The sequence below is a fragment of the Candidatus Neptunochlamydia vexilliferae genome, assembly GCF_015356785.1.
GTDB lineage: Bacteria > Chlamydiota > Chlamydiia > Chlamydiales > Simkaniaceae > Neptunichlamydia > Neptunichlamydia vexilliferae.
In genome coordinates, this window is record NZ_JAAEJV010000010.1 from 1 (window position 1) to 47,952 (window position 47,952).

At 40.6% G+C, this 47,952-nt stretch carries 28 protein-coding genes and 1 pseudogene; 23 read left to right on the forward strand and 6 right to left on the reverse strand.

Annotation, left to right across the window (positions count from 1 at the left end):
- The 11 genes and pseudogenes from NEPTK9_RS09620 to NEPTK9_RS03095 form a co-directional block, all read left to right on the forward strand.
- Positions 1-190 (forward strand): annotated as a pseudogene (locus NEPTK9_RS09620) (IS1634 family transposase); the annotation flags it as partial.
- Positions 187-1,086, forward strand: coding sequence for a transposase (locus tag NEPTK9_RS03050; protein ID WP_194847359.1), 900 nt, complete (start codon positions 187-189; stop codon positions 1,084-1,086). The pseudogene NEPTK9_RS09620 and the gene NEPTK9_RS03050, both read left to right, overlap by 4 nt.
- A gap of 180 nt (positions 1,087-1,266) precedes the next feature.
- On the forward strand, positions 1,267-1,488 hold the full coding sequence (locus NEPTK9_RS03055; RefSeq protein ID WP_194847360.1) for a hypothetical protein: 222 nt from the start codon (positions 1,267-1,269) through the stop codon (positions 1,486-1,488).
- On the forward strand, positions 1,485-4,076 hold the full coding sequence (traC, locus tag NEPTK9_RS03060) for a type IV secretion system protein TraC (protein WP_194847361.1): 2,592 nt from the start codon (positions 1,485-1,487) through the stop codon (positions 4,074-4,076). Before NEPTK9_RS03055 ends, traC begins: the two co-directional genes overlap by 4 nt.
- Entirely contained in the window at positions 4,073-4,699 is a 627-nt protein-coding gene (locus tag NEPTK9_RS03065) for a hypothetical protein (RefSeq protein WP_194847362.1), read from the forward strand. The genes traC and NEPTK9_RS03065 overlap by 4 nt, the downstream gene beginning before the upstream one ends.
- A 13-nt stretch (positions 4,700-4,712) precedes the next feature.
- Positions 4,713-4,859: a hypothetical protein gene (locus NEPTK9_RS03070; protein WP_194847363.1), complete on the forward strand. Its 147-nt coding sequence runs from the start codon at positions 4,713-4,715 to the stop codon at positions 4,857-4,859.
- 205 nt (positions 4,860-5,064) lie between these two features.
- Positions 5,065-5,232, forward strand: coding sequence for a hypothetical protein (locus NEPTK9_RS03075; RefSeq protein ID WP_194847364.1), 168 nt, complete (start codon positions 5,065-5,067; stop codon positions 5,230-5,232).
- Between the two features lie 434 nt (positions 5,233-5,666).
- Positions 5,667-7,088 (forward strand): AAA family ATPase, encoded by a 1,422-nt coding sequence (locus NEPTK9_RS03080; protein ID WP_194847365.1) that lies wholly within the window; start codon positions 5,667-5,669, stop codon positions 7,086-7,088.
- A gap of 277 nt (positions 7,089-7,365) precedes the next feature.
- Complete coding sequence (locus NEPTK9_RS03085; RefSeq protein ID WP_228547000.1) at positions 7,366-8,001, forward strand: conjugal transfer protein TraW; 636 nt, start codon at positions 7,366-7,368, stop codon at positions 7,999-8,001.
- Positions 7,998-8,531, forward strand: a complete 534-nt coding sequence (gene trbC / locus NEPTK9_RS03090; protein WP_228547001.1) for a type-F conjugative transfer system pilin assembly protein TrbC — start codon at positions 7,998-8,000, stop codon at positions 8,529-8,531. Before NEPTK9_RS03085 ends, trbC begins: the two co-directional genes overlap by 4 nt.
- Positions 8,528-9,529 (forward strand): TraU family protein, encoded by a 1,002-nt coding sequence (locus NEPTK9_RS03095; RefSeq protein WP_194847367.1) that lies wholly within the window; start codon positions 8,528-8,530, stop codon positions 9,527-9,529. The genes trbC and NEPTK9_RS03095 overlap by 4 nt, the downstream gene beginning before the upstream one ends.
- A gap of 77 nt (positions 9,530-9,606) precedes the next feature.
- On the opposite strand, the gene NEPTK9_RS03100 is transcribed toward NEPTK9_RS03095, so the two are convergent.
- Entirely contained in the window at positions 9,607-11,601 is a 1,995-nt protein-coding gene (locus NEPTK9_RS03100) for an ankyrin repeat domain-containing protein (RefSeq protein WP_194847368.1), read from the reverse strand.
- A gap of 303 nt (positions 11,602-11,904) precedes the next feature.
- Here NEPTK9_RS03100 and traN point away from each other — a divergent pair, with 303 nt between their 5' ends.
- Genes traN through NEPTK9_RS03115 form a run of 3 tightly spaced genes read left to right on the forward strand, consistent with a single transcriptional unit; the run spans position 11,905 to position 15,877 of the window.
- A complete protein-coding gene (gene traN / locus NEPTK9_RS03105; RefSeq protein WP_194847369.1) occupies positions 11,905-13,722 on the forward strand; it encodes a conjugal transfer protein TraN in 1,818 nt (605 codons plus the stop codon).
- Complete coding sequence (locus NEPTK9_RS03110; protein WP_194847370.1) at positions 13,719-14,510, forward strand: conjugal transfer protein TraF; 792 nt, start codon at positions 13,719-13,721, stop codon at positions 14,508-14,510. The genes traN and NEPTK9_RS03110 overlap by 4 nt, the downstream gene beginning before the upstream one ends.
- On the forward strand, positions 14,507-15,877 hold the full coding sequence (locus NEPTK9_RS03115) for a conjugal transfer protein TraH (protein ID WP_194847371.1): 1,371 nt from the start codon (positions 14,507-14,509) through the stop codon (positions 15,875-15,877). The genes NEPTK9_RS03110 and NEPTK9_RS03115 overlap by 4 nt, the downstream gene beginning before the upstream one ends.
- Positions 15,878-15,980: 103 nt before the next feature.
- Here NEPTK9_RS03115 and NEPTK9_RS03120 read toward each other — a convergent pair whose 3' ends face one another.
- Positions 15,981-16,925 (reverse strand): hypothetical protein, encoded by a 945-nt coding sequence (locus NEPTK9_RS03120; protein WP_194847372.1) that lies wholly within the window; start codon positions 16,923-16,925, stop codon positions 15,981-15,983.
- 537 nt (positions 16,926-17,462) lie between these two features.
- Between NEPTK9_RS03120 and NEPTK9_RS03125 the strand changes: the two genes are divergently transcribed.
- The 9 genes from NEPTK9_RS03125 to NEPTK9_RS03165 all read left to right on the forward strand — a co-directional run bounded on the left by NEPTK9_RS03125 (position 17,463) and on the right by NEPTK9_RS03165 (position 35,144).
- A complete protein-coding gene (locus NEPTK9_RS03125) occupies positions 17,463-20,414 on the forward strand; it encodes a conjugal transfer protein TraG N-terminal domain-containing protein (protein WP_194847373.1) in 2,952 nt (983 codons plus the stop codon).
- 8 nt (positions 20,415-20,422) lie between these two features.
- Positions 20,423-22,087: a helicase HerA-like domain-containing protein gene (locus tag NEPTK9_RS03130; RefSeq protein ID WP_194847374.1), complete on the forward strand. Its 1,665-nt coding sequence runs from the start codon at positions 20,423-20,425 to the stop codon at positions 22,085-22,087.
- A 122-nt stretch (positions 22,088-22,209) separates the two neighbouring features.
- Positions 22,210-22,929, forward strand: coding sequence for a DNA/RNA non-specific endonuclease (locus tag NEPTK9_RS03135; RefSeq protein ID WP_194847375.1), 720 nt, complete (start codon positions 22,210-22,212; stop codon positions 22,927-22,929).
- A 35-nt stretch (positions 22,930-22,964) separates the two neighbouring features.
- Positions 22,965-24,590, forward strand: coding sequence for a hypothetical protein (locus NEPTK9_RS03140; protein ID WP_194847376.1), 1,626 nt, complete (start codon positions 22,965-22,967; stop codon positions 24,588-24,590).
- Between the two features lie 17 nt (positions 24,591-24,607).
- Positions 24,608-27,820, forward strand: coding sequence for a tetratricopeptide repeat protein (locus NEPTK9_RS03145; protein WP_194847377.1), 3,213 nt, complete (start codon positions 24,608-24,610; stop codon positions 27,818-27,820).
- 49 nt (positions 27,821-27,869) lie between these two features.
- Positions 27,870-28,070, forward strand: a complete 201-nt coding sequence (locus tag NEPTK9_RS03150; protein ID WP_194847378.1) for a hypothetical protein — start codon at positions 27,870-27,872, stop codon at positions 28,068-28,070.
- A gap of 527 nt (positions 28,071-28,597) precedes the next feature.
- The gene (locus tag NEPTK9_RS03155) at positions 28,598-34,360 is read left to right on the forward strand and encodes a HEAT repeat domain-containing protein (protein ID WP_194847379.1); all 5,763 of its coding nucleotides are present in this window, start codon (positions 28,598-28,600) and stop codon (positions 34,358-34,360) included.
- A 144-nt stretch (positions 34,361-34,504) separates the two neighbouring features.
- On the forward strand, positions 34,505-34,699 hold the full coding sequence (locus NEPTK9_RS03160; protein WP_194847380.1) for a type II toxin-antitoxin system HicA family toxin: 195 nt from the start codon (positions 34,505-34,507) through the stop codon (positions 34,697-34,699).
- A gap of 10 nt (positions 34,700-34,709) precedes the next feature.
- Positions 34,710-35,144 carry a type II toxin-antitoxin system HicB family antitoxin gene (locus NEPTK9_RS03165; protein WP_194847381.1) on the forward strand — a complete coding sequence of 145 codons (435 nt, stop codon included), beginning with the start codon at positions 34,710-34,712 and terminating at the stop codon, positions 35,142-35,144.
- Between the two features lie 94 nt (positions 35,145-35,238).
- Here NEPTK9_RS03165 and NEPTK9_RS03170 read toward each other — a convergent pair whose 3' ends face one another.
- The 4 genes from NEPTK9_RS03170 to NEPTK9_RS03185 form a co-directional block, all read right to left on the reverse strand.
- Positions 35,239-36,156 carry an Rpn family recombination-promoting nuclease/putative transposase gene (locus tag NEPTK9_RS03170; protein ID WP_194847382.1) on the reverse strand — a complete coding sequence of 306 codons (918 nt, stop codon included), beginning with the start codon at positions 36,154-36,156 and terminating at the stop codon, positions 35,239-35,241.
- Positions 36,157-36,300: 144 nt separating this feature from the next.
- The gene (locus tag NEPTK9_RS03175) at positions 36,301-36,687 is read right to left on the reverse strand and encodes a coiled-coil domain-containing protein (RefSeq protein ID WP_194847383.1); all 387 of its coding nucleotides are present in this window, start codon (positions 36,685-36,687) and stop codon (positions 36,301-36,303) included.
- Between the two features lie 129 nt (positions 36,688-36,816).
- Complete coding sequence (locus NEPTK9_RS03180; protein WP_194847384.1) at positions 36,817-44,721, reverse strand: NACHT domain-containing protein; 7,905 nt, start codon at positions 44,719-44,721, stop codon at positions 36,817-36,819.
- Between the two features lie 3 nt (positions 44,722-44,724).
- Positions 44,725-47,679 carry a lipase family protein gene (locus tag NEPTK9_RS03185; RefSeq protein ID WP_194847385.1) on the reverse strand — a complete coding sequence of 985 codons (2,955 nt, stop codon included), beginning with the start codon at positions 47,677-47,679 and terminating at the stop codon, positions 44,725-44,727.
- Positions 47,680-47,952: the final 273 nt, after the last annotated feature.

Here is a 47,952-nt window from a genome sequence, read left to right on the forward strand (position 1 = left end):
CCAGAGAGGCCAGCCAACAAAGAAACCCACGATGAGGTGGATTTATCAACTCTTTGAGGGAGTTCATATTCTCTATAAAACAACCGATCAAGGGGTTGCCGAAATGGTACTAAACCTCAATGCAGTGAGGATAACCATACTCAGCTTAATGGGACCGGTATACCAAAAAATATATGAGGATGCAGCATGACTTGCGGAACATGGGCTATAACATACTACCATCAGTTTTTGGGTTCAGTTATTGCTCATCCAGACAAAAAAGAAGTGATTCCTCTTTGCCCAGAGCCAATTATGAAAGAAGATGGTTCGTCAAAAAATGACTGTGAAAGGAATGCAAGTGAGAGGTTTCTTTTAGACTTTAGAAAAGAGCACCCCCACTTGCCTGTTATTCTGGTAGAAGATGCACTGGCTGCAAATGGTCCCCATCTAAAGTTACTAACAAAGCTAAATATTAGCTTTATTACGGTAGTAAAACCCGATGGCAATCGAAACTTATTTGATTGGGTAAATACCTTTAACTGGGACCAAGAAGGTAATAAGAACAAAAACCAGGGGGAGCATTTTTTTGTCTGCAAAGACCTAAAAACGCATAAGTTTAGGTTTGTCAATGGAGCTCCACTAAACGATGCACATGCAGATTTCAAAGTGAACTTCTTAGAGTATTGGGTCACAGATAAAAAAGGGAAAACTTACCATAACACCTGGGTCACAGATACTCAGATCAACAAAGAAAATGCCTATGATATTGCCCGAGGAGGTAGAGCTAGATGGCATATTGAGAACGAGACATTTAACACGCTCAAAAATCAGGGTTACCAATTTGGGCATAATTTTGGACACGGAAATAAAAACCTAACCACTAACCTTGCAATGATCATGATGTTAGCGTTTCTGATAGATGAAGCGGAGAAGATATGTTGCACATTATTTCAAGGAGCCTTAAAGGCTGAGCACTCAAGAAAAATGTACCTCTGGGAAACAATTAGGGCGTTTTTTAGAACCTATATTATCCCTTCTTGGAAGCTTCTATACGAAGCAATTATGGCAGGTAATCAGCGAGCCATCCCCATATTGAACTCCTCTTAAACTAGAGCCCAAATTAGGTAACCCTGTATTTTAGTAGCTCAGATTTAACGAAAAAATTACCAATGGAAATGCTATTTCCTTATAGTCCCTCCATGGACGAAATTTTAGTAGCTTAAAAATGGTTAGGGGGGCTATTCAAATTTTTTATTCCGGGAATTGCTGTCACCAAACGAGGTTTCTATGAAAAAACTTAAAAAATGGGCGCTTCTAGGAGCGTTGTCTTTATTTGCATCAGCTTGTGGCATTTACAAAGGAAGTTTCCAGTGTCCTCCTGGAAAAGGCGTTGGTTGCGTCTCTACCTCTGATGTTCTCGATATGATTATTGAAGAAGACTCTAATTCAGAGGATCCTTTTGATGATGGGAAAAACCACTTTGTCCGAGATCCTAGGAGTTGCCGTTGAAACTTAAAAGAAGAATAGCTCAACTATTTGGGGATGATTCCTCTGACACTATGGAGCTTAAGAAGGAAAGTGTCTCAAGGACCTTTTTGCAAAAAAGCCATTTCCAAGAGCTTCTACCCTATAGACTCTACTCAGAAGAAAGAGGCATCTACGAAAATGAGCACTCCTTTGGTTTTACCTTTGAGGTTAATCCTCTTCCCTTTGCAGCCCAAAACACCGAAGAAGAAATGGCCTCCCTGATAAAAGCCCTCTACATGCAGGGAGCCTCCTGTCAGTTTCTCCTTTTTGCAGACCCCTTCATTGACCCCATTCTCGATGTTTGGTCAGAGCCTCGAAAAAAGGGACACCCCATCTTCAAAAAGATCACCGAAAAGAAAAAACAGTTTTTTCAACACGAATCTCTTTCTCCTAATCCCATCGTTCCTGTCCCTCCAAGAAATTTTCGTCTCTTTTTTTCCTATAGCATTCCAAAAGGGGAGCGGTCCGAAGTAGAAAGCCTCTTAAGAAAACTCGAAAGCTTTAAGAAAAAAGCCTTTTCCACCTTTTCAAGACTTTCCTACGCAGTCGATGCCTCACCCACCCATCTCATTCAGATCCTCACCCACTTAACAAGTATCGATCAAACAACAGAATCTCGAGCCCCAAAGACCCTCCACCCTCATAGCTTCTTAAACGAAGAAGTCGGCGCACTTGGAGCTTTAGAGATCGAGCCCAAAGGTCTCTCCCTCCACAGTGAAGGAGAAACCTACTTTAAAATGTATCAGACACTGGATCTTCCCGAAGAGTGGGAGCTTCCCTTTAATTCAGAACTTCTTGGAGACTTTTTAGATCATTCCTACCGTATTCCCACCCCTTTTTTCATCCATTATGGGATCCATTATCCCACTCAGAGAAAAGAGGAGCTAAGCCTTCGCTCCAAGTCAGCCCTTTTAAAACAACAATTTCGACTTGCGGGAGTTTTTAAAAAGAATCCCCACCTCATGAGAGAGTCAGAAGAGCATGATTTTGTTTTCCAATCACTCAATTCAGGGGAGAAATTTGTCAAAACCCGCTTCAACATCGGGCTCTATGGCAGTCTAGAAAAATTTCCTGATGCGGAATCCACCCTTGTTGCCCTCTATCAGAAGTATGGGTTTAAGCTCCAGGAGACAAACTTTTTCCATTTAGATGATCTCATTCGTTCCCTTCCGATGGGATGGGGAGAAACTCCCAACCTAGAAGGAATCAAAAAAACTCGAAAGACCAAAACAACCTTGACAGAAGAGACAGCTCGTTTTGCCCCCATCGTCTCAGAATGGAAAGGAAACAGCACCCAAGGGATGCCCCTCATCGGAAGAAGAGGGCAGATGGCTTTTTGGGATCCCTTCACCTCTGCCAGTAACTACAACGGGGTAGTCATCGGAGCCTCAGGATCCGGAAAGACCGTCTTTCTAGCCGAGTTGATGCTCAACCAAATGGCGATTGGAGGACGGGTATTTGTTCTAGACCTTGGCCGCTCCTTTGAAAAGCTCTGCCACCTTTTAGATGGGCAATACCTCTTCTTTACCAAGGAGAGCAACTTAAACCTTAACCCTTTTGCTCTTATCCAGACAGATGGAGATATGGAAGCTCTAGATGCAGCGCTTAATATGGTCTCCTCCATTATTGCCACAATGGCCATGCCCATGGAAAAAATCGATGGAGATCGGGTTAACATCTTAAACAAATGTGTTCGAGAAGCCTGGAGGCTCAAAGGAAAGAAGGCAACCGTCGATGACATCATCACCATCTTAAAAGCAATCCACTATGACTCTGAGCTCATGAAAGGAGCCACTGAAAGTCTTATCGACCGTCTCCAAAGATATTCTTCAACAGGGGAATACAAAAACTTCTTCTATGGAGAAAATCAGGTCCACTTCGACAGTAATTTTGTTGTCATTGAAACTGAAGAGCTCAAAAATATGGGAGATCTTCAAGCCGTGATCCTCCAAATTTTCTCCCTCATGATCTCCACGGAAGTTTTCATGGGAGACCGAGAAAAAAGAAGTCTCATCTGTATCGATGAGGCTTGGGATCTCCTTAAAAGCCCCCAAATGGAAGGATTTATCGAAAGTATGGCCCGTCGGCTTAGGAAGTACAATGGCTCTTTATTTGTCGGAACCCAAGGGCTCAAAGACTTCGAGTGCTCCCCAGGAGCTGCAGCAGCCTTTAAAAACTCCAATTGGCTCATCATGCTAGGAAGAGACAGCGACTCCCTCAACGTCATCCGTGAAAAAAAGATCTTTGAGCTCTCAAATGGAGTCGAGCAGATGCTCAACTCTCTCCGTAAAGGAGACGGCTACTCCGAAGCCTTCATCTACGATAAAGGGTACGGATCATTTTCTCTTTCCCAACTCCGGCTTGATCCCTTCTCCCTCCTCCTCTTTTCCACAAAACCCGAGGAATTTGGTCCTGTCATGGAGCTCAAAAAGCAAGGGTTTTCCATTGAAGAAGCCATTGAATGGATGCTTGAAAACAAACAAAAGGTAAATTACCTCCGCTCTAGAGGACTCTCAATCGAGCAGACAATCAAGCAATTAAAAAATCAGCCACTAAAGGATACACAATGAAGCTACCAATCAGTCTCTTGGTTCTATTGGGATCGTTCATTTCTCCTCTCTATTCAGGAGAAGATCAGAGCCTTTTTAACGACACCCTCTCTAGAATCTCCAACCCAAAAAGGGACATCATCATTCCTGCTGAAGTAGAGATTCCTAAAGATATCGATGCCGCTGATCATTTAACCAATGCTAAGAGTTATGCTAAAAGGTTTTTCAACCCACTCACAACGATGAAGTCTGATGTAGAGCATATTGAAAGATTTATCTACCTTGAAAAAGGGAAAATTTTCACACAGGGCAAGGTGACCCTCGAAGGGAAATTCCTTTTTATCGATGGATACAACCCCGTCCACTTCGATTGGGTACGAACACAAAGCCCTGATTTCAAAGTCGTTATTTTCCGCGGTGGTGATCGAGCGGGTCTTCGAGAGCATATGAAGGATCAAAAAGGGCTTTATACGATCTATCCCATGAAAGGGAGAGACTTTTATTTTGATATCTATGGGTTACTCTTTCAGAAAGTTGGAGTAGAAAAGCTTCCTAGCCGCGTGACCCAAGTAGGAAATCAGATTCTCGTTGAGGAGATCCCTATCGGAAGAAAGCTTCCCCACGAACTAAGAAAGCAACATTAAGAAGGAGGAATCAATGAAACTAAAAACGATTATCCTAGTTTTAGCAACAACTTTAGGAGCTTTAGCACATACAAGCGAAGAGATTGGGGTCACTTATGAAATCGCTCTCCAGCGAGCAGATTCTAGAGTTGACTGGCACACAGTCAATAGACTCATTTGACGATGGGCACTACATAACAATGATAAGAATGAACAATCTTCCCGATGACACCCCTTGCATTCTCCATAGGAATAGACTACTTCACAGGCGACCCAAGAGCCAAACAGAATGCTCAAAACAGGGGAGCAGGAACCCTATTTTTATCTTTACCAGTCGAGGATTTTTGCCAGGCGAAGAACTTGAATTTTATGTAGAAGCAAAAAAAATGAAAAGTCCCCCGATTAAAATCATTCCTCACCCCATAGAAGCCTCTTTTGGAGAGGCAAAGATACAAGGAAAGCTCAAAGCGACTGGTGTAGAACTTTACTCTTTTGATTTTGAAGGGTTTGAAAAGGGAGAAAAGTTGCAAACCTATTCACAATCTTCAGGGTAAGAGGAGAATTTTTTTGTGAGAATAAAACTTTGCTATTTAGCCCGAATGTCAAAGGAAAAAAGGGGGGAATCGCAAAGTTCACCATCACTAGAGAAAATGGTGATCAAGTGACCTTTTCTCTCCCTTGGGGGACTACACTTGAAGAGCACCTATTAGGGAAAATCCCTCCATTAACCCCAACCATTTCCCGGGTAGAGAAATGAAAAATAAAAAAGTAGCGCAAAAATCGACAATTTTCAAGCCTTAAAACAATCTAATTACCAATGGTTTAGGGAAAAATGCATCATAAAATAGTCAAAAAGTCAAATTTATGATGCAGAAAAAGAGCAGGAAAAGTATCATAAAAACAGAAAAACATCGATTTTATGATGCGCATATAGAGTATGGTATGAATCATAAAACCCTAAAACTGTTGATAAAACGAAGAGGTCGCCATGTTCATTGGTAGAGAAGAAGAAATGGAAATTTTGAAGGGGTGCTTTCGAAGAAGAGCAGCCACGTTTGTAGCAATACGAGGGCGACGACGGATCGGAAAAAGCCGCTTGATTACCGAGTTTTCGAAGCACTTTGAGAAAAAACTGATGTTTACAGGTATCCCTCCCACACCAGGTGTGGATCAACAAATGCAAAGAAACGAGTTCGCTCAGCAAATGGCGGACCAAGGGTTACCATTTGTCGAAAATGATGATTGGAGTAAGCTTTTTTGGGCCATAGGCAAAGAAGGAGAAAAAGGTCGCATTTTGATTGCCCTGGACGAAATTGCTTGGATGGGGTCGAAAGACCCCACGTTTCTTGGGAAGCTTAAAATTGCGTGGGATCGATTTTTTGAAAAGAACCCCAAGCTCGTCCTTATTGTAGCAAGCTCTATTGCAAGTTGGATAGATGAGAATATCCTCAATAGCACAGGTTTCTTTGGGCGCGTCGATATTACCTTAACACTCAGAGAACTTTCTGTTAAAGAATGCACTAAATTTTGGGGAAAGCAAGCAAGTTCTGTTTCTGCTTATGAAAAATTAAAGATGCTCAATATAACAGGTGGTGTTCCCAAATACCTTGAAGCGATTGATCCAGGGCTCACAGCAGAAGAAAATATTCATAGACTTTGCTTTTCAGAAGAAGGTCTTCTCTTTAATGAGTTTAATCGGATCTTTCACGATCTATTCTCAAAAAGAAGTAAGGCATACAAAGATATTGTGGAGTCTCTTGTTAATACCCTTTCTCTATCCCAAAAAGAGATCTGCCAGTCAATCAAGCGTGGGAATGGGAGGGTGATGTCAGAATATATCAAGGACTTAACAGAAGCAGGGTTTATCTCCGCAGACTTCACCTGGGACTTTAAAACGACCAAGCAGAGCAATTTAAGAAAATATCGTCTCAGCGACAATTACTTACGATTTTACTTAAAATACATTTCTCCTAATAGAGAGAAAATTTTAAAGGGAAAATTCAAAAACAGCTCTTTATATAGCGCCTCTAGTTGGGAAACGATCATGGGGTTCCAATTTGAAAACCTTGTGACTAATAACTCTTGGGAACTTTTCCAGCTTCTTTATATTCGTCCAGAAGACTACGAATACGATGGTCCTTACTTTCAGACGAAAACAACAAAAAGGAATGGGTGTCAGATTGACTACCTTATTCAAGCAAAAAGTACCCTTTACATCTGTGAGGTCAAGTTTTCAAAAAATCCGATAGGTCCTCAAGTGGTTGAGGATATGCAGAAAAAGATCGCAAATCTTGAGATTCCCCGCCATATTTCTTATCGCCCAATCCTGATTCATGTAGGAGGTGTGACTGAAGAAGTGATTGCTAAAGACTATTTCAATCAAATCATTGACTGGACGGAACTTTTATAATGAGCGCTTTCCTAAGTTTTTTAACCCTAAATTTAGGGGGAACTTTTGATTAGAAACTCAGAACATCCATTTGAGAACGACACCATTAGATTGGAATGGTAAGAACAAAAATGACATTTGCTAGAAGAAACAGGTTTCACAATGTATTGGTTATAAACTCCTTGAGAAACCGTCCACTCACTATAATGGCATTTGTCATTGTAATGATGCGAAATCCTCAACAAAAAAACATCAATAAATCGACAAAATGATCGCAAGGCGGCGACTAGAAAGCTTAATGAAACAAAAAAATCAGATACCTTCCTTTTTCCTAGGCATAGCCTTAACAGTTCTGGGAGCTTCCCTTGAAGCTAAAGACTTTGAAACTCTTGGGCAGACATTCCCCATTAAAGAAGAAAGCTTAAAAGAGGTTCTCCAAACAAAGGCAAAAAAGATATCTCAAACAGAGATCGAGAAGCAAATGGAGCTTTTAGGAGAAACAGTTAAAAAAGAGGGGAGAGTCTTTAAGAAAATACCCTGGATCAAAGAGGCCGACCACTACCATGCATTTTTCTATGATCCATCAGCGACCTTGCAGGAAGATATTACAGATGCTGAGGGGAAGATCCTTTTTTCAAAGGGGACAAAAATAAACCCTTTAGAGCATGTTACCCTGGATGAAGGGCTCCTTTTCTTTGATGGAGAAAATCCCAAACACATTAAGTGGGCTGAAAGCCAAACAGGGGAGTTTAAGTGGATCCTCATTGGAGGAGATCCTCTTAAGCTTCAAGAAGAAAAAAAGCGCCCTGTCTTCTTCGATCAAGGAGGGTTTTACTCAAAAAAATTTCAGATAGAAAAAATCCCATGCCGCATCACTCAAGCAGGGGAAAAGCTTCTGATTGAAGAGATTCCCATCCAAAAAGGAAGCCGATGATCACACTCACATTTTGTCGCACATGCATTCTTGGTTTCATAGTTTCGCTCTCAATAGGATGTGCAAATGACTTCTCTCACCCAATTCCAGCTTTCGAATCAAAATGCCCCAGTGGAGGGTGTTACGAGAGTCCCCCTATAGAAGCTCACTACCCTCTCCTGGTTTTTATCTCACTTTCCATGCCAGATGCAGCGCTCCTTTCTTTTTCATCGGAACTAGAGATCTATGGAGGTGCTTTTGTCATTCGAGGGCTTCCTAACAACTCCTTTGCTGAATTCTTCCAGAAACTCAATCACCTTAAAACGCTTGGCCTAAATGCTCCTATTCTGATCGATCCCGATTCTTTCAATGAGCACAATATCACTGCAGTTCCAACCATTGTTCTAAAAGAAGAGAAAATCTCTGATCATATAGTAGGAAATGTTCCTATCTCGTACGCTCTAGAGACCTTTGCTAACCAAGGAGAGCTACCCACTCTTGCCAAAGAGCTCAAGACAAAAAGCCGTTTATCTCAAAGAGGTTACCAGTGAGACTCCTTCTAAAATGTATTGTCACCAGCCTTTTCTTTCTCCTCCCTCTAACAGCCTATCCTGAAGGAAAGTTCATCAATCCCGTCACAGACGTCTGTTGGAGTTGTCTCTTCCCTATCCATATTGGAGGTGGGAACGTCACTCCCAAACATAAAGACCTGATCAAATATAAGAAAAAACTTCTATGCCACTGTCATGGGGATCTTATAGGAGTTCCCATTGCCTTTTGGGAACCCACACGCCTCATCGATGTCACCCGCACCCCTTATAAACTTATGGGACTGGGAGGCATTTCCATAGCAAAGCCCGGTCTAAACCGTGGAGGGGTAAAATCGACCACACCAGAAATTGCCTCCAATAGCTTCTACCATGTTCACTACTACCAGTTTCCCATCCTTAACCTCCTCGATCTAGGGATAGAATTTGTCTGTGAAGACCGGTTTCCCCTAGACATTGGCTACATGTCAGAATTTGATCCCTTCTGGGGAGGGGACAAGTGGAACACCATCATCAATCCCGAAATTGTTCTCTTTGCCAATCCCCTTGCCCAAGTCGCCTGTATCGCAGACTGCGGAGCCTCCAGCTTTCAAAAACCCCTAGATCGCCTATTTTGGTGCGCTGGATGCCAAGGCTCTCTCTACCCTCTCACAGGGAATGTCTCTACCCATACCGGAGGGATTCAAGCAAGTTCTCTCCTTGTCCACCGCCTCCTTGCCAAGCTCCACAACTGGCATGTTTTGCAAGTCTTCGAAGAGGATAACTACTGCGAAAGCCATTCCTCCTATCGCATCAAAAAAAGTGCCTATAAAACGCAGCTAACCTACCCCATCGCTCAAACCAAAGGTCCTTGTAATGCCCTTGGAAGGAGTGACCTACTATGGGGGATCGGGAAAACTTATCCCTATGGAGGAGAGGATTTTGTTTACCTCATTTGGACAAAAAAACATTGCTGCTTAGATCCTTACAAGATTGCTAAGAAAATAGGAACAGGGGGTTAAGCAGTAAGGCCTTAAGATTGCGCGGCGATTGGTAAATGATTAAAATTCTAGTCCATATGGTTCTTATGGAAACGTATTTAGTTTCCATTCAATATATTGCAAATTCCTTCAAATTTTTGGCCTTCATGTTTAGCCCAATCTAGCGCAGTTTCATTGTTGTAATCTTTGAGTCCAATTAACCCTCCTTTTACACTATTGTTGCTTAGCAACAGCTTGACTATCTCTGGGCGGTTTGCATGAGCTGCAAGATGCAATACTGTGTGAAGTCGATCATTCATTGGATAGCAAATTTGCTCTGGAGTCATGAGTTCATAGAGCAAGTTACATACTTCTAAAGGCGCTTTATCTACTGCCCAATGTAAAGCGGTCTGACCGTGAGTATCGCGAATCCCTACTAACCTTTCTTTTACATCGTCTCGGCTTAGCAACAGCTTGACTATCTCTGGACGGTTTGCATGAACTGCAAAGTGCAACGCTGTGTAAAGGTCACAATTCATTGGATAGCAAATTTGCTCTGGAGTCATGAGTTCATAGAGCAAGTTACATACTTCTAAAGGCGCTTTATGTACTGCCCAATACAAAGCGGTCTGACCGAGAACATCGCGAGGCCCCACTAAGCTTTTTTTTACATCGTTTCGGCTTAGCAACAGCTTGACTATCTCTGGACGGTTTGCATGAACTGCAAAGTGCAACGCTGTTTGAAGGCGATCATTCATTTGATAGCAAATTTGGTCTGGAGTCATGGAGTCATATAGCAATTTGCATTCTTCTGTAGGCGCTCTATCTACTGCCCAATGTAAAGCGGTCTGACCGTGAATATCAGCCCAGCCAATTAACTTTGATGCTTGTGGTTTTTTAAGGTTTCCATATTTTTTTAAAACGTCTTTAACTGAGCCTTTCTTTTCAATAATTGCCAAATGAAGATCAGTCCGATTAAAGTCTCTATCGGTAATACAACTCTCAATGTCAATTGCTGAGTCAATCTTAATACTGGCGCCAAAGAGAGTTTCTCTATTGAATTCTTCTAGAATTCGATGTAAATCAACCATTTTTCGTAACGCTCTTAAACTTACTCGCCCTACACTTTTCAAGGATACGCTTAGACTTGAAATAGTCTCAAGATACTTTTTTCTCTCATCGTGAATTACTTCCAAATCTTTATGATTTAAAGGGGCCACATGCTTGTAAATATCAGTACTTTTTTCGAATAAACTAATCACTGTACTTCTAATTGCACGATTGGAGCACTGTAGCCCCCGTATTAAAGTTCCCTTAGCAGCAGAACCTCTCATTTTCAAGCGGGTATTAATATCTTGGTTAGATAAATGCGATACCTCGTTAATAGCAGCTGTTAAATTTTTACCACCTTTTTGTGCTTCAATAAGTACAAAAGCGATTTTTACAGCGACATCAATACAATCTCTTCGCTCACCTTCTTTTCTACCTACATCGGCTGTACGAATTGTTCCATTTGGAGGAGCATAGAACTTGACTTCTTTCGGATTTCTCGAGCTAAACTTTATTGGTTCGACTTGTGTGCTAGGTGATACACCTTTAACAATCTCTTTAATTTGCTTAGATGTTTTCATGATATCCGATGGATCAATAAGGATAAGAGTATTATCTGATTTCTTACATAGACATACGGTGTGAAACTCTGGTTTATTCTGTTCAAGCTTTACTGAACCTTTCTCCCACACAAAAACATCTACTAGGATCACATTCTTAGCATCAGAGGTTCCGTAAGGAGGTATGTTTTTATCCATTAAATGAGCAAGAGCCTTTTTAAAAACATCTTGTTCTTTTGTTTTATAATTGGGAGATCTTTCTATTGTATATCGCGTTACACGATATGGATTGGCCCCTGCTTCACATACTGGCTGGTATTCTTTAGTGCCGTTTATCGAAGGATTCTTAACTACTGCCCTCGGGGTAATCGAGCCAGATTCCATTTCATCTATCAGGGGATTTTCCTGCTTAGCGTAATAGTTTCGCAAAGCATCCATGTTAATCGCAAGATTTGACGTTGATGAGCTACTTGAGTTTGATGAGCTGCTTGACGTTGATGACATATCTGCCTCCTAAATAAGTTCTAATGGAAGTGATCATTAAAGGTTGTAGGCTTTTTGTAAAGCATTATTTTTATGCTGCAGGTGATCAATTAAGAGAATCAGTATGTACCAACACTCTTGTATAGGGCTTCATACCCTTAAGACTCTAAAAACGGCAAAGCTTGAAATTTTCCAAGATCAGCAGTTTCGACGTGTCACATTAGAGGCGACTGGTTTTTTTCTGCTGTTAAGTAAGTTTTTGATCCTTGACACCTTACGAACATTTTAGGTAGTGTACTTATTTGCTTACTTTCATGTGAGGATATGAGTAAACAACTTCTAATAGGTGCCCTTTTTCTTTTCGCGGCTCTCTGCCTTTCTGACACATCCCTTCTTTTTGGCGCAGATTCCCTAGAGTCAGAGGTCAAAACCAACCTCAAAAGAACAAAAGAAGAGGCAAAAGCCCTTGCAAAAGAAGGGAACCATCAGGCAAAGACCATCCTAGAGTCCTTCTTCTCAGGAAAAAACCTCTCTATCATCGAACCAGATGAGCTTCTTCCAGAAGAGGATCGAGGAAAAACCTTCGATGAAACCCTTGCTGCAGAGAAAACAGACAAGCAAGAGCTATTACCCCTTGAAGCAGACCTTCAAGAGATGCTTGATGCTTCCTTAAGAGTGGAAGAGATCGAAGGATCCGAAGCTTTCCTTACTTCTTCGAGGGCGACTTTAGAAAATGCCCAAAAAGGGATCGGCATCTTGCATACCGAAGAGCAGATTACTCCCGAAGAGACCCACCTTAAAACCTGCCACGAGGGAGGAAGCTTTATCAAGACGATCGATAAAGCAAGAGTGGTCACGATTATCCCTCAAAAGACCCAAACAGTACGGATCTGCCTCGGCCACAAAAAAGAAAAAAAATTCTTCTGGGAAGGGGATGCTAAAAACCAGCTAAGAGCATGGGAAAAAGAACTTTCAAGCGACCCCAACCTCAAGACATGGAGAGCCTATCCCCATAGTGGAGGACTTTTTAGCAGCTACCATGTGGTCAAAACCTGGACCCATAAAGAGGGCTTTTTCTGCGATAAAAGCCAGCTTGAAACAAAAGTTCTCCAAAAAGAAAAAGAGCTCGACCGGTGGGAACCCACTCCCGCTGACAAAAAAACGCTCCAAACCCTAGAAGCCAATATCGACTGCCACCTTTTGCAAACCCAAGAGTTCCATCCCGGAAGCCGCACCATCTCCGGCAAACCCCTCTACCGCGACTCGTGGAACCAGCGCCTTATCTTCTCCTGCAAACCAGCAGCAAACTCCAAATGCAAAAGACTCCAAGAGCAAGGGGGCATCCTTATCAAAAGAACCTGTATCCAAGAAGACCCATCTGGAGACTGCCTAACATGGGAAAAAACCTATGACCTAGGGGGTAAAGCCGCCCACACCTCCCAAAAAGTGACCTTTCAAGAGGAAGAACTCTTTGATCTCGAAGACTTCGACCCCTCATACGAAAAAAATAGAGACTTTGGCCAAGTCATCTCAACCCTTGGAGCACTTGAAAGCTTAGGACAAAGCATCTCAGAAAAAGGACTTGATCCCCATGCACCCGCCATTTTTTCAGGGAAAACCTCCAAATGTCGAAGAAGTTTTGATTCCAAAAACCTTTTCGACTGCTGTCACAAAAAAGACTGCAAAGGGGGAGGGGTTTTTATCGGCCTCACCCTAGGAAAATGTAACAAAGAAGAAAAAGACCTCTTCGAAAAAGTCCAAGAAAAAAAATGTCACCGGATCGGCTCGATCAAAAAACTCCTGATGACAGAGCACGTCTACTGCTGCTTCCCCACAAAACTTGCCCGCATCATCCAAGAAGAAGGACACAAGCAGCTCGGGATCTCCTGGGGAAAACCAGAAAACCCCAGCTGCCAAGGGCTCACCCTATCGCAGCTCCAATCCCTGAACTTTGAGCACATGGACTTTACCGACTTTATCGAAGAGCTCCACAAAAAAATCGACTCCCAAAAACTCGCAGCAAAACTCCAATCCCTAGCCGCAGACTTTGCCCAGTCACTCTCTAAAGAAAAGGTCCAAGCAAAAACAGAAGAGAAAACCGAGCTCTCAAAAAAAACAAAACATAAGCAAGGCCCTCTATGAAAAAAACCTCCACCCTTAAAAGGCTTACCACGCCTAAGACCCTTTTGCTTAGCCTACTCTCAATAACCTTTATCCTTTCCAACTCAATCCACGCAGGATTTTACGAAGAAGAAGAGATCCAAGGGTTTTACTTCTTCGAAGACCCCAAAATGCAACCAACAACCCCAAAACCCCAAACCCCCGAAGAAGCTGCAGAAATCCTTACCGAACAAAAAAAAGAGCTCTACGCCCTCCGCTGCCTAGCGATCCTCACCCCCACAGAAGACAACCTCATCCGTTACATCCAAAAACAAAACCAAATAATCGATCAAGCAAGCCACTTTGCCAAAAAATGGCAATACCTCCTCCTCGACCTCCCCGAACTAGGAGAAGGGATAGGAGCCAGCACCTCAACAATCGGAATTGAAGTCCATAAAAAAGCCGAAGCAGCCCAAAAACTCCAAACCCTCGAGAGCTTACAAAAAAACTTCTTCCTCCTCCTTTTTGCAGAAGGAGAAGACCCCTACTCAGAAGCCGCCGCCCATATCCTAAAGCAATTCAGCGCAGTCACCCAGTGGCAGGTAAGAGTCGTCTCTACCAATGGCCTTCCCACAAAAGCCTTTCCCAACCCCCAAAAAAACCAAGGACTCGCAGAAAAATTTGGCATCAAAAAAAGCCCCACCTTCTTCATCGTCAACCCCGAAACCAAAGAAGGATACCCCGTAGGAATAGGAGTTCTCTCCGTTCCAGAGCTCATCGAACATATCTATAGCCAAGCAAAAAGACACCAACTCGAGGAAAACCCATGAAAAAACTCCTACTCCTTTCCATGCTTTGTCTCACCCCTTTCTTGCCCGCCAAAGAAAAAAAGAGCCTCTCAGGAAAAATCCAAGAATTTTTCGACCAAACCAACACCCCCGCCAATATCACCGAAGCAGACACCTTTTATGACGATGTCATCGGCGTCAACTTCATCGGAGGTTCAGGATTTGTCCGCACCCAAGTATCCGACATCAACCCCGTCCACATCTCCCTTCCCAAAATCAACGTCGGCTGCGGAGGCATCGACTACACCATGGGAGCCCTCAACATCGTCAGCAAAGAAGAAATGGTCAAAACCCTCAAAAACATCGCCAAAAATGCCGGAACCCACGCCTTCCTCCTCGCTTTAGAAACCACCTCCCCCCTCGTCGCAGGAACCCTAGCAAAAATCCAACACTGGTCCAACCAGCTCAACGCCATCAACATCAACTCCTGCGAAATCGGCTCAAGCCTCGTTCAAGGAATCTGGCCAAGGTCAGAAGAAGCCACCCGCTATATCTGCTCCCAAACAGGCTCCAAAGAAGGACTCTTCTCCGGGATGATCGAAGCCCGCCACGGATGTCGTGACCGCGCAGACAACATGACAACCGCTGCCCTTAACCACGCCAAAAAAGAAGGAGCCCTCATCGAAAACTACAACCTCGCCTGGGAAGTCATCAAAGACCTCAACATCACCGACCCCACCGTCCGCAACCTCTACCTCAACATCAGCGGAACCATCCTCAAACAACAAAACACCCTCGAATTCTTCCCTTCCAAAGCCGAAGCCGCCCTCGACGTCCTCATGAACGGAGGAGAACTCCATAATGCCTATCTCTTCGGCAAAGTCGAGAGAAACCTCCCCATGTCTGTCTACAAAAACCACACAATCCAAGTCTCTTCTGGCCACTCTGAAAAAGACCGCATCTGGACCCTTCTCCGTACCCTCCAGTCAAAAATCCTCAAAGAAGGACTCGAAGATCCCGAACCCCTAACCGAGAAAGAAAAAGAGATGATCACAAGCACTCAATTCCCCATCTCCTCCCTCATGGTTCTCATGGGGCAGTGGGAAGGAAAAAACGTTGAAAAACACCTCTCCTTAAGACAATGCGCAGAGATTATTGCCTTCGAAAGAGTCACCAACTACGTTGAAGAGATCGTCAAAACACTGATTCTCAGAACAGAGGCCATCCAATCAAAACAAATCGAACAGGAATCCTTCGAAACCTTCAAAAAAGGACTCGAACAAACACTCACTCGCATCGAAAGGCTCAAAAGCGACAACTACCGAAAAATGTCCGAGAAACAAAAGATGATCCAATTCCTCATGGACATCGAAAGAAATTTGAGAGATAGACCAGGAGCCAACTTATGAAGGGGACTAACTTAAGCCGTTCCCTAAATTAGGGTGATAGAGATTAGTGCGAATTTTAATTTTTCAGTATTCGAGGGTATAGGTCAAGCAAGCTATTGTAAAACTATGTTCTTGCGTTAACTATTTCTACAGCTTTATCTAAATAGGTGCTACAAAAGTCATGGGGAATATTTAACAGGGCGCTGTTGTTATGGGGAACAACATTAGATAAAATTTCTAATGAAAAACTCAGTTCAACAACAATTATTTTCACCATGGCTTCTATAATAAGATTAATTTTTTCTTTTTTAGATTTATTTAAAGATGCATTTAAAATTTCTTTTAATTCTTCTGCATATGTTTCTTTTTTAGCGTTATCTAATGACTGTCCATCTTTAAATTTTAGGTGTGCACTAAAAGCATTTTTAATCTTCTGTGTCTGCACTAAATTTGATTCTATCCCTAGGAACTCTTCTCTTTTTTGTGTGAAAAAATCGGTGAGGATATATCCTGTTTTGAATTTTACTTGAGCTAATATTGATATGAGGTCACTTTCATGAATAAAGTTTTGTACTTTCTTTCCCAAGCTATTAGGGACCAATCTTGCTCCCCCAAAGGTTGCTACCTCTATATCTTGAATCTTTTGTTGTGTTACAAGCTTTAAAGCTTCGCATGTTAATAAAGCTCCATGGCTATGAGCAATCACCAGAACTCTTTTACTTGTATCTGGTGAACATCTTTCATGCTCAGATTCAATTAGTTCGGCCAAAAGAGGATATAACTTAGCAACTTCGTTCTTTCCTGCTGTAATGTCTCGATTACTAAGGCATAATGTTGGGTTATAAAAGAGGACAACTCTTTTATTATTAATTTTTGATGAAATTTCATTAGCGGTAGTTTTAGCACCGGCTTCTTTAAGGTGTCCTTTGTCAATTTTAAGACCTTGTAACTCATTCATGATTCCGTTTACAAAAATTATTGATTCTCCTGGTTGGTTTCCGTTGCCATTATTGATGACATGCGTGTATTCAGTATACTTTCTATTGGTTACTGTTTCTAATGCCGACATAACAAACTCCTACATGTTGCATTTAAGAAAATATACAATATAAAAACAAGGAGTTTATCTGTAAAGCATTATTTTTACATTTTTTGTATGGCATTGGAGTCTATTTTTATTTTGCTGATAGTTGCCATCAAAGCTAGAAATCCTAATAGAAAATTTATCGAGGCTTAGAGTATCAAAAATGTTTAAAAATTCGGTGTACACTATATTAGAAAAAGGGTTCTTTTCTTCTTGCTTCAGCTGCGCAGCTACCTTACTTTTCCTCCTCACCACCTACCCCTATTATAAGTTCAATTAAGTTTTTGATAATTGACAGCTTACGATGGTTTTAGGTAGTCTACTTACTTTATCTACCTTGATTTGAAGCTATGAGTAAACGACTTCTAATAGAACCCTTTTCCCTTCCTCTATCTCTCCTTGCCTTCAGCGCTCCTAATTTAGTCCAAGCCGCTTCGGAACCAACATTTAAAACTCCTCTAAGCCAAAATATTCCCTAATGAACATCGCAAAACGCTCAAAAGATAGCCCCAGATCCCACCGATGAAAAAACTCCTCCTAGCTCCATGTCTTCTCACCGCCTCACTTTCCGCAAGCGAGAACCTCAAAATCTACACCTACGGAGGAGGAGAGATCCTCCAAAAGGTCTTTAACCTCGTCTCGATCATCTGTGGGGCAAAAATCGCTGACTACGATGTTGCAGTTTGGATCGCGGTGAACATCGGCCTTCTCGTTGCGGTTGTCTTGGCTATGACGAAGATGAATCTTGCCCCTATTTGGAAGCAGTGGCTTATTCCCGTTTTTTTAACCGTCTCCCTTTTCACCCTAAGTACCGAAAAAGTCATCATCCACGACACCCTCATCAAAACCGATGCTAAGCAAAAGACCTACACCGTCGATCGGGTCCCTCTCCTTCTTGCCTATACCGCTCATTTCTTTAGCTCATTAAGCCATGGGATGACAAAAATGATCGAAGAGGGGGCCCATATTGTCGACGATCCCGTTTATAACTGGACCGGCCATATCTACGCTGGGCAAAGCCTTTTCAACACCCGCAAGATGCGGATCATTGACGAGGTGACCGAAGAAAACTTCCGTAACTTTTGCTCGGAATGTGTCTTTAGAGATCTGGGCCTGGGGATCTACACCAAAGAAGAGCTCATGCAAGCCCCCGACCTTTTCAACTTTTTAAAAGAGCGAACCTCAAAAATCCGGGGGGTGCAGTACAGACAGCCCAACCATTCTATAGGACCTCTTGAAGGCAAGGAAGAACCCCTTCCAGGGACATTGGGTACCCTAACCTGCCACCATGCCATCTCCCGGATCCATCAACATCTAGGTGGCCAGCTTGCTAATGCCAAAGAGCTCCTCGTCGGGTCCATTGGCAGCGAATACCAACACCTCATCGACAAAAGCCAAAACGCCCCCATCCAAAAGCTTATAGAACAACAAATCGCCATCGACACCCTCCAAGACTATACCATCGGAAGGTACGATACCCTTGCTGCCAAACGAGCTGAGCAGCTGCAGATCTCTTCCCAAAAAATCTTAGGAGCCATGGGAGCCAATATCCTCCTCGCTAGCCGGAACTACTTTGAAGCGCTCCTCTATGGAGTTTTCCCCCTCGTCATTATCGTCAGCCTCATCTCCCTTGGCTTCAAAGTCCTCCTTGGCTGGATCCAGATCATCGCCTGGGTAAGCTTCTGGCCTCCCTGCTTTATCATAGCAAACTTTGTCCTCGACTCCATCTGGGAAGCCAAAAAAGGAGCCCTAGGACTCGAAAAAGGGTACTCCCTCACGATGTCCGATGGCCTCTTCAACCTCTACAACCATATGGAAGGGATCGCTTGTGGCATCTTTGTCACCATCCCCCTCCTCTCCTGGGGACTCCTCTACCTCTCCAAAGGGGGAGCCTCCGCCCTTGTCCATTGGGCCAACTCATTCACCGCAAGAGCCCAAGGCTCCGCAACCGTTGCAGCCGGAGAAGAAACCACAGGCAACTACAGCTACCAAAACATCGGACTCTCCTCCAGAAACTTTGGTAATGTCACCGAGAACCAGAAAAACCTTGCCCCCCTTTTTATGGGATCGACCACAGCCACACAAGACGCCCAAGGAAAAGTGATCACTTCCACCCCAGGAGAGGGCCTTTCCCTAGACGAAAGAAAATCCCATCTGTTGACAGATATCACCCATTCCGATGCCTTTACCAAAAGCCTTCATGCCCAATGTAGAGAGGCAGAGTCCCTTACCCAAGGGGAAAGCCACACCTTCTCCCAAAGCGCCGCCCATACCGCCAATACAGCGCAAGGGCTGAATAAACACCTCTCCAATACATCAAATACCTCAGAAAGCTGGGACGCCTCCAAACTCCTATCGATGCAACGCCAAGCCCAAGAAGTCTTCACCAAAGCCGAAGAGTATGGAAAAACCCATAACATCGATACCACACAGGTTTTCGATGAAGCCCTCAAGGTAGGAGCTGGATGGGGGATCGGTTTAAAAGCAGGATTCGACACCTCCCTTTCCAACCGCTTCTCTGAAGCCTCAGCAGACCAAAAAAGTGAGCGCCTCTCCGATGCCCTTTCCATCTATGAAAGCATGCAAAACCTCGCCCAAACCGTTCACCGCGAAGGAGGAACCTTTTCTGCAGAAGAAGGGTTTAGAGATTACCAAGACTTCGCCGATTCCTTTAACCAAACAGAAAGCTCTGCAAAACAGCTCAATACCGCCTACTCCACCCAAAAAACCCTAGAAAACCTAGAGTCTGACATCCAAAGTAGCGATCTCCGCATCTCCGAGCATCTCAATAATGACTTTATGAGCTATCTAGAGTCTAACCTTGAAGATCGCGAGCTAATCCAAGAGACCCTCTCTACCCCAACCCTTAGAAAAGAAGCCATTGACGGCTTTATCCAAAACATCAAGCCCTCCCAAACAGAAACTCCCAACCTCAAAGCCGAGTATCGGGCGAATACCCAACCCTATGAAACGACTTCCTGGCAAGACAAACTTGAAACCGCCCGAGACCAAAAAAACCTCTATCAAAAAGAGATCCAAATAGCTCCACCCACTCAAGGGGAGCTTTTCAAAAACGGTTCCAACACCAAAAAGCTCACTAGAATTAAAAACGAAGTGCTTGGCGCTTCAGCCTCTCAAGAAAGGCCCCTTGCTCCCGAACAGTTTGAGCCCCTTTATACCGAAGCTGCCACCCTAAAACCCAAAACCCTTAACGAAAAAGGTGAGCCCACAGAAGGAGAGTTTCTAACAAGAAAAGAGGAGTTTCAAAAGACAAGCAGTCCCCACTTTCTCGAAAAGTTCCCTAAACGCATGGCGATCCATTCTATTGTTCGAAAGGTAGGGGACCTTCTAGATTTTCCCAACCCCGATAAGCAAAAAGAGCCCTACAATCCTGGCCTTCCAGGCTGGGATGATCTCACACCCGAACAACAGATCGCTGTTCTAGATGCAAGATTTAGCGATGATATCCCTTAAGGAGACCCATGGGCGTTTTTGAAAGTGTAACCCGAGGAGGACAGACCTGGGCCCACCGGATGCGGATGCTCAAGCAAGTCCTCCGCCTCATCTTCCTAGGGAGCCTCACCAGTTGCCTCCTATTTTTTGTAGGGAAGCTCAGCCTAGAGCCTCAAGAGAGGTTTCAAGCCGTTTACTACCTCCTCAAAGCGTCTCTTCCCTCCACAACAGACCGCATTTCCGTAAGCGGAGACTTTTGGAGCACAATCACCCACAAAGCGTCTCGAAAAAAACCCATTTCGGTTCCTAAAAGGCAGATCACCCGAGCTTGCAAGCCCCATGCTGACCACCTTAAAAACAAGGCCTTTCACCTCCTTAGAGAGGTCCCCTGGATATTTCTTATTACCTCCAGCCTACTCCTCCTTTTCTTCCTCCTTAAGGGGCTCGCCTCTAAACGACAAAAGCACCTCAAAGGGACCCGCCTCGAAAAATCCTGGAAGATCAAGCTCAAGATGACCCTGACCCGTCAAAAATCCGATCTCAAAATGGGCTCCATCCCCCTCCTTAAAAATAGCGAAACCCAACACATGCTCATCTGTGGAGCGACAGGAACAGGGAAGACCAATGCCCTCAGACAGCTGATTTCCCAAATCCGTAAGAGGGGAGAGCGCGCAGTCATCATCGATACAACAGGGGACTTTGTCACCCGTTTTTACCATGAAGAGAAAGATATCCTTTTTAATCCTTACGACCCTAGATCCAAAACCTGGCACCCTTGGTGCGAGTGCCAGCATGACTATCAATTTAAACAGCTCGTCAGCAGCCTCATCCCCAAAAACACCCACGCTTACGATGACTTCTTTCCAGAAGCCGCCCGCGCAGTGATCTTTGAGATGCTCATGAAGCATCACCATCTCGAGCACCATGATATCGAAGGGTTTGTTCAGGACCTTCTCACCAAAAGCGTATCAGAACTCTATCAAGACCTCAAAGATACAGAAGCCCGCATCTACGTCGACCCAGAAGGGGAAAGAACAGCAGTCTCCATTCGAGCCACTATCGCCAACTCCATCCGTCATCTCACCACTCTAAAAAATAGCCCCGATCCTTTTTCCATTCGGGAGTGGATCCTTTCAGAAAAAACCAACATGCTCTTTCTCTCTTGTCAACCCGAGCAAAGAGAAGCTCTTAACGTTCTAATGTCCGTGTGGCTCTCCACCGCCTTCAACGCCATGCGAGCCAGGACCCCCAAAAAAACCTGGTTCATCATCGATGAGCTCCACTCCCTCCAAAAGCTAGAGTACCTCGAAGAAACCCTCGCAGAGCTTCGGAAGTATGGAGGGGCCATCGTCCTAGCTACCCAGAATATCTCTCAGCTAGATAAAATCTACGGACACCACGGAGCTAAGATCATCCTCGATCAATGTGCGACCAAGGTAAGCTTCAGGCAAAGCGATCTAGAGATAGCCAAGCGAATGTCGGGGTTCTTTGGCCAGCGAGAGTTCCAAGAGACCCGAGAAGGGCTCTCTTATGGAGCCCATCAGATGCGTGATGGGGTAAACCTTTCCAATCTAGAAAAAACAAAAGCAACAGTGACCCCAACAGAGATTCTCAATCTTCCTGATCTGGAGGCCTTTATAAAACTTCCGGGGAACTATCCTGCCCTTAAAACAAAGTTTTTTTACAAAGACTAAGGGTTTAATTTCAATGACATAGATCAAATTCAAGTAGCTTAAGGGAAATAATTCCTTGACGTGAAATTTTGAATTTATTGATAATCCCTTAATAAATTGAGACCCAATATGAGATGTAGCCAATGTTTAAAACATTGTTTCCAAGTCTAATTTTCAGCTTAGCAATTTCCTTTTCCTTAGTTGCAGATAGCCCATTTTACCCAGAAAATTTCCCCACACTAGAGAAGAAAGGCTATACAGTCCACTATGATGGGAGCAAGAAAATTCCTCTTTGGACTCATGAACACCTAACACCTGAGAATCTTAAGAAAAACATCAATCGAAGGTATAAGTTCAAAGAAGACAAGTCCATCTACCCGCTTCATCGCAGCACACCTGCAGACTACAAATACTCTGGATTTGACAAAGGCCAGATGGTCCCACGAGCAGATAGAAGGACCTCCGCTGAAGCAACAAAAGAAACATTTGTCCTTTCAAATGTCGCTCCCCAAAACCACCCTTTTAATGGAGGCATTTGGGCTAAGCTAGAAAACCATATCAGGCAGCTTGTTTTCTCTGGATCCTATGATACTGTAGATGTCATCACAGGACCACTCTTCCTACCTTACAAAAAACATGGGAAGAAGTATGTGAAATATCAGGTGATTGGAGAGAATAATGTTGCTGTTCCAACACACTTTTATAAAGTTGTTTATGGTCACAAGAACCGTACTACAAAAGTGTGGACGTACTTAATCCCTGTTGAGAACTATCAAAGCAACGACCCTTACGACTATAGGGTTCCACTAAGCAAAATAGAAAAGCTCTCAGGCTTAATCTTCAAAAAAGCAGTGCATGACTAGGATGAATCAAACGTTATTAAAAAGGCGGTAAATAAATGGCAAATTTGATAGTCAACAATAACAAAAACAATATCGACTTAAGTCTAAACCAAAATAGCGGTTTAACGTCTAGTTCTAGCGATGAAGACACTGCCCTTAACTCTTCTAATAATGCAAGCACAAGCAGCTCGTCTAGTTCCTCAAGTTCTTCTTCAACGCTAAACACCTCTGAATTAAATAATATCGAATCTAGCGCATCTAATAGCACTAGAAATGAGCCCCAAGCTCACAGTTACTCTTTAGGTGACTTAAAAAAATCAGCTCATAAGCTTTACAAAGAAATCGAAAAGATAAAAACTCTTGAAGAGCTAAGTAGTCAACCTTCAGCAGAGCAGGCGAAGCTCCTGTGTAAAATAGCAAAAGGATTCCAAAGAGACCTTTTCTTTCAACCAGAAAAAGAAAAGACACTTAAAGATCTTATCAAAAAGCAGGAAGTGCCTTTTTCCTTAGCATATAGGATGGTTGATATCCTTTCAGCGCATGAAATCCAGAGCTATGATGCCCTCAAGCGCGCCCTTGCTAAAGCTGCCTGTTTTTTTATCGAACTGAATGTTTTTCACTTCCACGCCCAAAAAAGAAACGTTTATCAAGATACCGTAGATCAAATGATCAGGCTAGTATCCATGGTAGAAAAGACCCTTCCTAAACTTGAAGTGGAAGCAAAGTTCCACTTAAAATGCTCAAAAGCAGCATTAAAAAAGCTTTCCTTTGGAGTAGGGAGAGTCAAGACCATTGCCAAAGATAGAGGAGTTCAAATTCTAAAGGGAGCATTAGAGGCAGGCTTATCTAGAAGCGGGGCCCCTATTGTTGCCCCCCTTGTTGACACTTCTCTCGAAATCTACAAGCGGTTAGAAGAGAAATGGTACAAAAAGGTCTGGCGCTTAAAATGGACATTAGTTGCAAATCCCCTTGAAAACCTCAATGCTTTAGCATCAATTAAAGACTGCTTAAAGAAGTGGGAATCTCGCCCAGACCTTGCCTTTGCGATTACGCAAGTATTTGGCAATGCACTAGAAGGGAAATCCACTGAAGCTCTGAAAAAATCACTCCTTTTTGAAGGGAACGTTTCTTTAGAAAAGCTTGCAAAGCTAAAGAAATCTAGAACCTCTCTATGGAATGTCCGCTTTCATGCAATTACCGTTTTAAAAGCCTCTGCTCTCAGAAGTGATTTTGATAACGTTCTTCGTGAAAAATCTATAGAAATCATCTGGAATAGAAAACGGTCAGAAACAAACGAAAATGTTAAAAATCTTATTAATAATGCGATTGCAGACCTTGGAAATACGTACAGCCAATTAATGGAGGAAATCTCTAGCAAAGAAAAAGACCCGGATAAAGAAATATCTCGTATTACAAACCTAATCGAAACTGATAAGCATATCAAAGAGCTTCCAAAAATCATACAAATAAAAGAACAGCTCGCCGAAAACCTTATTCAAGCAAAAAGTGATCAACAGTCTATGGCAGGAGGTAACATCAGTGACTTAGAATCAAAAATTGATCACCTTGAACAATTAGAAGAAGAAAGACAAAATAAACTCGATGAACTTAAGGCAGAAACCCAATTCTTTAAAGACCTAAAGCAATTTAGAGAAACCAAAAACTGGGATGACTTTAGATAATCATTTAGAGGTATAAAATGTCTTCAAGCTCTTCATGTAGTCCTTTCAATCCTCAAATCTATCAGATAGAAAAACCAAAGCCACCGCCAAAAACAATTACAACAACCCTTGAAAGAGACAAAATTCATAAGCTTTCCAAACAGAAAAGATGGGTAGTCTGTCAGGTTTGGCCAGGTAATAGCGATGAAAGAGGCTCCGGGTGTCTAATTGGGGGGCGTCTTCTACTTACCAACTACCACGTTCTTCCAAACAAAAAAGCTGTCGAAAAAGGTCAAGCTGTATTTTTTATGGTGACCAAACAAGAACACCCCTTTGGAATATCTACAGCCAAGATTCTAAAGATAGAGCTAGACCCTAACTTTCCCCTCATACAGTCAAAAAACAACATGCCAACTCCCACTAGCCTGCCACAGCCAGTTAAAGAAGGCTGTCTCGACTTTACTATTGCAGCTTTAAAACCCCATCCTTACCTCTCAGGAGTCCAGGATAAGGTGTTTAGCATTTTTAAAAAAATTTCGATCAAAAAAAATGACCCTATCCATGTCCTCCAATATCCACATGAAATGGACTCTAAAACACTCATTTCCGGAGACCTTAAAGAAGACACCGGATATATCACAAAAAAAAACACCCATGACCTTGAACATAGTGCTGATACCAAAAAAGGTTCCTCTGGAAGCTCAATAATAGACAAAAATGGCAATCTTATAGCCCTTCACTACCAGGGCACCTGCAAAGTTCATGCAAATGCGACCAAGAGTTCCCTAGAAAAAAGCACAGATCGGAACTCTTTGCAGCCTCAAACAAAAAACACAACTTTGCAGGCGTCCCGCCTTCATTACGGAGCTCAAAGAGGAGTGCTTATCACACAGATAGCAGCTTCACTAACAGCAGAAGAAAAAAATAGAATTGAACAAGAGATCCAAAACTTCTCTATCTACAAAAGCCTTGACGGACCTCCAAAACCTCATACTAGCTTAACCAACGTTCAAGAGATCCACCCTGATTTCGTAAATAGAGAGGAAGCCTTAAAATTCCTAGAAAAGTCCCTAATGAATTCTTCTGATCCCCTTCCTAAAGCCCTCCTTCATGGAGCAGGAGGATTTGGAAAAAGTGAAATAGCCATTGCCTTTGCCAATAAACAAAAAAAGCATTTCTCAATCATATGGTGGATCCCCGCATCTTCAGAACAAGAAACAAGAGAAGCCTACAGAAAACTTGCCTCCCACCTAAAAATCCCCATTGATATCGAAAGCTCAACCCAATATATCATTGAGCGTGTACACGATGCCTTAGCATCTCCATCACTAAAAAAAAACTATCTCCTCATCTTCGACAATGCCACAAAACATCCTAAGCTGCCCTGCAGAGGAAAGGGATCCATTATCATCACTACCCGCAATAAAAACCTTTCAAAGCTCATTAAAAATCAGCATCATGTTGATTCTTTTACCCGCTCAGAAGGAAACACCTTATTAGAGAAAATTATTGGCTCAGAAAATCCTCAACTTAAAAAAAAGCTCGTTAAAGCGCTTGACCGTATCCCCCTCTCCCTGACCCAAGCCGCCTACTTTCTAAAAGATTCTCAAATATTTACTCTTGCCACCTACCTTGACTATCTAAATAAAGATCCGGGAAAGGCCCTTAAGAGGATGGAAGGAGATGAAAGGTATCCCAACAGCCTCTATAGCGTATGGAGCATTACTCAAGACCAGCTCAAGAAAAGCGCCCCAGAAGCTTACGAATGGCTCCAGATCTGCGCCTATCTCCACCCCGATACCATCCCCATCTCTTACTTAAATACTTATCTTAAGATATTTAAAAATCAAAAGGACCCCTTTGATAGAGCTCTTAAAGCAGATGAAATTCTTAAAAAACTCACAGGCCTTGGGATCCTTCGCCATAACATAAAAACAAAAAGCCATGCCATCCATAGAGTCAGACAAGAGATCCTCTTAATCAATATGGACTCTTATTCCTCACCCTCATCTAGCAAGATAAGTATGAACAACGGCTGTCTCAATCCAATAGCAAAAAAATCTATGGAACTCTTGTCTGAATTGACTTATGAGGTTGAAGAAAGCGTAATAGCTGATTGGTATAGGTTAATTCCATGGTACCCTCATGCAAAAAGTTTTTTAAAAAAAAACTTAAGCAGGTTGCTTACTAAGCGATTAATAAACAATGATTTAGCATCTATTCATTACTCTCTAGGAAGAGTTGACTATATAAGAAGAGAATATACAGAAGCTAAAAACCATTGGAAGAAAACGCTAGAAATAAAAAAGAAGGTAGCTGAAGCGAAAAGCTCATATTTACATAATTGTTTTTTTATTTCTTATGGGTTATACTCTTCGCAGGTTGCTGAGAGGAGGCTCACTCATAAACAAAATGACAAAAAATGCTCAAGCTCTAAGTCTGCAAATTTTTTGTCAAAAAAAATTGAGTATTCAGAAAAGAATTCGTGTCCACAACCGAAACAATTGAATAACTTTCATAAGTATTCTAAGGATGTAGTAGAACATTTTGTTGATTTAGCAAACTGCATAACTAACTTAGGACATACTTATTGTGAGCTGAAAAAGTATGATAAAGCTTTAAAAAGTTTTCAAAAATCCTTTAATATTCTTGACTTTTTTTTTAATCAAGCACCTAACCAAGAGCTTTCAGTTGCTAAAAATAATTTAGGATATCTTGTTCTTAAGAAGGGCTGCCAAAAAAAAGAGAGCTTGCAGAGAGCTATTGAGCAATTTCAAGAAGCTCATAATATACTTGAAACAATTCAAAGTTCTAATAAACCTCTTATTGCTACCTTTCTAAGAAATATCGGAGAAGCTTTTGACCGAAGTAATAATCTTGATGAAGCAGAAAGTTTTTATACAAAAGCTATTGACTGTTTCCAAGAACCTCATTCCCTTAAGGCAAGGTGTCTACACGAGTATGGGAATGTTTTAAGGAAGAAATACCCTAAACAATGGACATTAGCAAAAAAGAAATATTTAGAAGCAATAGAAATTTTTGAAATCTGCCTTTCTACAAGGAACTGCTTAGTGATTGCAAATTGTCTAGTTGACTTAGGAACCCTACTGAACGAGTCAGGTAATATTAAAGATGCTCGCAGCAGCTTAACTGAAGCGCTTGCAATAAAGAAAAATATTTTAGGAAAAAATCATATAGATGTATCAGCTGTTAATAAATTAATAGCTGCTTTATCCTCCTCTAATTATTAATAGATTTAATTAGAGGAATTTTTTAAAATCTGCTACAAGGAGGTAGTATATGTCAATTAACGCTGCAGGAGGCTCAAACGTAGGTTCAGGAGGAGGCACTTCAGGTTCAGGAGGTTCATCAGGCTCAGGAGGTTCGTCAGGCTCCCAGGGTGCTAAGTATAGATTTGAACTTTTTGATATCCGTGAAAATGCATTACCTTTATCGAAAAAGGTTAATGGTATATGCTTATTTAATCACTCATTAAATTAATAATTTAAATTTTTAAACCTAAGGCTCTTTGTGAGTAATTATTAAGAGCCTTAAATCAGCCTTATTGTATCAGGGCTAACTATTTTTTCCCATTGGAGACAACTTCCTTTGCCATTAATTATTCGAGCCTGAAGAACTAAGGATTATGTTTATTGTGAGAAGGTTAAAACAGAAAAAACTCTTTATAAATTGCAAGAAAATTGGACTACACACCCCATTTTCTTGCAAATTCGATAAACAAAATCCGCACTTGCAAAAGAAAAATCGAAGACTTTTCCCCAGAGGCGATTAATTAAGTATTTGATAGTGCAATAGAAGAGAGATCAACTCAAGGAAAAAGTGATCAGCAGCTTACAGAGTAACATCAGTGACTTAGAGTCAAAAATGGACAAGCTCGAACAATTAGAACAAGAAAGACAAAATAAACTCGATTAGCTTAAGGCAGAACCCCAATTCTTTAAAAACCTAAAGCAATTTAGAGAAACCAAAAACTGGGATGACTTTAGATAATTATTTAGAGGTATAAAATGGCTTCAAGCTCAAGCTCAAGCTCTTCATGTAGTTCTTTCAATCCTCAAGACTATCAGATAGAAAAACCAAAACCACCGCCAAAAACAATTACAACAACCCTTGAAAGAGACAAAATTCATAAGCTTTCTAAACAGAAAAGATGGGTAGTCTGTCAGGTTTGTCCAGGTAATAGCGATGAAAGAGGCTCCGGGTGTCTAATTGGGGGGCGTCTTCTACTCACCAACTACCATGTTCTTCCAAACAAAAAAGCTGTCGAAAAAGGCCAAGCTGTATTTTTTATGGTGACCAAACAAGAACACCCCTTTGGAATATCTACAGCCAAGCTTCTACCGATAGAGCTAGACCCTAACTTTCCGCTCATACAGTCAAAAAACAACATGCCAACTCCCACTAGCCTGCCACAGCCAGTTAAAGAAGGCTGTCTTGACTTTACTATTGCAGCTTTAAAACCCCATCCTTACCTCTCAGAAGTCCAGGATAAGGTGTTTAGCATTTTTAAAAAAGTTTCGATCAAAAAAAATGACCCTATCCATGTCCTCCAGTACCCACATGAAATGGACTCTAAAACACTCATTTCTGGTGATCTTAAAGAAGACACCGGATATATCACAAAAAAAAACACCCATGACCTTGAACATAGTGCTGACACCAAAAAAGGTTCCTCTGGAAGCTCAATAATAGACAAAAATGGAAATCTTATAGCCCTTCACTACAGAGCTCGAAGAGGAGTGCTTATCACACAGATAGCAGCTTCACTAACAACAGAAGAAAAAAATAGAATCGAAGAACTTTCAAAGGAAAAATTTGAGACCAATACCCCACAGAAAAAAGCTTTCAGCAAAGCTCTAAAAAATTATTACCTTGCACACAACCAACTTACTGTTTTACGTCTAAAAACAGGAGGGGAGTTTGAATTTAAACTCCCTATAGAAAAAATCTTTGTGCGGCTAGGGATAATCACCCAGAAAAAAAGAAAAGAAAGAGACCAAAGCCTTGATAAACACTCAGGTCAGCTAACCGTCGAAGATGGAAGATACCCCACCCATGAGACAATCTTCGAGCAAAAAGAAAATATTGAAATTGAAACCCTTTTCGATCACGAAAGTTTCAAAAAGGAAAATACCCAGAAAAACTATTCTGATCCCAAGGATTTGAAAGACAAATCAGTTTATATCCAAGGAGCTGCAGGAATCGGAAAAAGCACCCTATGCCACTACATTGCCTATCAATGGGCAAAAAATGGCCTCTGGAAAGAGCACTTTTCTCACATCATCTGGATCCCACTAAGGAATTTAACACTAGAAAAGTATCCTCCTAGTAAAGACTACACTCTGTATGACCTCATCATTAGAGAGTACAAAGGCCAAGCAGATCTAGAGCCTTTCCGAAAAGCCCTTGAAGACCCCAACCTCCCACAAAAAACCCTACTCATTTTAGATGGTTACGATGAGCTTTCTTCTGATGCCGAAGGAAACTCAAGCTTAGGTAAAGCATTTAAAAAACTAAAGGAGCACTTTCCCCACACTCTCATTACCTCAAGGCCAGGACCATGCTCTTTTAAACGCTCTTGTAATTTGGAGCTTTTAGGTTTTGACAGAGAAGGCATTAAGAGGTACATCAATAACTTTTTCACACAAGCTCAATCCGAATTACAAAAGCAAAAGCTTGAGAATTTTTTAGATAGTTCTTCCTATGCCATGAGCCTTGCTCATATTCCGATTAACTTAACGCTCCTCTGCGCTTTATTTAATGATGATCCAAAAGTATTCGATGCGGTTACCCCAGTGACTTTAACATCGATTTACGATCGTATCCTTAATCAGATGTATAAGTGGTTTTTGCTTAAAAAGATTGGAAAAGGAGAATCCAAACAAAGAAAAGGAAATATCCTCACCGATAACAACCTTAGGAAAAACCGCGAAGTATATGACATTGTCGAAGCTTTTGAAAAGCTAGCTAACTATGCAATGAACACGAATACGCTATATATTCAAAAAGCTAAGATTGAGCGCATTATTAATCACAAATATACAATCGAAGAGCTCTCTCAAATTGGTTTATTAAGAATCCCAGAAGGGGGATCAAGGGGTTACTTTATTCACTTAACCTTTCAAGAGTTTTTGACAGCTTCAAAAATTGCAAACAGCTATCTAGATGGATTAAAACACGAAGAATGCCAAAGGTTTGTTAGCGAGAACAAGTTCAATCCGAGATACGCTCTCATTTTTAGAATGATCGCAGGATACCTCTCGTGTCGGAGCTTGGAAGATGATGATTACTTACCCGCTCTAAAAGACTTCTTTGAAGATTTATTTTCCAAACCTAGAGACTTAGCAAAAAGCTACGAACTGACTCTTTTTGCAAACTGCTTTGAAGAGTGTGATGGTACCCAAATCGATCAGTACGATGATTTTATTAAAGAAGTTGTAAAATATATCAAAGTTGCTCCTACACAAGAAATGAGGCTTCATATTCTTCATAGGAATACAAAACTATTACACAATAAAAAAGTTTTAAAAGTGTTTCAGGGTTGGTTTAAAGATGCACAAAAGCATGAAGAAGCTATTAGCCTGGTGCATAGACTAGCAGCAGTTAATCAATCTATACCGGATGAATTTTTCAGCAAGCTGATGGAAATGGCGTTTGATCAAAGCTTCAGTTGGGATGTTAGGTTAAAAGCTGCCAATGCCTTATTAGAAATCAGTAAAGAAGGTGATGACAAACTTAAGCAAACAATTTACTTCGATGATGCCGCGATAGTTATGAGGAACGTTGCTGTTGCCCTTGGAGGAATCAGCAAAAAACTGTGCGCCCAACAAGTAGACCTATTCCTTGCGGCGTTGAGTGATGAAGGCTTTAGTTATGCTGGGGATGAAGTCGCTGCTGTCCTAGTAAAGATTGCTAAAGAGGGACCTGACCAAGCTTCTAAAGTGTGTAAAAAGCTCGTGGAGATGGTATTGAACAAAGAGATCAACCTTCCTGATAAGAAACGAGCTGTTGCTGTGCTAGAAGAGATTGGTAAGGAGGAGCATAACCTCCCTCAAAATGAGCTTGAAGATCTTAAGAAAATGGTATTGAATCAAGATCTCAACCTCGATTATAGGTGGATAGCTACTAAAACTCTATTAGGGATCGGTAAGGGGGATAATCTGCAAGCATTTGAACCGCTAAAAGCGCTTGTAGATATTTTTACGGATAAAGACCAGGATCGGTATCTTAGGGAGTCCGCTGCTATCCTAATCGGTAAGGCAGGTGCAGAAGGGTACTGCCTCCCTCAAATAGCTTTGAAAGAGCTTACGGCGACGGCATTGGATAAAAACTGCCACCTCGACTTTAGGTGGGTAGCTACTGAAACTTTAGGAGAAGTTGTTAAAGGAAGGGATCACCCCCAGGCCAATAAAGCCTTGGAGGGGCTTTTAGTGATGCTACAGCAAGAAGAATCAAATGATTATGCTCAGAAGAATGCTACTACTATCCTACAAAGAATCATTAAAGGAAGATATGATATTTCTTGTAGAGTTTTGAAATCGCTTAAGAAGGTGAAAGATAAAAAACTTTGCATCAGTATAAAGACCTTTGCTATGGAAGAGATCGTTAAAGGGGGAAAGGAGATCTCTTCCGAAGCGCTCAAAGCGCTAGTAGAGATGGTCAAAGACAGCACCCTCGACTCGTCTGCTCGGGGAAGTGCTGCTTCAGTCCTAGGAGAGATCGGTAAAGGGGAGAAAGAGGGCTCTTCCGAAGCGCTCAAAGCGCTAGTAGAGATGGTCAAAGACAGCACCCTCGACTCGTCTGCTCGGGGAAGAGCTGCTTCAGTCCTAGGAGAGATCGTTAAAGGGGGGAAGGAGGTCTCTTCCGAAGCGCTCAAAGCGCTAGTAGAAATGGTCAAAGACCGCACGCTTAACTCGTATGCTCGGGGAAGAGCTGCTGAAGCCCTAGGAGAGATCGGTAAAGGGAGGAAGGAGGGCTCTTCCGAAGCGATCAAAGCGCTAGTAGAAATGGTCAAAGACAGCACGCTTAACTCGTATGATCAGGTAAGAGCTGCTGAAGCCCTAGGAGAGATCGTTAAAGGGGGGAAGGAGGTCTCTTCCGAAGCGCTCAAAGCGCTAGTAGAAATGGTCAAAGACCGCACCTTCGGCTCGTCTGTTCGGGGAAGTGCTGCTGAAGTTCTAGTAGAGATCGGTAAAGAGGGAAAGGAGGGCTCTTCCGAAGCGATCAAAGCGCTAGTAGAAATGGTCAAAGACCGCACCCTTGACTCGTATGCTCGGTTAAGAGCTGCTAAAGCCCTAGTAGAGATTAAAGGGGGAAGGGAGATCTCTTCCGAAGCGTTCAATGCGCTAGAAGAGCTGATCAAAGACCGCACCCTTAACTGGTATGTTCGGTTAAGTGGTGCTTATGCCCTAAGAGAGATCGATAAAGGGAGGAAGGAGGTCTCTTCCGAAGCGCTCAAAGCGCTAGTAGAAATGGTCAAAGACCGCACGCTTAACTCGTATGCTCGGGGAAGAGCTGCTGAAGCCCTAGGAGAGATCGTTAAAGGGGGGAAGGAGGTCTCTTCCGAAGCAATCAAAGCGCTAGTAGAGATGGTCAAAGACAGCACCCTTGACTCGTATGCTCGGGGAAGAGCTGCTGAAGCCTTAGAAGAGATCGTTAAAGGGGGGAAGGAGGTCTCTTCCGAAGCAATCAAAGCGCTAGTAGAGATGGTCAAAGACCGCACGCTTAACTCGTATGCTCGGGGAAGAGCTGCTGAAGCCCTAGGAGAGATCGTTAAAGGGGGGAAGGAGGTCTCTTCCGAAGCGCTTAAAGCGCTAGAAGCGATGGTCAAAGACAGCACCCTCGACTCGTATGATCGATTAAGAGCTGCTTCAGCCTTAGGAGAGATCGTTAAAGGGGGGAAGGAGGTCTCTTCCGAAGCGATCAAAGCGCTAGTAGAGATGGTCAAAGACAGCACCCTTGACTCGTCTGCTCGGACAAGAGCTGCTGAAGCCCTAGGAGAGATCGTTAAAGGGGGGAAGGAGTCCTCTTCCGAAGCGCTCAAAGCGCTAGTAGAGATGGTCAAAGACAGCACCCTTGACTCGTATGCTCGGAGAAGTGCTGCTTATGTCCTAGTAGAGATTGGTAAAGGGGGGAAGGAGTCCTCTTCCGAAGCGCTCAAAGCGCTAGTAGAAATGGTCAAAGACCGCACGCTTAACTCGTATGCTCGGACAAGAGCTGCTGAAGCTTTACCAAAGATGGACCTTTCGTTTTTAAGCTTTCTAGAAACTTCGCGCATTAGTTGTCTTGATATTGCTCAAGTATGTGCTATTAAGCAGCAATCACTGTTCATTTTAGAAAACAAGGTAGTCATTAGCAATAAACACTCTACAGAATCATTCGCAATTGACAATAGTAGTATAAAAGAGCTAAAAGAGGTTAAAATTTTAGACCTGTTTTCACATAAAAAGAATACCGGGTCTGCAAAAAAAATTATCCAAACAGATATTGCTAAGTTAGCAACTTCAAAGCCCTCCGTTTCAAATTCCTCATCTATATTAAATAATGCATCGCCTATTAACACCCATCCAAACCTCTCTTCTGTACACGACTTTACCTCAGAGCTTACTGCAATTGAAAATAAGCAAAAGCAAATAAGCGTTTACGAGCTACAAGAACTTGAAAGATCAATCAAAACCTCAAACCTACCTGATAGTCAAAAGCAAAGCCTCCTAGCCCGAGTAGAGAAGATTCACTCAGGGATGAGCGGCAGCTCAAGCTCAAATAAGTAGTTAGATATGAAAGATTTAACAACATAATTTTTGTTATCAGACCCAACCGAACTTGCTTTTGAAATATAATCACTTGACATTACCAACAATAGTTGGTAAAATAAAGTTAAATAGATTTAGTCCGTTGTAGTTAAAGGAGATAATGTGCCGGCTAGCGGAAAAGAAATGCGAAAACTGTTTCAAAAAGTGGGCTACAAGGTTGTGCCAGGCGGAGGTAAAGGGAGTCACTGGAAATTAAAAAAGTCTGGAGCTCCTACGGTGACTATCCCGAATCATAAAGAGCTTGCAACAGGAACAGAACATGCTCTTAAAAAGTTATTAAAACAAGTTGAAAATTAAGGGGTTATCAATGAAATATCACTTCAAAGTTCATAAAGATGGAAAATTCTATTGGGCTCAATGCGTTGAACTGGAGGGTTGTATCACTCAAGGAAAAACCCTTAAGGAACTTAATAGCAATATGGAAGAAGCACTAAATCTCTATATTCAGGAGCCAGAAGATTCTTCAGAGTTAGCTCCTTTGCCAAAGCAATCGATTAGAAAGTCAAAGAACCTTGTGGAGGTTCCTGTAGATCCTGAAATCGCTTTCTCATTTATGGTAAGATATCACCGCATCAAAAAACATGGAATGACCCAAAATCAAGCAGCAAGAAAGATGGGTTTTGAAACACTATACAGCTACCAAAGACTCGAAGCTAAAAAATGCAATCCGAGCCTAAAAATTCTGTCTAAAGTCAAAAGAGCTTTTCCGGATTTTTCAATCGACTATGCTCTTGGGTGTTAGCTTTAATCACTCTTTATCAACTACTTAACAACATAAGTTTTATTATCAGACGTTAGGAGAACAGGGGATTTTTATTCCCCTGCCATAGTAAAACCTAACGGAGGGACTCGATCTCTTCACTTGAAAGCCCAGTCGCTTCAGAAATCTGATTTACTGGAAGGCCCTGTTTGAGCAAAGCTTGGGCGATTTCTAGCTTTTCTTCTTTGCGTCCCGCTTTCCTTTCAGAGGATAAGACTGCCAAATGGTCTCTATGCTCATTAACACTGGCTTCATAGGCCTTTCTTGTCGCTGGGTCGGATGAAAGCCTTTCTAGCCTTTCAAGTGCTCTTTGAAAAACGGGGTCTTGCTTTAAGGCATTTGCTTCTTTTTCTTTTATTAGAGAAGCATTTTTAAGGAGGTAAAACCATTTTTCTTTATAGGTCTTGAGTTCTGCTAGAGGCTTATCTTTAAATTTTTTAAGGTCAACCAATGTGGCCTTCCATTGATTAAAAAGATGCTCATTAGAGGAAGAGATCTCAGGCTTAAACCTATAGGTTTCTACCACTTTTTCATTATTCAAAATACCATTTTTTTCTCGTTCGCTTCGGTGAAAGTCAATAATTGCTACAATGTGAACCTTGGGAAGGTCTTGCCAGCCTATTAGCTTTTTTTGCTTCTTTTTCTGTTCAGTTTCTGTTGCTTGTTGGTGATAATGGTAATCTATCTGCTCTGTATAATCCTTTCCTAAGTAATAAAGAAGCCTTTTATCAAACCCTTCGTGGTTATAAGTTTGCATTTCAATGATGTATCGCTCCCCTCCCCTGGTTTTTACCGATAAATCCACAAAGGTTGAGGGTCTACCAACTTCAACTCGCATCTTTCTAGGATCTAAGAATTCTTCAATTTCAATAAGATCGTCCCCTTCAAATCCTAAGACAGAATTGATAAAGCTTTCTAAAAGTTCTTTACTACTTTTATCGCCAAAAAAATCTTTGAAGACGACATCAACTTTGATATCTAACAGGTCTATCATACTTCTAACGCTCCATTGTCCGTCATTTTATCATGAAAGAAGCGATTTGTATACTCCAATTTTTATCCTCAAGTCGCTGAACGTCCGATAGTAAAACTTATGTTGTTAAATTGTTGGAAATGAATAGATTAAGAGTGTTGTGTGTTAGCACTCTTGCACGTTCTGATCACCATCATCAAGCGGATTTTCATGCTTTTCTTGATGCCTGGTGATAGGTATGACATTGGGCCGAGTCATCTGCATCATCTGTCCCTCAATGTTACTAACCTTTGAATACACGCGGTTTACATCTTTTTCAACCGCATCGATTTTTTTATCGAGGTCTTTGATTTCACTTTTAAGTTCTTTTTTGCTTGCTTCAATCTTTTCATTTAGAGCTTTGTTGGTTGCATCAATATTGTCATTCAGAGCTTTATTGCTTGCTTCCATTCTAGCTTCAAAAGCATCAACCCTCCTATCAGTCCTACTAGCGATATACATTACAAAGGCACCTAAAGTCCCTATAGTCGTTAGTGTGTAGGTCCAGTCCATTGAAGTCTCTCCAGTATAAACTTAATCACAGGTTATCACATATGGCTAGGAATGTCCAATAAAAAATCTAATCTATTCATTCAGAACGTCTTATAACAAAAATTATGTTGTTAACTCTTTCATATATAGCTACTTATTAGAACTTGAGCTGCTACTCATCCCTGATTGAATCTTCTTTATTCGGGCTATGAGGCTGTCTTTTTGTCTATCCGATAGGTTGGAGGCTTTGATTGCATTTTCAAGCTTTTGAAGCTCGTAAACGCTTGTTGGCTTTTGCTTATTCTCAATTGCAGTAAGCTCTGAGGTAAAATCGTGTACAGATGAGAGGTTTGAATGGGTTTTAAGAGGGGATGCATTATTTAATATAGATGAGGAATTTGAAACGGAGGGCTTTGAAGTTGCTAACTTAGCAATATCTGTTTCGTTTTTTTTATGGTAGACCAGTAAGCAGGCATTTTTTTCTGGCTCCCTATCCCAGCTCTGGATTTGTGGGCCTATAACTTTGGGATAGCTAGCATCATTATGCTCTATCCATTGGACTGTACCATCGCCTGTTTCATAGCGGCATCCTGTAACATAATGTCCTGGCTGATAGCACCCCATTGATTGTAAAGTGTACCAAAATTTTTTTCCGTTTGATAGCATTACATAGATCTCTTCATCAATAGTTACCTTGATTGTTCGTGCATGATCTGTAAAACGCTTAAGCGTTAAAGGTAAGATATCAGGTGCTCTGTCTAAAACTACTTTGCTGTGAGTATAGCCTTCTTCGGTTAAGATCTCTAGTTCTTCAGTTGAAAAAAATTTATCTAAGACCTCTTGTATAGATCCATTATGGAGAGGGAGTTGAAGTATAGAATCGCGCTCTTTAGATATAGTTTTTGTTTTATGGGATTGTGAGATGGATAGTACTTTATGAAATATTATTTTTCCAAAACCTATTTGATCCAAAAATCGAGTAGTAAACTCTCCTATATCTTGAAAAGGAGCTCCAAACCCAATTGCATTATAAAGTTCCTTTGCAGAAATGGTTTTTCCATCATTCAATAACGATTGCATAACTTTCAAGCATAGTAAGCGATTTTTTACTGTATCTGCTAAATAAGCATTTTCTGTACAGTTTCCTTGATCTATTTTTCGTAAAAACCCCTGAGCTCTACTTTTCAGTGAATTTTTTCCTGAAAATGCTCCTTCAAAGCGCGTTAGGATATTATTAATGGTTTGAGCTGCAGCCTCTTTTTTAGTCTCTTGGTCAGATTCAAGATTTTCAAGTGCTGTACTCATATTACCATATTCAGAGACTAAAAATTCATGAAACTGTCTTTGAGACCCACTTTTTTCAAAAATTTCTCTGAGAGTTTGGAGGTAGGCAAAACTTTCGCTAGATAAATTCTTATAATTTTGCTGAATCAATTCTAATTGGTTGATAAAACGCTTAGAGGTTAGTGCCTGTAGAGAGGCATTAGCATAACAGACTGAACCATAGTTTGTTAATCCTGCATGGGTATTGAAAGAAATATGCAAAAAATCATCAGGTTTAGACCCTCTCTTGCCTGTGCTTAATGATGTTCCTTCTTGTGATAAAAAGAATGATAGCGGAAAAGAAAGTTTTTGCCTTGATGGATAAAGTTGGGTAGTAGTGGTGGGGTCGAAGCCATCTACTTGTGTTTGATCAATCATAGAACCTATATTCCGTGTTCTGCCCGAGCTGTTTGCAGTAGGTTGTAATTCTTTAGAGGTTTTGCCCTCTAAGTGAGGATTGTCTTCAGTCATAGTCTTTTGTCTCTTATTGGAATATTTTAATTCATTCGTCCCCAAACTTCTAGAACGCTTAGTCCCCCGTCGTAAGTCGTCTTCCATAAGCCCCCCCCCTTGACTTGGTGAATTGAAAAGCTTATCGTCTGAATCGCTTATAAAAGGCACTTTAATTAATTTAGTTCGTAAGTATGGTTTGAATGTTCGATTTAATGATATATGAGGCTTTTTCCTTATTAAAATCTTTTGCTTTTTGATAGGCGAACTCGAAGCCATAACTCTTCCCTTAGAATTTTTCATTCCTTGAGTTTGTTGACCATTATCATGAGTTAGAGGTATGTATGAACTGGGCCAAGATACTTCTTTAAAAGCCTGCTCAGGATTAATAGGTTTTAACAGGCTTTGATTGACTTTATATCCATCATATACAAGTGGTTTACCTGTTAAGTAGCAGATTTTCTGCACCAAAACAAATGAACCATCGTCTTGAATTAGATTCTTAAGATATTCAACTTTAACTTTCTGCAACACTCTTAATATACCTTGATAAGCTCTACCAAAAGAGTATTTGGGATTCATTAATGACACTAATATTTCTAAGTTTTCTTTTGAAACCTCTTCTCCTTGTTCTAATTTATTATCGATAAAGGAAGCAAACCGTAAAACATTTGAATAATCCATTGATTTTAATTCGATTAATCTTTTGAATACTAATTCAATTATTTTCTGCCCAGAATCTTTAGAGATATGTGCAAGTCTTATCAAAGCACTTGTAACTTCCTTTCCTGCATTTTTATTAAACATTTCAAGTAAAAGATGTAGGAAAATAGAGATATAGTCTTCACTTTCCGAAATGAGCCTTAGTGCACTACTAGCAGAATCAATAGTTCTACATAAAAGAGCTATTTCTTGATTTTTATTACATTGAATTATTTGAATAAGCAAAGGTAGTATATTTTTTTTTAGAAAATTTGCCTGATTTTTTAAATTAGATGTGTAAAATATTAATGTTCTAATAATACTTAACAGCTCATTAGTTCCCTGTTTGTTCGTAATCTCTAGCAGTTTTTCTAGGATAGATTCCTGGTTATAAGGGGAATGTTTCAAAAGCATTATTCCTGCATCAAGCCTTACAGATATTTCGCAAGTATTTTTTTCGTTTGATAAAATTGAAGATAAAATATCTTTACAGTTAATAATCTTTTCTTCTGAATTTTGGGATATTTTCTTTAATAAAAAATGTTTATCTTTGGAACTAAATGCCTTTTCGAATATATTCTGTAATATTTCTTCTATATTTGTAAACCATGAAGCCTCAAGGCTTTCAAAAGCTGAAAAATCAATCTTATTTTCTATATTATATAAAGCCACTTCCCAAAAACTTTTTCGTACCTGTTCAAATGAATCCTGATCAGGCTTTGCCATGTGGCTTAGAAACCAGACAGCGTCCTTTTGCTTTTCTGGTTTCTGGGCTTCCTCCACCAAACCAGCAATTACCTGCTTTAATACTTTCTTGTTTGTCCATGCTCCAGCCTCATAATGGAGCATACTTGCGCCGAATAACTTTTCGGCATTATAGGGAAAAACATTTATTGATACCCAGGTCCTTATGGTATCCTGCTGGGGTAAAGTACAATCCACGTCTATAAGTTCTTTTATTAAATGATTTAAACGTCTATAATCTGCTATAGATAAATTTTTAATCTTTAAAAGCTCCAGCATGACCCCAGTGGCATGAGCCTTTAATTCCGATTCCCCTTTTGCAATTTCACCTAACGCAAGACTTAGTCGTATCTTAGGATCTATGCCTATAGACTCTTTGTTTTTTATCAAGAAGTTAAGCAAGCTTTTCCAATTTTTAGAACACTTAAAATATCCGTGCCTTGCCATTTTTTCTATGCAAAAAGTCATTTGGTAAGTGTCGGAAGGTTTTTTTAGACGATCTATAATAGCAAGCTCCAGCTTCTGAAAAAAGTCTTTCTTTTTTTCTAAAATCTCGATAAAGCCACAAACCAAATCTCGGTAAACAACTGTATCGATAGATTTACTAAAAAGCATCTCTTCTAAGTTTTTTTGAGGTAATGAGTAACCAAACTTAATTAACTTAAATAGAGCTTCCACTGCTTTTAGTTGACTACTTGATTTTGATGATCCAGTAAGTTTATTTTCTTGATAATTAATAGGTTGTGTGTCGCTAATGAAGTATATAAGAGGCAAGGCTGCTTGCTTGAAATCAGAGATAAGACCTGCTGAAGCAAGCTTCTCTATGCAAAAGGCTGCGACACCAGAACTGTATGGACTTATTTGGTAACGGAAAGCTATACCCACTAAGGTGTTTATTATTTTGGTTTTATCTTGATTTTTATCAATAATTCGTCTTAACAAATTACATGTTATTTTCTCTCGATCAAGTGGATGCATTTGCTTATTTAGGGTAATAGCAGTTATCAAGAAGTCAGTTATTTTTTTTTCTATCCTTGAAATCTTCGCGGCTATCTCACTTAACCTAACAACAACCTCATTTTTAAGGTTAGGAAACTGCTCACCTGCTGTTAGTAAAAGCGCTACCGAATCCATATTTGCTTCCTTTTGAAGAATCATTATGTTGCTTAAGCTTAAAATAGATTGTTTCTTAACATGGAGAAAGGATTTATCCCTAATAAGGTTTTCTAATACAACTTTCACTTTACCAGCACTGGTTTTTCTATTTCTAGCTATAGACTCTAAGAAATCGATTGCACGCTTACTGATCCAGTAATCCTTATTTTTTGCAACCTCTATTAAGGTATTCAAATAGAAATCATAATTGATGAGCTCTGGCTGAAAAAACAGATCTAATAGTACATCTATAAGCTTCCAGCAGGGAAGTTGTTGCTCAGCTTCGTCTTTTTCGGATGACTGGGCTAAGCAGGAAGTGGATGTAATTTTACCTGCTAATTTTTTAAAAAAAACTTTACAATCTACCCGATTTAAATTAACGATCTCTTTAAGGACATTTATTTTGTCTTTACCAAGTTTATGATCCAATTTTTTCTTACTGTCTAGATAATCCCAAGCACTTTTTACTAAAAATTCCTGGGCTGTTTTATTCCCTTTGCGTGCAAAATGCATTAGGAACATAAACGCATTTATACCCGGATCTTTGACTTCACGATAAAATCCTAATGTTGAAGATCTCATATCCATATGATAGGCTAACCTACCTAAGAAAGTCTCAAATTTGTTTTTGTCAGCTAAGTTTTTTAATTTTTCTATTGTTTCTTTTTGAATAGGAATGGAACTTTTTCTAAAAATATGATAGGACTCTAGGTCTGATAATTGTTGACCTAATATAGGTAAAAACTCGCTAGGAATATCTTTTATTGAATATGCCAACAACTTTAAAAGAGCATGATTATCATTTTTCCACTCTGAAACCTTCCTAACTTTTTCTAATACTTCATTGTTTTTTAAGAGGTTGGTGCGCTCTAGCAATCGTATAATTATTTTCTTTTCTGGGGCCTCTTCTATGTAGTGAATAACGTTTGGAATAAATTCCTTTTTGTATTGAGTAATCTCTTCGGGGAAGGCACATTCTTTAAAGCACTGAGCAAAAAGAGAGAGTTCATAACTTTTAGCTAGATCTCTAGGGGGTGAAAATAGATCATCAAAAAAAGCTTGAAGAGATTTTTGCTTTTTTTGAGAGGCCAGATATCCTGCTATCATACTCAGAACTAATGAATAACGCGGAATGAATTTATGGGTCTTAATGATTACTTTAGCTTTGCCTTGTTTTCCATCGATATAAAGTTGAGCAATAAAAGTGGCAGTCAAAAACTCTTGGAAGGTATAGTGTATAAAGCTTCCTTTGCCTCCCTCCACTCTAAAAAGACCGATGCTTTTTACCTGTTCAATACGGAGATTATTTCGATAGACAATTTCCTCGATTTTAACCTGATCAACATATAGAGAGTCTTGTTCCATTGCGTAAATCGCTATTTCTTGCAAAACCTTGTTTAAAGGAGCCACAAGGTAATGCTGTTGAGGTGATTTCTGGGAGCGCACTTCATCTTTACCTATACCTGATCTTAAAAGAAAAACCTTGTAAAAGTGATTGGTGATGTAGCTATATAGTTTTGTCGTTGTAAGAGTCTTATCTTTTTGAAATAATGTTTTGTCTTCGTTAAAAAGAGCACATAATATACTTAAATTTATTGGAATATGAGCAAGGCTATCTGCTAGTGGAGTTTTTGAAAGGTAAGATTTAAGGCTCTCAATTTTTTGCTGTTTATCAGCTTTTTCTACTCCTATTTCATCAAAAAATTTCGATATATAAGTCTCTATCTGGGAATCGCCAAAGCCTACGATCTCAAACTCTTGTGTTGAATTAAATTCAATAGTATTCGCAGACCTTGAGGTTACTAAAATATTTGGAAATAGTTTTTTTAAATCTTCAAATGCTTTAAACAGGTGCCTTCCCTTACTCTTTGCTTCTGAAGGAAGCCCATCGTATCCTTCTAAAATAAGTAGAGACTCTTTTAAAAACTCGCTATCATTAAGAAGATGTTGAAAGTCAATTCCTAAGTTAGGATATTCCCTTTGTAAAAGTTCGCTTGCTTTATAAACATGACCTGGGATCTTAGGGTAAAAATGCTTATTAAGGTTTCTAAGTGGTAAGCAAAAAACTATCTTAAATTTTGTCCAGCACTCCCCTTTTGACCAAAGAGAAAGCATATGATTAACAAAAGTTGTTTTGCCAATACCTGCAGATCCAAAGACGACCGGTCTTTCACCTTTTTCAAGTAACTCTTCAGAAAAGATCTCAGCGGGATCAAGCTCTTTTTTAAATATGGTTCCATGATCGGTAGGGCGGGGGTCTCTATATTCGCTCAAGGTTTTTCTATGGCTTGCTTCTCTTTCTTTTTTCTCTTGATCATCAATCATTGCAATTTTGACATAAAGATTATCTACAGGAACCTTGAGTTCCCATTCCCCTTTCTTTGAAAAAGTAAAAATAGAAAGCATTGCGTTTGTTTTATACATTTCCTTAATTAGAGGAAAAACCTCACCTTTGGCAAATTTATAGATCTTTTCTCGGTCCTTTTTAGCCTTTATAAGGCGTTGAACACTTTTCGGTGTGTCGTCATCCGAATTCTGAAAAGATATGTTCATTAATCGATTAACATCTTTAGGTACAACACATTCCTCAAGCTCTTCTCTTTTTTGATCATAAAAATTAAGATTTCCACAGTCCGAAGGATACTTACTTGCGGAGTTCTCCCAAAGGTTGTTTAGTTGCTTTCTATATTTTTCAGGAGGAAGCCCCAACAGTTCAATGAATAGCGTCTGGAAATGTTTAAGATATCCCCCACTCCGCCAATCTCTAACAGTAATAAACCTTTTGAAGCCAGTAGGTAGGGAAGTTTCATGGCTGCCACTTAAAATAATGGGAAAAATCCGTGTTAAACCTTCTTTGTAATCTTTTTCTCGTTTATTTTGGACGTGATTGAATTCTGTACAGACAGCTGATGTTCCTCTACTATGCTTTATCCGAAGAGACTCTGAGGCAAACAAAAGAACATAGCTACTCGATTCTGTCTTTTCCATAAACTTATTGATATCTGCTCCCATCCGGTTAGAAACAATATCAAAACGAACATCCGGAAATCCTGCTTTTTTAAGAGCTTTTTGCAGACTCTCTAAAAAGGGTTGTATCCATTTTTCCTTGCTTCGTTTCTCATCGGTGGGCCAAGCATACATGAAGTAGATCGTTTCATTAACAGATTTTTTAAAGAATTTTTTAAGTGCTTTTAGATAGCTCTTAAAAGCTTGGCTTGCATGTAAGTCTTTCTGTTCGAGCTGAAAAAGCTCTGTGCTTTTTTCATGATATTTTGATAAAAAATTATCTGCTCTATCTCTTTTTTCTGCTTCTGTTTGAGTGAGTTTGGTTTTTATTTTATGATACTTCTCCTTGATAACTTTAAAAAGATCTGACAAAATTTTGAGCGCAATATTATTTCCAGAAGAGGGAAATGTTCCTTTGTTTAAAATATTCATGGAGATGTATCTGATTCTATAGATAATCCCGCCTTTAAGAAAGCGGTTTCCTTTAATATAGAGTTCAATGTTTTCAATAAGCTTACATTCTTCTTCCTGGACTTTTTTTAAACGAGCTAAAGCATAGTTACGAATATCCTCATTATTACCAAACACACTTATTACAGTTTTTTTAAGCTTCTTAAAATTTGTAGGTTCAAGGCGGAAAGAAACCTCATGATCAGGCATGATTTTCACGGTCATTTCTTATTTCTCCTTAATAAGCCTTAGTAGTTTTCTAACTAAACCAAAACGATATTCATCTTCAGGAGTATAAATCCCACGCTCTATGAATCTCTCCTTAGAAGCCTCAGCATCCTTCTTTGCAGCATCCATATTTTGTAGTTCAAAGTTGGCAAAGCCACGTCGATAAAGAAGGGTCACATGTCTGGGGCGATTTTTTAGCCCAAGATCATAACACTCAAAGGCCTCTTGATATTTTTCCATATCTTGAAGGATAATGCCGCGGAATAGATGGGTAACAGCTGGGATTTTTTTAGGATCTGTTTCTTCTGTAGCGAAAAGAAGTAATGCTTCCTTTAATTTATTTTGAAATATTTCTTTATTTTTGCTAGTTTTTTTACTTACGTCATACTCAGCTCTAGCAAGCAGATAGATAGCGCGACCATAATCTCTTTTAATATCATTGTTTTTCCATTTATTGAACATCTCAAGTGCCTTTTCCCGACCGTGTTTTATGACTAGGTTCTTATTAGGCTGACAAAATATCCAGTCTTGTACGCTAAGTTCGTGTGCTTTTTTATGCTTTTCAAGGGCTTGGCGGTGCTTTTCAATAGCCTCTTCCTCTCTTCCTTCCCAGAATAGCCACTCCCCCCAATTATTGAGCAATGCTCCATAGTTGCTCCAAAGCGATGCTACCCGGGGCAATCCTAATTCTTCGTCTAAGGAATTTAAGTAATTTTTTTCAGAGTTTTTTAGGTCCTCCTCTTTTTTCCATATCGAACGATCGATTTTTGCTTTAAGTGAAAACATGCTGGCTCGAATTCTTGGGAGCTGTAAATCTGTTTTTAATTGCTGTTGTTGATAGCTCTCCATTAAAGCAAGCACTTCATCTGCACATTGTCTGGCCTTATCAAATTCTCTTTTCTTATAATTAATCAAAACATCTTGAATACCGCTGATGATTTTTAGCTGGGCTATTTGATCTTGAACAATTTGTGTCCAATGGCTTGCAGCAGGGCTGTCCTTATGCCTTTCAAAGCTACTAAACCATTCTTGCCTCCGGCTGATTTTAGCAACTAGCTCTTGCTTTTTAAGCATGTGATCAGCAATTTCTTCCTTTTCTGCTGGATCATAAAGGTAAAGGCGAGTAGGAATGATATCTTCACAAGAAGAAATGAGTTCTTTTTTCTGATTAGAAAGAAAAACATCAAGTTCTTCTAACCTTATGGGGAACTCTGGATCTAAGGCTAGAGAAAAAAGTTCGGGGTAAGTTTTTAGGAGTCTCGCAAGATGGTTTTTAAACTCCCAAGCAGGCATATCTCCTTGAACCTTAAGGAAGCCTTCTTCTATTTTAAAGTTTAGAAGCCTTTGCATCTCGCTGTTTGCAATCCCAAGCTTGGTTTCTAACTCCTTTAAAAACTGAGGGTTTTCCTTGATCTTTTTATTGACCTGTTCTAGCCAGGCAATTGTGGCATCAGAAAAGTGTCTTAAGCTTATCTCATTATTCTTAGCTTCAGTTACATTATAACATGCAATATGCTTAACCAAGTATTGTTCTAAATCAGACAAATGTCCTGTTTCGGGAAATTTACACATGTTTTTTCTTGCTAAATCAAAAAACTCAGGGTATCGCCTTCCCATTTTTTCAATTTGGGGCCAACTCATTACTTTATAGACTCGCTTAGGCATTCCTTTTTTAGAATCAAATTGAGCGAGCTGTGCATTTTGGCTATGGGTCTTTAGAACATACTCGGCAGATGGCATGACTTTTTTAATAGCCCAAAATTTGAGTCTATCCATGCTAGAAAAAGATCCAGGGCTTAAATTAGGAACAATATGGAACAAGTCTCCAGTCTGAGTATTACAGGTGTTTACGATGTTTGGAAGAGAGAGGTAGTTTGTAAAGTCTAATCGATCCTCATCGAGCCGGGCCATTGATACCATGTGGTGCCCTTCGAAGTAGTTTTCAAGCATCTGCTGGGCTCCGGGGGTGTCTAGTGTCATAGAATAAACATCTTCATGTCCTTTAGAGACACATAGCGAAGCTGTGAGCTGAGCAAGCCATCCTCCTAAAGAGTGCCCAACAATTCCCAAGCGATATTTTTTTGCTTCAGCGCTATCAAGCACTCTTCTTGTAAAACGGACTGCAGATAACTGTTGAGCTTCAACAACACCCCCTACTACCCCAATGACATCCGTTTGTAAGTCTCTAAAATAGGCATCTGTACCTCGGTGTGCCAATATAATGTGTCCTGTCTTATCGTTTACAAACGCGACTCCAAAGTAACCATCTTCTTTAACAGAATCTTCGTAATCAAGAATCTTCCAGTCTGTGGGTAAAGTGCATTTTTTGACTGGCATTCCCAGATCTAGTTGAAGCAAACCATCCCATGCAGTTGGTTCAAGACCAAGTGCATGCTTATTACTATAGGAAAGGCTACAAAATTTTGCACAAAGATAAGGGGTAGGACGCTCTTCAAATGCTTCTTGGTTAGATCTAAGGGATTCTTCAATAGAAGTCAGAGCAGTATTATTGGTAGGAAGGGCTCTGCCCCAATTAACGCGAAGAAATTGGTGTTGCTTAAGCTTTAGCCAGTTAGACAACTTAACTAGATCTCCATCCGAAACTGTGCAGTCGCTAAAATCGAGAACTGTTCCCGATTTTTCGAGCTTTTTTTGAATGTCTTGATTGGAAATAGTAGGTTCATGCTCTTCAGACGATGCATAGGCTACCCCGGATCCGAGCAAAACCGCACCCCCTAGCATCGAAATAAAAAAAGGAAGTTTTTTTTCCTTCTTATCTTGAGACCTTTGACTTTGGCCACTTCTACCTAAGGTGCTTACATAACGCCTATTTGATAGAGAAAATGATGTCTCTTTTTTAAAAATGCAATTTTTGAAATGAGACGGAAGTGGATCATTCCATATTCCCAAGAGCGTCTCTGTTTTCATCTGTTTAAAAAATTTTATTGCAAGCATTGGCTATTTCTCTCCCTTTAAAAAGTAGTTGGCCTTATAAAATAGTTTGAGTCTTCTCAAAAATCACCCCTCCATAACACCGGATCCCACATTCCGCAGGTTAGTGTAGAAAGTTGAGCATTTTTAGAGGGCAACTTTTTTTAGAAAATGTAAAGACATAATAATCGAATTGTCGTACATTGTCAAGTATTTTTTAAGCTTTTTGGAGACTTGTATGATGGAAGAATTTTCGAGCAAAGATATGGACCACCTTGGATTGGTAGCAGGAATGTG

Excerpts from the sequence above, each read along its gene's own strand:
- NEPTK9_RS03120 (WP_194847372.1), bottom strand. The coding sequence starts at position 16,925 with ATGTCGGCATTAGAAACAGTAACCAATAGAAAGTATACTGAATACACG.
- NEPTK9_RS03115 (WP_194847371.1), top strand. The coding sequence starts at position 14,507 with ATGAAAAAACTCCTACTCCTTTCCATGCTTTGTCTCACCCCTTTCTTG.
- NEPTK9_RS03075 (WP_194847364.1), top strand. The coding sequence starts at position 5,065 with ATGAAAAGTCCCCCGATTAAAATCATTCCTCACCCCATAGAAGCCTCT.
- traN (WP_194847369.1), top strand. The coding sequence starts at position 11,905 with ATGAGTAAACAACTTCTAATAGGTGCCCTTTTTCTTTTCGCGGCTCTC.
- NEPTK9_RS03145 (WP_194847377.1), top strand. The coding sequence starts at position 24,608 with ATGTCTTCAAGCTCTTCATGTAGTCCTTTCAATCCTCAAATCTATCAG.
- NEPTK9_RS03170 (WP_194847382.1), bottom strand. The coding sequence starts at position 36,156 with ATGATAGACCTGTTAGATATCAAAGTTGATGTCGTCTTCAAAGATTTT.
- NEPTK9_RS03140 (WP_194847376.1), top strand. The coding sequence starts at position 22,965 with ATGGCAAATTTGATAGTCAACAATAACAAAAACAATATCGACTTAAGT.
- NEPTK9_RS03185 (WP_194847385.1), bottom strand. The coding sequence starts at position 47,679 with ATGCTTGCAATAAAATTTTTTAAACAGATGAAAACAGAGACGCTCTTG.
- trbC (WP_228547001.1), top strand. The coding sequence starts at position 7,998 with ATGATCACACTCACATTTTGTCGCACATGCATTCTTGGTTTCATAGTT.
- NEPTK9_RS03180 (WP_194847384.1), bottom strand. The coding sequence starts at position 44,721 with ATGACCGTGAAAATCATGCCTGATCATGAGGTTTCTTTCCGCCTTGAA.
- NEPTK9_RS03055 (WP_194847360.1), top strand. The coding sequence starts at position 1,267 with ATGAAAAAACTTAAAAAATGGGCGCTTCTAGGAGCGTTGTCTTTATTT.
- NEPTK9_RS03165 (WP_194847381.1), top strand. The coding sequence starts at position 34,710 with ATGAAATATCACTTCAAAGTTCATAAAGATGGAAAATTCTATTGGGCT.
- NEPTK9_RS03135 (WP_194847375.1), top strand. The coding sequence starts at position 22,210 with ATGTTTAAAACATTGTTTCCAAGTCTAATTTTCAGCTTAGCAATTTCC.
- NEPTK9_RS03175 (WP_194847383.1), bottom strand. The coding sequence starts at position 36,687 with ATGGACTGGACCTACACACTAACGACTATAGGGACTTTAGGTGCCTTT.
- NEPTK9_RS03110 (WP_194847370.1), top strand. The coding sequence starts at position 13,719 with ATGAAAAAAACCTCCACCCTTAAAAGGCTTACCACGCCTAAGACCCTT.
- NEPTK9_RS03080 (WP_194847365.1), top strand. The coding sequence starts at position 5,667 with ATGTTCATTGGTAGAGAAGAAGAAATGGAAATTTTGAAGGGGTGCTTT.
- NEPTK9_RS03100 (WP_194847368.1), bottom strand. The coding sequence starts at position 11,601 with ATGTCATCAACGTCAAGCAGCTCATCAAACTCAAGTAGCTCATCAACG.
- NEPTK9_RS03070 (WP_194847363.1), top strand. The coding sequence starts at position 4,713 with ATGAAACTAAAAACGATTATCCTAGTTTTAGCAACAACTTTAGGAGCT.
- NEPTK9_RS03155 (WP_194847379.1), top strand. The coding sequence starts at position 28,598 with ATGGCTTCAAGCTCAAGCTCAAGCTCTTCATGTAGTTCTTTCAATCCT.
- NEPTK9_RS03050 (WP_194847359.1), top strand. The coding sequence starts at position 187 with ATGACTTGCGGAACATGGGCTATAACATACTACCATCAGTTTTTGGGT.
- NEPTK9_RS03125 (WP_194847373.1), top strand. The coding sequence starts at position 17,463 with ATGAAAAAACTCCTCCTAGCTCCATGTCTTCTCACCGCCTCACTTTCC.
- NEPTK9_RS03065 (WP_194847362.1), top strand. The coding sequence starts at position 4,073 with ATGAAGCTACCAATCAGTCTCTTGGTTCTATTGGGATCGTTCATTTCT.
- NEPTK9_RS03085 (WP_228547000.1), top strand. The coding sequence starts at position 7,366 with ATGAAACAAAAAAATCAGATACCTTCCTTTTTCCTAGGCATAGCCTTA.
- NEPTK9_RS03150 (WP_194847378.1), top strand. The coding sequence starts at position 27,870 with ATGTCAATTAACGCTGCAGGAGGCTCAAACGTAGGTTCAGGAGGAGGC.
- NEPTK9_RS03130 (WP_194847374.1), top strand. The coding sequence starts at position 20,423 with ATGGGCGTTTTTGAAAGTGTAACCCGAGGAGGACAGACCTGGGCCCAC.